This window comes from Pseudomonas sp. LBUM1662, assembly GCF_059695915.1.
Genome location: NZ_CP166793.1, coordinates 3,159,659 through 3,217,329, shown reverse-complemented (window position 1 = coordinate 3,217,329; position 57,671 = coordinate 3,159,659). Strand labels below are relative to the sequence as shown.

At 59.7% G+C, this 57,671-nt stretch carries 45 protein-coding genes (2 of these 45 running past the window's edge); 29 read left to right on the top strand and 16 right to left on the bottom strand.

Annotated features, from left to right (window positions below):
* The 10 genes from ACA049_RS14545 to ACA049_RS14500 form a co-directional block, all read left to right on the top strand.
* Nucleotides 1-212: the 3' portion of a class I adenylate-forming enzyme family protein gene (locus ACA049_RS14545; protein ID WP_497336515.1), read on the top strand. Its footprint begins 1,345 nt before the window's first position; the window shows 212 of its 1,557 coding nt (coding positions 1,346-1,557); its start codon lies beyond the left edge, outside the window; it ends in the stop codon at nt 210-212.
* 57 nt (nt 213-269) lie between these two features.
* Nucleotides 270-1,508: a thiolase family protein gene (locus ACA049_RS14540; protein WP_497336513.1), complete on the top strand. Its 1,239-nt coding sequence runs from the start codon at nt 270-272 to the stop codon at nt 1,506-1,508.
* A gap of 60 nt (nt 1,509-1,568) precedes the next feature.
* Nucleotides 1,569-2,363, top strand: a complete 795-nt coding sequence (locus ACA049_RS14535) for an SDR family NAD(P)-dependent oxidoreductase (protein ID WP_497336511.1) — start codon at nt 1,569-1,571, stop codon at nt 2,361-2,363.
* Between the two features lie 11 nt (nt 2,364-2,374).
* Nucleotides 2,375-2,770, top strand: coding sequence for a hypothetical protein (locus ACA049_RS14530; protein WP_497336509.1), 396 nt, complete (start codon nt 2,375-2,377; stop codon nt 2,768-2,770).
* A 100-nt stretch (nt 2,771-2,870) separates the two neighbouring features.
* Nucleotides 2,871-3,347, top strand: a complete 477-nt coding sequence (locus ACA049_RS14525; RefSeq protein ID WP_497336507.1) for a 2,4'-dihydroxyacetophenone dioxygenase family protein — start codon at nt 2,871-2,873, stop codon at nt 3,345-3,347.
* An 80-nt stretch (nt 3,348-3,427) separates the two neighbouring features.
* Nucleotides 3,428-5,791 (top strand): arylsulfatase, encoded by a 2,364-nt coding sequence (locus ACA049_RS14520; protein WP_497336505.1) that lies wholly within the window; start codon nt 3,428-3,430, stop codon nt 5,789-5,791.
* Between the two features lie 159 nt (nt 5,792-5,950).
* A complete protein-coding gene (locus ACA049_RS14515) occupies nt 5,951-6,853 on the top strand; it encodes a peptidyl-prolyl cis-trans isomerase (RefSeq protein ID WP_497336503.1) in 903 nt (300 codons plus the stop codon).
* A complete protein-coding gene (locus ACA049_RS14510) occupies nt 6,853-7,851 on the top strand; it encodes a HupE/UreJ family protein (protein ID WP_497336869.1) in 999 nt (332 codons plus the stop codon). The genes ACA049_RS14515 and ACA049_RS14510 overlap by 1 nt, the downstream gene beginning before the upstream one ends.
* Before the next feature lie 32 nt (nt 7,852-7,883).
* Nucleotides 7,884-10,094: a DUF3604 domain-containing protein gene (locus tag ACA049_RS14505; protein WP_497336501.1), complete on the top strand. Its 2,211-nt coding sequence runs from the start codon at nt 7,884-7,886 to the stop codon at nt 10,092-10,094.
* A gap of 112 nt (nt 10,095-10,206) precedes the next feature.
* Nucleotides 10,207-11,475 carry an anaerobic sulfatase maturase gene (locus tag ACA049_RS14500; RefSeq protein WP_497336499.1) on the top strand — a complete coding sequence of 423 codons (1,269 nt, stop codon included), beginning with the start codon at nt 10,207-10,209 and terminating at the stop codon, nt 11,473-11,475.
* A gap of 3 nt (nt 11,476-11,478) precedes the next feature.
* Here the strand turns inward: ACA049_RS14500 and ACA049_RS14495 are convergent, their stop codons facing one another.
* The 12 genes from ACA049_RS14495 to ACA049_RS14440 all read right to left on the bottom strand — a co-directional run bounded on the left by ACA049_RS14495 (nt 11,479) and on the right by ACA049_RS14440 (nt 29,339).
* Entirely contained in the window at nt 11,479-13,113 is a 1,635-nt protein-coding gene (locus ACA049_RS14495; RefSeq protein WP_497336497.1) for a 3-(methylthio)propionyl-CoA ligase, read from the bottom strand.
* Nucleotides 13,114-13,157: 44 nt separating this feature from the next.
* The gene (locus ACA049_RS14490; RefSeq protein ID WP_497336495.1) at nt 13,158-13,991 is read right to left on the bottom strand and encodes an SDR family NAD(P)-dependent oxidoreductase; all 834 of its coding nucleotides are present in this window, start codon (nt 13,989-13,991) and stop codon (nt 13,158-13,160) included.
* 31 nt (nt 13,992-14,022) lie between these two features.
* A complete protein-coding gene (locus tag ACA049_RS14485) occupies nt 14,023-15,423 on the bottom strand; it encodes a DUF1254 domain-containing protein (RefSeq protein WP_497336493.1) in 1,401 nt (466 codons plus the stop codon).
* 70 nt (nt 15,424-15,493) lie between these two features.
* Nucleotides 15,494-17,929 (bottom strand): efflux RND transporter permease subunit, encoded by a 2,436-nt coding sequence (locus tag ACA049_RS14480; RefSeq protein WP_497336491.1) that lies wholly within the window; start codon nt 17,927-17,929, stop codon nt 15,494-15,496.
* 36 nt (nt 17,930-17,965) lie between these two features.
* Nucleotides 17,966-19,024, bottom strand: coding sequence for a WD40/YVTN/BNR-like repeat-containing protein (locus tag ACA049_RS14475; protein WP_497336489.1), 1,059 nt, complete (start codon nt 19,022-19,024; stop codon nt 17,966-17,968).
* Between the two features lie 77 nt (nt 19,025-19,101).
* Nucleotides 19,102-20,463, bottom strand: a complete 1,362-nt coding sequence (locus ACA049_RS14470) for a DUF1329 domain-containing protein (RefSeq protein WP_497336488.1) — start codon at nt 20,461-20,463, stop codon at nt 19,102-19,104.
* A 33-nt stretch (nt 20,464-20,496) separates the two neighbouring features.
* Nucleotides 20,497-22,326: a DUF1302 domain-containing protein gene (locus ACA049_RS14465; protein ID WP_497336486.1), complete on the bottom strand. Its 1,830-nt coding sequence runs from the start codon at nt 22,324-22,326 to the stop codon at nt 20,497-20,499.
* 68 nt (nt 22,327-22,394) lie between these two features.
* Nucleotides 22,395-23,549: a thiolase C-terminal domain-containing protein gene (locus ACA049_RS14460; RefSeq protein ID WP_497336484.1), complete on the bottom strand. Its 1,155-nt coding sequence runs from the start codon at nt 23,547-23,549 to the stop codon at nt 22,395-22,397.
* Between the two features lie 154 nt (nt 23,550-23,703).
* Nucleotides 23,704-26,370: a helix-turn-helix transcriptional regulator gene (locus ACA049_RS14455; protein ID WP_497336482.1), complete on the bottom strand. Its 2,667-nt coding sequence runs from the start codon at nt 26,368-26,370 to the stop codon at nt 23,704-23,706.
* Between the two features lie 91 nt (nt 26,371-26,461).
* On the bottom strand, nt 26,462-27,238 hold the full coding sequence (locus ACA049_RS14450; RefSeq protein WP_497336867.1) for a transporter: 777 nt from the start codon (nt 27,236-27,238) through the stop codon (nt 26,462-26,464).
* Nucleotides 27,239-27,342: 104 nt separating this feature from the next.
* Complete coding sequence (locus tag ACA049_RS14445) at nt 27,343-28,017, bottom strand: DUF3313 domain-containing protein (protein WP_497336480.1); 675 nt, start codon at nt 28,015-28,017, stop codon at nt 27,343-27,345.
* Between the two features lie 44 nt (nt 28,018-28,061).
* A complete protein-coding gene (locus ACA049_RS14440) occupies nt 28,062-29,339 on the bottom strand; it encodes an OmpP1/FadL family transporter (protein WP_497336478.1) in 1,278 nt (425 codons plus the stop codon).
* 519 nt (nt 29,340-29,858) lie between these two features.
* Here ACA049_RS14440 and ACA049_RS14435 point away from each other — a divergent pair.
* Both ACA049_RS14435 and ACA049_RS14430 read left to right on the top strand, forming a co-directional pair.
* Complete coding sequence (locus tag ACA049_RS14435) at nt 29,859-31,463, top strand: DUF1254 domain-containing protein (protein ID WP_497336476.1); 1,605 nt, start codon at nt 29,859-29,861, stop codon at nt 31,461-31,463.
* 46 nt (nt 31,464-31,509) lie between these two features.
* Nucleotides 31,510-33,897 carry a DUF3772 domain-containing protein gene (locus tag ACA049_RS14430; protein ID WP_497336474.1) on the top strand — a complete coding sequence of 796 codons (2,388 nt, stop codon included), beginning with the start codon at nt 31,510-31,512 and terminating at the stop codon, nt 33,895-33,897.
* Between the two features lie 104 nt (nt 33,898-34,001).
* Here the strand turns inward: ACA049_RS14430 and ACA049_RS14425 are convergent, their stop codons facing one another.
* The 3 genes from ACA049_RS14425 to ACA049_RS14415 all read right to left on the bottom strand — a co-directional run bounded on the left by ACA049_RS14425 (nt 34,002) and on the right by ACA049_RS14415 (nt 37,450).
* On the bottom strand, nt 34,002-35,045 hold the full coding sequence (locus tag ACA049_RS14425) for an alpha-xenorhabdolysin family binary toxin subunit B (protein WP_497336472.1): 1,044 nt from the start codon (nt 35,043-35,045) through the stop codon (nt 34,002-34,004).
* Between the two features lie 29 nt (nt 35,046-35,074).
* Complete coding sequence (locus ACA049_RS14420) at nt 35,075-36,274, bottom strand: alpha-xenorhabdolysin family binary toxin subunit A (protein WP_497336470.1); 1,200 nt, start codon at nt 36,272-36,274, stop codon at nt 35,075-35,077.
* A 255-nt stretch (nt 36,275-36,529) separates the two neighbouring features.
* Nucleotides 36,530-37,450, bottom strand: a complete 921-nt coding sequence (locus tag ACA049_RS14415) for a helix-turn-helix domain-containing protein (protein WP_497336468.1) — start codon at nt 37,448-37,450, stop codon at nt 36,530-36,532.
* Nucleotides 37,451-37,611: 161 nt separating this feature from the next.
* Between ACA049_RS14415 and ACA049_RS14410 the strand changes: the two genes are divergently transcribed.
* From ACA049_RS14410 to ACA049_RS14365, 10 genes are all read left to right on the top strand, one after another.
* Complete coding sequence (locus ACA049_RS14410; RefSeq protein WP_497336466.1) at nt 37,612-38,970, top strand: glutamine synthetase family protein; 1,359 nt, start codon at nt 37,612-37,614, stop codon at nt 38,968-38,970.
* 170 nt (nt 38,971-39,140) lie between these two features.
* On the top strand, nt 39,141-40,229 hold the full coding sequence (locus tag ACA049_RS14405; RefSeq protein ID WP_497336464.1) for a polyamine ABC transporter substrate-binding protein: 1,089 nt from the start codon (nt 39,141-39,143) through the stop codon (nt 40,227-40,229).
* A complete protein-coding gene (locus ACA049_RS14400) occupies nt 40,226-41,518 on the top strand; it encodes an NAD(P)/FAD-dependent oxidoreductase (protein WP_497336462.1) in 1,293 nt (430 codons plus the stop codon). The genes ACA049_RS14405 and ACA049_RS14400 overlap by 4 nt, the downstream gene beginning before the upstream one ends.
* 236 nt (nt 41,519-41,754) lie before the next feature.
* Complete coding sequence (locus ACA049_RS14395; protein ID WP_497336460.1) at nt 41,755-42,351, top strand: paraquat-inducible protein A; 597 nt, start codon at nt 41,755-41,757, stop codon at nt 42,349-42,351.
* Nucleotides 42,348-43,007, top strand: a complete 660-nt coding sequence (locus ACA049_RS14390) for a paraquat-inducible protein A (RefSeq protein ID WP_497336458.1) — start codon at nt 42,348-42,350, stop codon at nt 43,005-43,007. Before ACA049_RS14395 ends, ACA049_RS14390 begins: the two co-directional genes overlap by 4 nt.
* Nucleotides 42,988-44,643 (top strand): PqiB family protein, encoded by a 1,656-nt coding sequence (locus ACA049_RS14385; RefSeq protein WP_497336456.1) that lies wholly within the window; start codon nt 42,988-42,990, stop codon nt 44,641-44,643. The genes ACA049_RS14390 and ACA049_RS14385 overlap by 20 nt, the downstream gene beginning before the upstream one ends.
* A gap of 16 nt (nt 44,644-44,659) precedes the next feature.
* Nucleotides 44,660-45,220: a PqiC family protein gene (locus ACA049_RS14380; RefSeq protein WP_497336454.1), complete on the top strand. Its 561-nt coding sequence runs from the start codon at nt 44,660-44,662 to the stop codon at nt 45,218-45,220.
* Between the two features lie 207 nt (nt 45,221-45,427).
* Nucleotides 45,428-46,438, top strand: a complete 1,011-nt coding sequence (locus ACA049_RS14375) for an iron ABC transporter substrate-binding protein (protein WP_497336452.1) — start codon at nt 45,428-45,430, stop codon at nt 46,436-46,438.
* Nucleotides 46,439-46,441: 3 nt separating this feature from the next.
* Nucleotides 46,442-48,040 carry an ABC transporter permease gene (locus ACA049_RS14370; protein WP_497336450.1) on the top strand — a complete coding sequence of 533 codons (1,599 nt, stop codon included), beginning with the start codon at nt 46,442-46,444 and terminating at the stop codon, nt 48,038-48,040.
* On the top strand, nt 48,037-49,107 hold the full coding sequence (locus ACA049_RS14365; protein ID WP_497336448.1) for an ABC transporter ATP-binding protein: 1,071 nt from the start codon (nt 48,037-48,039) through the stop codon (nt 49,105-49,107). Before ACA049_RS14370 ends, ACA049_RS14365 begins: the two co-directional genes overlap by 4 nt.
* Nucleotides 49,108-49,110: 3 nt before the next feature.
* Here ACA049_RS14365 and ACA049_RS14360 read toward each other — a convergent pair whose 3' ends face one another.
* Entirely contained in the window at nt 49,111-50,001 is an 891-nt protein-coding gene (locus ACA049_RS14360; protein WP_497336446.1) for a site-specific integrase, read from the bottom strand.
* Nucleotides 50,002-50,431: 430 nt separating this feature from the next.
* Between ACA049_RS14360 and arnB the strand changes: the two genes are divergently transcribed.
* The 7 genes in view from arnB to arnF are tightly spaced (each overlapping or abutting the next) and all read left to right on the top strand, a layout consistent with a single transcriptional unit that may run on beyond the window.
* Entirely contained in the window at nt 50,432-51,580 is a 1,149-nt protein-coding gene (gene arnB, locus ACA049_RS14355) for a UDP-4-amino-4-deoxy-L-arabinose aminotransferase (RefSeq protein WP_497336865.1), read from the top strand.
* Nucleotides 51,577-52,596 carry an undecaprenyl-phosphate 4-deoxy-4-formamido-L-arabinose transferase gene (gene arnC / locus ACA049_RS14350; protein ID WP_497336444.1) on the top strand — a complete coding sequence of 340 codons (1,020 nt, stop codon included), beginning with the start codon at nt 51,577-51,579 and terminating at the stop codon, nt 52,594-52,596. Before arnB ends, arnC begins: the two co-directional genes overlap by 4 nt.
* A complete protein-coding gene (arnA, locus tag ACA049_RS14345; RefSeq protein ID WP_497336442.1) occupies nt 52,593-54,584 on the top strand; it encodes a bifunctional UDP-4-amino-4-deoxy-L-arabinose formyltransferase/UDP-glucuronic acid oxidase ArnA in 1,992 nt (663 codons plus the stop codon). The genes arnC and arnA overlap by 4 nt, the downstream gene beginning before the upstream one ends.
* Nucleotides 54,584-55,468: a 4-deoxy-4-formamido-L-arabinose-phosphoundecaprenol deformylase gene (gene arnD, locus ACA049_RS14340; protein WP_497336440.1), complete on the top strand. Its 885-nt coding sequence runs from the start codon at nt 54,584-54,586 to the stop codon at nt 55,466-55,468. Before arnA ends, arnD begins: the two co-directional genes overlap by 1 nt.
* A complete protein-coding gene (arnT, locus tag ACA049_RS14335) occupies nt 55,465-57,114 on the top strand; it encodes a lipid IV(A) 4-amino-4-deoxy-L-arabinosyltransferase (protein WP_497336438.1) in 1,650 nt (549 codons plus the stop codon). The genes arnD and arnT overlap by 4 nt, the downstream gene beginning before the upstream one ends.
* Nucleotides 57,111-57,455 carry a 4-amino-4-deoxy-L-arabinose-phosphoundecaprenol flippase subunit ArnE gene (gene arnE, locus ACA049_RS14330; protein ID WP_497336436.1) on the top strand — a complete coding sequence of 115 codons (345 nt, stop codon included), beginning with the start codon at nt 57,111-57,113 and terminating at the stop codon, nt 57,453-57,455. The genes arnT and arnE overlap by 4 nt, the downstream gene beginning before the upstream one ends.
* Nucleotides 57,452-57,671, top strand: partial view of a 4-amino-4-deoxy-L-arabinose-phosphoundecaprenol flippase subunit ArnF gene (gene arnF, locus ACA049_RS14325; protein ID WP_497336434.1) — the 5' portion only. It continues 182 nt past the right edge of the window; only the first 220 of its 402 coding nucleotides appear in the window; its start codon is at nt 57,452-57,454; its stop codon lies beyond the right edge, outside the window. The genes arnE and arnF overlap by 4 nt, the downstream gene beginning before the upstream one ends.

Here is a 57,671-nt window from a genome sequence, read left to right as displayed (position 1 = left end):
GGGGCGAAGCGGTCAAGGCGGTGGTTGAACTCAACCCCGGCCATAGCGCCACCGCGCAAGAACTCATCGACCTGTGCAAGACCCGACTGGGCGGCGTCATGGCGCCCAAGTCCGTGGACTTTATCGACAGCCTCCCGCGCAGCCCGGTGGGCAAGGTCCTGAAGAAAGACCTGCGTGCGCGGTACTGGGATGGCGCGCAACGCCAGATCTGATCGCCCCATCACCGTAGAACGGCGCCGCAGTCATGCGGCGCCTCTCAGGAGAGTTGCATGAGCACTATCTACATTGCCGGCATCGCGATGACGGTCTTCGGCCGTCATCTGGAGCGCAGCCTCGACAATCTGGCGCGCGAAGCCCTGGAAGGCGCGTTGAAGGACGCACATTGCAGCCGCCAGGATCTGGGCATCGCCTTTTACGCCGGAATGACCAACGGCCCGCTGCAAGGCCAGATCTCCATTCCGGGCCAGGTCGTGTTCAGCAAGATCGGCATCGAAGGCATCGCGGTGTACAACGTTGAAAACGCCTGCGCGTCCGGCAGTTCGGCGTTCAATCTTGCGGTGCAAAGTCTCCAGGCCGGCACCACCGATGTCGCCCTGGCGCTGGGCGCCGAGAAAATGAACATTCCCGACAAGGCCAAGGCCTTCCAGATTTTCGAAGGCGGATGGGACGTGTCTCGGGTTGAAGAGAACTACCAGACGCTGGTGAACATGGGGGAAGGCGTCGAGATTCCCGAAGGGTCGGAGTCGGACAAACCCTACAGCCGCTTCATGGCCATCTATGCCGCCATGTGCCGTTATCACATGAAAACCTACGGCACCACCCAACGCCAGATCGCCGCCGTGTCGGCCAAGAACCACAACCACTCGGTACACAACGCGTTTTCGCAGTTTCGCAAGCCGTTCACCATCGAAGAAATCCTCGCGGCACCACCCATCACCTACCCGATCACCCTGCCGATGTGCGCACCGCTTTCGGATGGTGCTGCGGCGGCAATCCTCTGCACCGAGGAAGGATTGAAGCGCATCGGTGCCGATCGCCGTCGCTGCATCAAGGTGTCGGCCAGCGTGATTCGCAGCTTCAGCCACCGTCGCCTGGACCAGCCAGAACTGAACATCGCGCGACTGGCCGCTGATCACGCTTACGACCTCGCGGGCATCGGGCCTGACGACATCGACGTCGCCGAAGTACATGACGCCTCGGCGATGGGCGAAATCATTCAGGTCGAAAACCTGCGACTGGCCGAGCCGGGCATGGGCGGGCCTTGCGCTGAACGCGGCGATTTCACACTAGGCGGGCGGATCCCGGTCAACACGTCGGGTGGTCTCGAGTCCAAGGGGCATCCGATCAGCGCGACCGGCCTCGGCCAGCTCTGCGAGCTGGTCACGCAGCTGCGCGGTGAGGCCGGCAAGCGTCAGGTCGAAGGCGCGCGTCATGCCATTCAGGAAAACGGCGGCGGCTTGCAAGGCATCGAAGAAGCCGCGGTCGCCATTCACATTCTCAGCAAATAAGTCCCCTGCCCTTGCGATATCGAGGGTTGGCGAAACATCAAAACAAGAAGGATAAAAGTCATGTTTCAAAACAAAGTCGTCGTCATTACTGGCGCGGGTTCCGGCATTGGCCGGGAACTGGCGATTCAATTCGCGGACGCCGGCGCACGCCTGGCCCTGTCCGACATCAATCGGGCCGGGCTGGATGAAACCCTGAGACGGCTGCCGGCTGGCAGTGAAGTCAAAGGATATTTGCTGGACGTGGCGTCGTGGGAAGCATTCCAGGCACACGCCGACGAGGTCAAACACGATTTCGGCACCGCGCATTACGTCATCAACAATGCCGGTGCCACCGTCGTCGGCACGGTCGCCAATACCTCGATGGAAGAATACGAGTGGCAACTGGGTATCAACCTGTGGGGTGTGCTGTACGGCACCAAGGCGTTTTTGCCGATGATGCTGGCGCAGCGTGAAGGCTGTGTCATCAATATCTCCAGCATTTTCGGCTTGATGGGGTATCCGATGCAGAGCGCCTACAACATGTCGAAGTTCGCCATTCGTGGCCTCACCGAATGCCTGTGGTCGGAACTGGACAACAGCGGCGTACGCGCGGTGTGCGTTCACCCCGGCGGCATCAAGACCAACATCGAAAAGGCCAGCCGCCGTTGCAAGGACGCCGGCGTCGAAGAAACCCGATTCGCCGCCCAGGCCGCCAGCATGCTGCAGACCCCGGCAGACGTGTGTGCAGCCGACATCATCAAGGGCCTGCGCAAGGGTTCCAAGCGGATCATGACCGGCAACAAATCGAGCACCGTGTTCTGGTTGAGCCGGCTGCTGCCTAACAGCTATCCGAAACTGCTCAAACTGCTGGGTTGAGGGAAACACACATGCAAAACGCTTACACCAACGGGCTGTTCAAGTCCGCCGCTTGTTTCAACGTACTCGCCGGTCTGCCTTTCCTGGTGGCCATGGCCCCCGTCGCCAACCTGATGGGGTTGGAGGTTACGCCGACGTCAGCGTTGTTCATTCAGATCACCATGGCCCTGGTGGTCATCTTTGGCTGGGCCTATTGGATGATCAGCAGTGACCCGGTGCGATTCCGACCGTACATCGTGCTCGGCATTGTCCTGAAAATCATGGTCGTCGCGATCATCTGGGGTCACTGGCTGACGGGCAGCATTTCCTGGCCACTGCCGGTGTTGGCATCGGGTGACATCGTCTATGCGTTGTTGTTCTGGCGTTACTTGAGCGGCACCCGGTTTGCCGTGGCTCAACGCTACTAACAGATACCCCTCGGCGAGAGGGGGGTGCTGATGGCATAGGCCATACAGGATGCCCCTTCAAACCGTGTGTAACCTTCACCCCAACAAGAGAACAACAAGCATGTTTTATGAAAACATCGACACCGCCGCCATCGACGCAGACGAACTGCCGTGGGTCCCGTTCGCGCCTTACAGCGATGAAGTCTTCATCAAATACCTCAAGTGCGACCCGATTCGCGGCGAGACCATCACCCTGCTCAAGGCCCCAGCGGGCACTGTTCTGCCCAAGCATCACCACTCCGGCACGGTGATCGTCTACACCATCAAGGGTGGCTGGAAGTACCTGGAACACGACTGGGTCTCGAAAGAAGGCGGCGTGGTTTTTGAAACCGCAGGTTCCAGCCATACGCCTGTGGCACTGCCCGAGTACGGCGATGAAATCATCACCCTGAACATTACCGTGGGTGACCTGCTGTATTTCGACGAGAACGACAACATCGTCGCCATCGAGAACTGGAAATCCAGCGTCGACCGTTACCTGGCGTTCTGCCAAGCCAACGATATCGCGCCCAAAGACATCACCAGTTTCGCGGTCTGACCCACCCTCTCATCAATCAGCCGTCCGGTATCTCACCGGGCGGCTGCGCCGTTTGTAATACATAGAAAACGGAGACACCCATGTCCCAGAAGCTGCAACCCGCCGGGCGTTTCACCCTGAAACTCTGCGCACTGTTGGCCAGCTCGGTCGCCGCGGCACAAGACACACTGCCCTTCCCGCCCACGCCTTCGGCCAGTGACGCGAAACCGACGCTGCAAGAATCGAAGCACCAGAAACGCCAGCAGCAACCCCACCTGCCCGCCGATGCACCGAACGTTCTGGTGATCATGCTCGATGACGCCGGCTTCGCGCAGTCCGACACCGTTGGCGGCGCGATCCACACGCCGACCCTGAGTCGGATCGCCGACAGCGGCGTACGCTACAACGCTTTTCACACCGCAGCGATCAGCTCCGCCACCCGCGCAGCGTTGCTGACAGGGCGCAACCACCATCGCGTCGGCAACGGCGTGATCGCCGAACTGGCCACCGACTGGGACGGCTACACCGGCGAAATCCCGAAAAGCTCGGCGACCATGGCCGAAGTGCTCAAGCAGTACGGCTACAGCACCGCCGCGTTCGGCAAATGGCACAACACGCCGCCGATGGACACCACTGCCGCCGGGCCTTTCGATACCTGGCCGACGGCCTACGGTTTTGAGCATTTCTACGGCTTCCTGGCGGGCGAAACCTCCCAGTACGAGCCGCGCCTGTACCGCGACACCACGCCGATCGAACCGGCGCGTGATCCGAAATATCACCTCAGCGAAGACCTGGCCAATCAGGCCGTGAACTGGCTGCAGGACCACCAGACCTACGCGCCTGAAAAGCCGTTCTTCATGTACTGGACGCCGGGCGCCGTGCACGGCCCGCATCAGGTGAACGCGCAATGGGCGGATAAATACAAAGGCAAGTTTGACGGTGGCTGGGACGCTTATCGCGAGCAGACCTTCGCTCGTCAGAAAGCCCTGGGCTTTATTCCGAAGGACGCCGTACAAACCCCGCGTCCGGCGGAGCTACCCGCCTGGGACAGCTTGTCGGCTGAGCAGAAACAATATCAGGCGCGTTTGATGGAGGTGTATGCCGGCTTCCTGGAACACGCCGACACCCAGGCCGGCAAGATCCTCGACGAACTGGAACGCCAAGGCAAACGCGACAACACGCTGATCTTTTATGTCCTGAGCGACAACGGCGCTTCTGCCGAAGGCATGGAAGGCACGATCAACGAATTGCTGGCGCAGAACGGTATTCCAGTACCTAAAGACCAGCAGCTTAAAGTGCTCAACGACATGTATGGCGGCCTGCCAGCCCTCGGTGGACCCAAGCTTGAAAACATGTACAACGCCGCCTGGGCCTGGGCAGGTTCAGGACCGTTTGTAGGTACCAAGCTGGTCGCGGGCTACTTCGGCGGCACGCGCACGCCAATGGCCGTTTCCTGGCCCAAGCAGATCAAGGCCGACGCCAGGGTTCGCGGGCAATTCCACCATGTCAACGACATCGCCCCGACTGTTTATGACGTGCTGTCGATCACACCGCCCAAGGAGGTCAACGGCATCGCGCAGGACCCGATTGACGGTGTGAGCCTGCGTTATACCTTCAACGACGCTCAGGCGAAGGCGAAAAAAACGGTGCAATACTTCGAAGTATTGGGCAGTCGTGGCATCTACAAGGACGGCTGGATGGCCTCGGTGTTCGGTCCGCGCAAACCCTGGGTCCAAGGCTTCGCGCAGTTCGTGGGCTGGAATCCGGCGAATGATCAGTGGTCGCTGTTCAACCTGCAAAACGATTATTCCCAGGCTCATGATCTGGCCGCCAGCAACCCGGAAAAACTCGCGGAGTTGAAAGCAGAGTTCGACGTCCAGGCCAAGGCCAACCATGTCTACCCGATTGGCGCCGGTCTGTACCCGTTCCTCAATCCGGCGGCGCGTATTGGCACCAGCCAGCGCGAGTGGCATTTCAGTGATCGCGTCCAGCGATTCCCCGAGTTCGCCGCGCCCAACTTGCGCAGCCAGAACAGCAAGGTCGTGATAGACGCCGAAGTTCCGGCCAACGCCAGCGGTGTGTTGTACGCTTTGGGCGGTATTGGTGGTGGAGTCAGCCTGTATATGGATGACGGTTTCCTGGTCTACGAATACAACGATCTGGCCATTGCGCGAGTCAAGTTGAAATCGGCCGAACGAGTACCGGCGGGCAAAGTCAGCATTGAAGTGTTGACTGCAATGTCATCAGCCAAACTCGGGGCACCGGCCAACTTGAGCTTGCTACTGGACGGGAAGGAAGTCGCCAAAGGCGTGACGCCGTTTACGCCATCCCTGACGTTCACCGCAAGTGAGACTTTCGACGTGGCCGAAGATTTGGGTTCCCCCGTCACGTTGGACTACTTCGATCGTGCGCCCTTTGCCTTTAATGGCAAGGTCAACGATGTTCACGTGACTTACTTGCCTTAAGTTCCAACGCCGCCCGGCAAAAGCGGGCGGCGTCTTCTTTAAGCCGATTACGACTAAGGCTTAGTGCTTATCGTGATTAAGCTCGGTGGAAAGTTCCGAGCCAGCAGCAATACTCCATTCGCATCCAAGACTTTCCAATAAAGCGTGGGGCAATAAGTCATGAACTTAACCGTCTCCCAAACCTCCCAACTGTCTTTTATCAAGCGCTGCCTTAGCGAGCCGTTACTGCACTTTCTGATCGCCGGTTTCGCACTCTTTGCGTTGTACGGTGGTTTGCACCGTTCAACCGTCAATCAAGATCCGCAACAAATAGAAATTACCCCCGATGACATCCAGCGCATCGAAATCTCCTGGCTGGCGCGATGGCAGCGTCCCCCTTCCGATCAGCAGCTTCAAGGCATGCTCGATGAGTATGTGAAGGAGGAAATCCTCTATCGCGAAGCGCTGAAGCTGGGTCTGGATAAAGACGACACCATCATTCGCCGCCGACTGGCGCAAAAAATGGACTTCCTGGCCGAAGATGTCGCCTCACTGCGCGAACCTGCCCCCGGCGTACTGGAAGCCTGGTACAGCCAGCATCAGCAACAATACGCCCCGCCGCCACTGGCGACTTTCCATCACCTGTTCTTCGCTTCGGATAAACGCGGTGCGCAGGCGCAAGCCCAGGCTCAAGCCGCGCTGGCCACCCTGACCGACAAGAACAGCGGTGAAGGCGATGCTTTCATGTTCAAGAACGCCTATGCAGAGCAATCGCAAGATCAAGTGGCGCGGGACTTCGGTTCAAAATTTGCCATTGCTTTGTTTAAACATACCCCCGGCAGTTGGGTGGGCCCTGTGGAATCCGGTTTTGGCTGGCATCTGGTGTGGATTGATGCCCTGACCAACCCGCCGGCGCCGCCGTTCGAGACCGTGGCCCAACAAGTCAAATCCGATTGGCTGTCCGAACAGCGCACCGCGTCGAAACGCTCGAACTTCGAGGCACTGAAGGCGCGATATGAAGTGGTGGTGATGATGCCGGCGTCCGCCAGCGGGATCGCAGCCGCTCAGACGGAGCAGCCGTGATGGTGCGTACGGCCTGGTTCCTATTGTGTCTGTTGTTCATCGGGCAAGCAGCCAACGCCCATGAATCTCGGCCCGCCTACATGGAAATCAACGAAACCGCTGCCGGGCGCTACGACGTCCTGTGGCGCACGCCGGTGCTTTCGGGGATGCGTCTGCCGATTGCGCTGAGGTTTCCTGAAAGCGTGCGAACAGTCGTTGAACCCGTGGAAAGCGAACTCAACGACTCACTGATAGAACGCCGGGTGATTGATGCCGGCCCCGCAGGACTGGTGGGGAAACGCATCGAATTTGTCGGCCTGCAAGCGAGCATCACCGATGTGTTGGTGCGCGTCTCGCGGCTGGACGGCACCCTGTCGACCACCTTGGTGCAACCCGCCCAACCCTGGATAGAAATCGCCGCCACGCCGGGGGCATTCTCGGTGGCCGGGGCGTTTCTGGTGCATGGTATCGAGCACATACTGGGCGGCTTCGATCACTTGATGTTTGTCTTCGGCCTCCTGTTGCTGGTGCGCAACGGCTGGATGCTGGTGAAGACCATTACCGCGTTCACCCTCGCCCACTCGATCACCCTGGCGCTTGCTGCACTGGGCGCCGTGCACCTGCCCGGTCCACCCGTTGAGGCGACGATTGCGCTGAGCATTTTGTTGCTGGCGGTGGAAATCGCCCGTAAAAATCGCGGCGAAGACAGTTTTACTGCCCAATGGCCGTGGGTCGTGGCCTTCTGTTTTGGCTTGTTGCACGGCTTCGGTTTTGCCGGTGCGCTGGCGGAAATCGGCCTGCCACAACGCGACCTGCCCCTTGCCCTGTTTACCTTCAACGTCGGCGTTGAGGTCGGCCAGCTGATGTTCGTCGCCGTGGTACTGAGCTTTCGCGAGTTGCTGCTGCGTTGTCGGCTGCCAACGTCCGCGCGCCTGTATGCCCAACCGATTGCTTCCTACGGGCTGGGTACGCTGGCCGCGTTCTGGTTTTTTGAGCGAGTCTCGAGTTTTTGGTCCTAAACTGTCACTGCTGTGTTCCGGAGACGTGGAATATGAAAACCAACCATCGCCTCAGCGCTTGTGCAGCGCTCACCCTCGCCGTCAGCACGCTGGCCGTGGCGGACAGCAATCCGGATCGTGAGGTCTACTTCGGCCAGACCCACTCGCACACGTCGTGGTCAATCGACGCGTACCTGATCGGCAATCACCTGGTCGGGCCGGAAGAAGCTTACAAATACTCGTTGGGCATGCCGGTCATGCACCCGATGGGCTTTGAGGTGCAACTGCGGGGGCGACCGCTGGACTTCCATGGTGTGACCGATCACTCGGAGTACGTGGGCGTGATTGCGCTGGCGAATGACCCCAAATCGGACTTCAGCAAACTGCCGATTGCCAAAAAGCTGATTGCCAAAACCCCGGAGGATTTCAATCGGATCTTCAAGTGGATCGCTGGCAGTATCAGCGGCAAGCCGATTGAGGAGCTGGTCGATCCGAAGATTGCCGGCAACATCTGGCAGCAAAACATCGCCATCGCCGATAAGTACTACAAGCCCGGCAAATTCACTACCTTCGTCGCCTATGAATGGACCTCCGCCCCCAACAATCAAAACATGCACCGCAACGTCTTCTTCCGTGACTCCAGGAAGGTCCCCGCGTTGCCGTTCACCGCGCTCGACTCGAACAAACCCGAGGATCTCTGGGGCTGGATGGACGATCAGCGCAAATCGGGCAATGAGGTGCTGGCGATCTCCCACAACGCCAACCTCAGCAACGGCCTGATGTTTCCGGTCGACGTCGATGACCGTGGTCGGCCCATTGACGCCGCTTGGGCTGAAACGCGGATGCGTAACGAATCCTTGACCGAAATCCACCAGGTCAAGGGCACCTCGGAAACCCATCCCGAACTGTCGCCGACGGACGAATTCGCCAACTACGAAATCATGAGTTTCCTCATCGGCCTGGACAACAGCACCTCAAAACTCAACGGCAGTTACATCCGGCAGGCCTGGCAGAACGGCATGGCCTTGCAGGAAGCCAAAGGCTTCAACCCCTACAAGATGGGCGTGGTGGGTGCCAGCGACTCGCACAACGGGGTGGTCCCGTATGCGCAAAACAACAACTTCGGCTCCCATGGCTTTACCGACAACACGCCTGAGGCGCGTCTTTCCGGCAAGAAAAACTCGGGCATGATGGCCCTGCAAACCAGCACCTCCGGCCTGGCCGGGGTCTGGGCTGAAGAAAACACCCGCGAGTCGATCTTCGATGCGATGAAACGCAAGGAAGTCTATGGCACCAGCGGCGTGCGGATTCCCGTGCGTTTGTTCGGCGGCTGGGGTTTCGACAGCGGTTTGTGGAATGAAAAAGACTGGGTGCATGCCGCCTACGCCAAGGGTGTGCCCATGGGCGGCGACTTGCCGGCGAAACCGGGCAAAGAGGCGCCAACCTTCGTGGTGTGGGCCGTCAAGGATGCCGATGACGGCAACCTCGACCGGATCCAGATCATCAAGGGCTGGACCAAAAACGGCCAGACCTTCGAGAAAATCTACGACGTCGCCTGGTCCGGTGATCGCACGCCAGACCCCGCCACAGGAAAAGTCCCGCCGGTGGGCTCAACCGTCGATGTGTCCAAGGCCACTTACACCAACACCATTGGTGCCACCGAGCTTAAGAAAGTCTGGGTAGATCCGGATTTCGATCCGGCGCAACACGCGTTCTACTACGCCCGTGTTCTACAGATTCCGACGCCGCGCTGGAGCACCTACGACGCTGCCAAGCTGCAAGTGCCGCCGCCAGCCGATGTCTCCGCCACCGTCCAGGAACGCGCCTGGACCTCGCCGATCTGGTATTCGCCAAATGCCGAGGACGGCAAGTTGATGGCGCGCGGCAAAACCATTGATCAGCTGAAAACCGAAGGTGCCAAGGCGCTGACCAACGATCAGCTGCAAGCCTACGTGGTGGGTAAAACCATCAAGGTGCGCAACACCGTCACCGGCCAGACCTTTGAAATTGTCTACGGCACCGACGGCCAGCGCTCGGTCGCCAGTGTCGACGGCAAGCCGCCTGCAGAAGGCGAATACCTGAACATGCTGCATGGCGGCCAGTTTGGCGTACCGGCCAAATACGAGATCAAGGACGGGCATCTGGTCACCAACCTCGGCGGCTCGCCCTTCGAGGCCACGGTCTTTGAGCAAAACGGCAAATACCTGGCGGCCAGCAGCAGTGAGTTCGGCTATGTGAACTATGAGGTCGAAGAGGTCAAGTAAACCTCGGACCGCCCCCCCAATCATGGGGGGCGGCCAATACCCGTTCTGCCCCTAGCCTCATGCGCTGGAACCGCAGCGATCCGCGACGCGGTCCGAACGCAGCCTGCCGACCATGCCTATCCACGAAACCCCGCCCCAGGGCCTGCATCTGATGGCCAAGCCCGTCGGGCCGATCTGCAACCTCGATTGCAGTTATTGCTTCTACCTTGAAAAAGAACAGCTGTACCCGCCCCGGGAACGCTTCAGCATGACCGACGACGTGCTGCGCCTGTACGTGCAGCGCTACATCGAAGCCCAGTCCACGCCTGAAGTCGAATTCACCTGGCAAGGCGGCGAACCGACGCTGCTCGGCCTGGACTTTTTCCAGCGGGCGATGGTGTATCAACGGCAGTTCGCGGGGGACAAAGTCATCCGCAACACGTTGCAGACCAATGGCACGTTACTCAACGATGACTGGTGCTCCTTCCTCGCTCGTGAAGGTTTCATGGTCGGGATCAGCCTCGATGGCCCACCCTTCGTCCACGACCTGTATCGTCCTGACAAACGGGGGCGTTCCAGTTTCGATGAGGTAATGCGTGGCCTCGGGTTGCTCAAGCAGCACGACGTCAATTTCAATGTGTTGGTTACGGTGGCGCGCGATGTCGCCCGATACCCTCTGGAAATCTATCGTTTCCTCAAGGCTGAAGGCGTTCGGCACATTCAGTTCAACCCGGTGGTGGAGCGCCAACCGGACGCGCCGCAAGTCAGTCAGGGCCTGCACTTCGCGATCCCGCCGGAATTGCGCTTGCACGCGGTGCCCGAGCCAGCAGTCGTGACCAAACACACCGTTGACGCAGAAGCGTACGGCGACTTTCTGATCAAGATTTTCGACGAGTGGGTGCGCCAGGATGTCGGTGAAATTCACGTCATGAATTTCGAATGGGCACTGGCCTCATGGTGCCAGTTGCCGGCGTCGGTGTGCCTGTTCAGCCCGCGCTGCGGCAAGGCGGCGATCGTGGAGCACGACGGCAATGTGTACTCATGCGATCACTACATGTACCCCGAGTATTTGCTGGGCAACCTGAAGACCGATGACCCCGCCGTGCTGCTCGCCTCCGCCGCGCAACAAGCTTTTGGCGCGGCCAAGGAAGAAACGCTGCCGACGTATTGCCAGCAGTGCGATTACCGCTTCGCCTGCCATGGCGAGTGTCCGAAAAACCGCTTCATGGACGCACCCAATGGCGAGCCGGGCCTGAACTACCTGTGCCCGAGTTACAAGAAATACTTCCGCCACCTGACGCCCTACATGAATGCCATGGCCCAACTGGTCAGCCACAAGCAACCAGCGGCGTTGATCATGCAGGCCTTTGACGGCCCGCTGATCGTTCCCTTGGATAAGTAACCTTCAGTTCGCAAAACGATAATTGCGAAACTGTTCGCGCAGCTTCATTTTCTGCAACTTGCCGGTGGCGGTATGCGGCAACGCCTCGACGAAGGCCACATCGTCCGGCAACCACCACTTGGCCACGCGGTTTTGCAGCACCTTGAGCAGGTCGTCCTTGCTCGCAGTCTTGCCGGGTTTGAGTACCACCACCAACAACGGGCGTTCCTGCCATTTCGGATGAGGAATGCCAATCACCGCCGCTTCGGCAACGGCCGGATGGCTGACGGCGGCATTTTCCAGGTCGATGGAGGAAATCCACTCGCCGCCCGACTTGATCACGTCCTTGGCGCGGTCGGTGATCTGCATGTAGCCATCGGCATCGATGGTGGCGATATCGCCTGTGTCGAGCCAGCCGTCGCCATCGACAATCTGCCCACCCTCACCGCCGTAATACTGGCTGGCGATCCACGGCCCCTTGACCAGTAAGAGGCCGGACGCCTTGCCATCGCGCGGCAGTTCAGCGCCCTCCTCGTCGACAATCTTCATCGACACGCCGAACAACGCCCGCCCTTGTTTGGCCTGCAAGTCGAGTACCTCGTCGAGGGTTGCATTGCGGTGTTTCGGCAAGGGATTGCAGATAGTGCCCAGCGGCGACATCTCGGTCATGCCCCAGGCGTGCAGCACCCGTGCATTAAAGACAGTCTCAAAGGTCTCGACCTGGCTGCGCGGCGCGGCGGCACCACCGATCACCACCCGGTTCAGGCACAGCTCGGTTGCTGGTTGCAGCCCCTGCGTCTCGACATGTTGTTGCAACATCATCCACACCGTCGGCACGCCCAGCGCCAGGGTGACGTGTTCGTCGCGCATCAGCGTATAAAGGCTCTCGCCATCCAGCGCGGCACCCGGCAGCACCAGTTTGGCGCCACACATCGCGGCGGCATACGGCATGCCCCAGGCGTTGACGTGGAACATCGGCACGACCAACAGCGCCGAATCCGCCGAAGACAAAGCGAAGCCGTCCGACGTGCACAGGGCCAGCGAATGCAGGATCGAAGAACGATGCGAATACAGCACGCCCTTAGGGTTCCCCGTGGTGCCGGAGGTGTAGCACATCGAAGATGCCGTGCGTTCATCGAACTGCGGCCAGACGAAATCACTGCTCTGCTCGGCGATCAGATCTTCGTAGCAGATCAGGTCAGGCACATTGATCGCCGGCATTTGTTCGCGGTCACACAAGGCAATGAAGCCCTTGACCGACTTCAGGCGCGGCGCGAGTTGCTCGACCAATGCCGCGAACGACAGGTCGAACAGCAGATACTGGTCCTCGGCGTGGTTGGCGATGAATTCGATCTGCTCGGCAAACAACCGCGGGTTGATCGTGTGCAGCACCGCGCCCATGCCCGACACGCCGAAGTACAGCTCCATGTGCCGATAGCCGTTCCAGGCAAGCGTGCCGATGCGGTCACCGGGCTGCACGCCCAATGTAACCAGCGCATTGGCCACCTGTTTGGCACGGCGGCCGATATCGCCATAGGTGCAGTGATGCATCGAGCCGTCAGCGGTGCGCGAGACAATTTCAGTGTGCGGGTGCGACTTCAGCGCATGTTCCAGAACGTTGGAAATCAACAACGGTTGATCTTGCATCAAGCCCAGCATGGTTTTGTATTCCTCTTGTTTTTGTTTGAACTCTGCGTTTCAAATCACAGGTAGCCGATCTTCCGGGCGTCATTGAGGATCACCCGGCGCATCAGCCCCAGGGACAGGCGCTTGACGTGGAAAATCAGCTTGGCGAACGGCCCGACCAGCACCAGGTCCTGGCCCTTCTGCACGGCGCGGACCATCGCTTCGGCCACCCGCTCCGGTTCGCACCCCTTGGCCTTGTAGTAAGCCTGCAGCCGTTCGAGCTGCCTTTCGCTGATGGAAGGCGAGATATTGCTGCGGGCCTGAGTGATGGCGGTATTGATGATGCCGGGGCAGACGGTGGTAATGCTGACACTGGAATCCGCCAGCTCCATCTTCAGCACTTCACTCAACCCGAACACCGCATGCTTGGAGGCGGCATAGGCGCCCATCGTCGGCGACGGGTAAATGCCCGCCACCGAGGCCACGTTCAGCACATGGCGCACGCCTCCGGCCTTGATCATCTGCGGGATGAAGTGATAGCAACCATGCACCACCCCCATCAGGTTGATGTCCATGACCCGCCGCCAGTGCGTCAGGTCACTCTGTAGAAACTGGCCCAGATAACCGATGCCGGCGTTGTTGATCAGCACATCGATCGGACTCAGCTTCATATACGGATGCTCGGCAAACGCCTTCATCTCGTCGTTATTCGACACATCGAGCTGATGGATCATGCAAATGCCGCCCATGGCGACGATGTCGACCTGCAGCTGTTTCAGTGCCTGCGGATTCACGTCCGTGGCGATGATGTGCGCACCGCGCCGGACGAAGGCAAATGCCGCGGCACGACCGATGCCCGAAGCGGCACCGGTGATCAGGACTTTCTTGTTTTTGAGTTCAGGGATGGCCATTTCGGTTTCCATCGGCAATGACGCCGTTGATTTACTGGATGAGTGCCAGCGGCGGCGCAGTCCATTGACCCGACAGCGCCTGCTCTTTCGGCCAGTACAAACGCATGTACATGGCAAACGGGCCCTTCGGCGCCGGCAACCAGTTCGCTTCCTTATCCTTGCCGGGAGATTCGTGCTGGATGAACAACGTCACGCCGCCGTCCGCATCACGCTTGAACTGAGGCGCCATCGGCGAGTTGATCAGATAACGATTGAGCGGATTGTCGACCAGCCAGCTTCCGGGCAGCTCATACATCGTCAGCGACCAGAACGCATTGACGGGGGGCAGTTGATCGGGGGCAAAGCGCAGGCTGTAACGCTTGCTGCCGTCCAGTTTTTGCTGGTCGGCATCGACGCGATAAAACGGGTACATCGCCTCTTGCCTGGAAGCGCCATAGATACCAATGGTGCCAAGCATGCGGTTCAGGTAGTTGTTCTTCAGCGTCACGCGCGAGCCGAGAATGTCGCCTGACGTCAGCGCTCCCTCATTGAGCTGCTTGACCCCACCTGCAAATTCAGCCCACGCATCGGCAATGCCTTGCTCCAAAGCCGCCTTGAGCTCAGGGCTGAGTTTGGCGGGGTCGAAGTCTTTACCGGCGCCGATACCGATCCTGGCAAAACGCGCCATCAGTTCCTGTTCCGACGGAACGGTCGGGCAAAATTGCAGCAGGAAGTTCAGCGTACTGAACAATTGCAGTGAGCTCTTTTGCTCCTCACGGCTGAGCGGTTTGACGAAATCGATGGCAGGCGCGGGTTTTGCCGGTGCCTGGCCGAAGAATGCCGACAGTGTCTGCACTTTGAAGCCGGCCTGCACATTCTTCACATTATCGATATCGCCTGGATTGAACAGTTGCGTGCGATAGATTGCGAGCGTCAGTTCTGTTTCAGCCCGAAAGACTTTCTTGATCCCTTTGGGCGCTTCACCTTTCCAGTTCGGCCCGACGACAAGGTAGCTACCGCCCTCGTTACCGGTGCTGCGACTGCCGATATAGTCGGAATTGAAGGTATAGAGATCGGTGAGCTGGACGCTGTAATAACGGTCCTTCGCCACCGCGGGCAGGGTGAGGACAACCGGTTCGGCGCGCAGATCGAGGCCGACCCAGGAATAAGGCGTGTCGGAATTGGGGGTCTGGATGGCCTTGTCCGAGGGGGTATAGACCCGAGGCGTGTTGTGAATCTGATTCCAGGGACCCTTGTACTCGGGGTTCCGGGGATCCACGAAATAGCCGTATTGAACGCGATAGCTGTCTACCATCGGGTAGCCATAGATGTAGGCTTCCCTGGCAATGGCGCGAGCCTCTTCAGGACTCACATCCGTCTGCGCCTGGACTGTCGGAAGACCCAGCAGTAGTGCGGCAGCGCATGCTATAGCTTTCAAGTGAATAGTATTCATCGAATTGTTCTCTGACATCGGAATGACAACGTCAGCCCGGCAACACATTGCCGGGCTTTTTTACGTGTTGTTAACGCGCGCGTTTAAGCAGGAAATGCGACAGCGCCGGGATCAACACCAGTGCACCGACCATGTTCCAGATGAACATGAAGGTCAGCAGGATGCCCATGTCGGCCTGGAACTTGATCGGCGACCAGGCCCAGGTGATCACGCCGGCCGCCAGAGTGATGCCCACCAGCGCCACGACCTTGCCGGTGAAGGCGACAGAGTTTTTATAGGCTTCAGTCAATGACAAACCGGCACGTTGCTGCGCCAACTGGACGCTCAGCAGGTACAGCGCGTAATCCACGCCAATCCCGACGCCCAAGGCGATGACCGGCAACGTGGCGACTTTCACGCCCATGCCCAGCCAGACCATCAATGCCTCGCAAAGGATCGACGTCAGCATCAACGGCACCACCGCCACCACCACCGCACGCCAACTGCGGAACGTGATGAAACACAGCACGATCACTGCGCCATACACGTAGAACAACATGGTGCGGTTGGCGTCGCGCACAACGATGTTGGTCGCCGCTTCGATCCCGGCACTGCCGGCGGCGAGCATGAACTGACGATCGTCGTTGCTGTGTTCGCGGGCGAACTGATCGGCCACTTTCACGATGTGATCGAGGGTTTCGGCCTTGTGGTCCGAGAGATAGGCAATCACCGGCATCATCGAGCAGTCGTTGTCGAACAGTTCCGGGTTGTTCACCGAGGCCTGTTGCGCACCGTAATTCAGTACGTTCTGATTACGGGCGATGGTCAGCATTTTCGGATTGCCTTCATAGGAACCCGCCGTGATCTGCCGCACGGCATTGACCAGCGACACGGTGGTCTGCACCCCCGGTTGCTGTTGCAGCAGCCAGCCGAGACGGTCGGCTTCCACCAGGGTTTCGTACTTCAGGCAGCCTTCGCTGGCGGTCTTGACCATGACCGCGAACTGATCGCTGGACAGCGAATAGTTGGCGGTGATGTAGGCGTTGTCGCGGTTGTAGCGCGAGTCGGCGCGCAGCTCCGGTGCGCCCGGATCCAGATCACCGATCTTCAAGTGCGTGCTGACCACGAAGCCACCCACCGCCAGCAGCCCGGCAACCACCACGGCCACCGTCGCCCAGCGACGCTCGGTAAAACGGTCAAGCAAACTCCACAGACTGCCCAACCCCTTGCCCTTCAGCTCCTCGCTTTCCTGGCGCAAACTGCGCGCCGCCGCTTTCGGGCTCACGCCCCAATAGGACAGCAGCACCGGCAGCAGCACCAGGTTGGTGAAGATCAAGACCGCCACGCCGATACTCGCAGTGACGGCCAGGTCCTGGATCACCGGAATGTCGATCAGCATCAGCACCGCAAAGCCCACGGCGTCGGCCAGCAACGCGGTCAGCCCTGCGAGGAACAAACGGCGGAAGGTGTAGCGCGCAGCGACCAGTTGATGGGTGCCGCGTCCGACGTCTTGCATGATCCCGTTCATTTTCTGTGCGCCATGGGATACGCCGATGGCGAACACCAGGAATGGCACCAGGATCGAAAACGGGTCGAGCGCATAACCGAACAAGGTAATCAAACCCAGTTGCCAGACAACGGCCACTACCGAGCACAGAATCACCAGCGCAGTGCTGCGCACGCAACGGGTGAAGGCATAAATGATGGCGGTGGCGATCAGCGCTGCCGCGCCGAAGTACAGCATGATCAGCATCAGGCCATCGATCAGGTCGCCGACCAGTTTGGCGAAACCGATCACGCGGATCTTGATCGGGCCTTTGCCCTCCTCTCCCGCCTTGTGTTCAGCGCTGCTGCCGGCAAACTCGAATTGATTGCGCAGCTGCTCTTCAAGCATCCGCGAAAATTGGTGGTAGTCGATGGCTTGGCCGGTGACCGGATCCTTCTCCAGCAGCGGCACCACGATCATGCTGGATTTGAAGTTGTTGCCGACCAGATTGCCGATGATCCCGGAGCGGGCAATGTTCAAGCGCAATTGGTCAACACCACTCGCCGAACCGTCGTAGGAGTCCGGCATGACCGGGCCGCCACGGAAGCCCTCCTCCGTGACCTCGGTCCAGCGCACGGCCGGCGTCCACAATGACTTCATCCACGCCCGGTCCACGCCCGGCGTCAGGAACAAGGCATCGTTGACCTGCCTGAGTACGTCCAGGTATTTCGGGTCGTAGATGTCGCCTTCGGTGTTTTCCACCACCACCCGCACCGTGTTACCCAGCCCACGCAGCGATTGGCGGTTCTCCAGGTAGTTTTTGATGTACGGCTGACTCTGCGGAATCATCTTTTCGAAGCTGGCATTGAGCGTCAGCCGGGTGGCGGCGAAATAGCTCAGCAACACCGTCACGATCAGGCAGGTCAACACCACCAACAGGCGGTTATTGAAAATCAGGCGTTCAAGGAAGTTGCCGGAGCGTGCATCGAAGCCCTTGAGCTCTCGGATCACCGGCATCGTATCGAGGTTGTAATTACCCATGACGTGGCTCGTCTCTTTTTATTATGTGAAGTGGGCTCATTGGTACGGCAACTGGCGCAAGCCCTGGGCGCCTGCGACCACCACGGAACCTGAATCGGTGGCTTGAGCCGCAGCGGCAGGCCCCAGGCGCTGTTGTGGCGTTTGCGTGAAGGTGGCGCCGTCGTCGGAACTGACCAGGACGTGGCCGGCCTGGCTGACCAGAATGATTCGACCGTCCGCCGTGACCGTGCTTGCGGTGATGCTCGAGGACAGGCCCAGCTCGACCTTGTCCCAGTTCGCGCCGTGATCAACGCTGCGATAAACATTGCCGCGCAGGCCATAAACCAGCACGGCGCCCGGCGTACCGGTGATACCGAAATAGCTGCCGCTGTAGGGGGTAGGAACGTTGACGAAGCGTTGGGTGTCCGGGTCCAGTTTCAGCACCAGGCCCTGCTCGCCGACGATGAACAGGTCATCGCCGATGGCCCGCATGCCATAGAGGTTCAGCGCACCCGGGTTGTCGGTTCGATCCATCAGCGGAACCCAGCTCTGGCCGCCATCGTCGGTGCGGAACACCAGGTTGAACGCGCCGACGATATAGCCGGTTTTCTCATCGGCGAACCAGACGTCGAGAAAGGGTTTATCGGCCCCTTCATCGATCATTCGTTGGGCCTCGGCCAATAACGCTTCATCCGGCGCCGCTTGGCGCTGGTAGTGTTCAAGCATGATCTGCCCGACCTGGCGGCCATCGAGCTGACGCTTCCAGGTTTCACCGTTGTTGTCGCTGTGTAACACAACACCGTCGTGGCCAACGGCCCAGCCCTGCGTCAGGCTCGGGAACTGCACCGCCACCAGATCGGAACTCACCGGTACTTCGGCCTGACGCCAGTGGGCGCCGGCATCATCGGAATAAAAAATGTGGCCGCGCTGACCCACGGCGATCAGGCGTTTGCCCGTACTGGCCAATCCGGTGAACATGCCCTTAAGCGCTTTTTCACTCTGAATTGCCGGGCTCGCCAGCGTGTCGACAAACTCCGCTGCCACCACGGATCGGGTAAATGGCACGGCCACTGCCACGCTTAGCGCAGCAAGCGTTATCCATCTGAATGCATTCATGAGGTTTACTCGACAAAAAAAGCCGCCGGGCAGCGAGGAGTCCACTGCCGGCGACAAAAAAACACCTGCGTTATGGCTTAGCGAATACCGGTGCCAGCCAACGACTCAGGTGCCCACTGCGCTTTCGAAAGCGGGTCGATGTACTTGATGCCGCCGTACGGGCCGTAGATGCCGGTGATGTTGTAGCTGCCGGAGACAAAGTCATAAATCATGTGGTTGTCGGAGTTCGGCGCCTGCACGTCATAGCTGTAGGCCAGGTGCGCAAAGGAGCCGCGGTACAGCTTGCCGCTGGCGTCGTATTCATCCGAGGCCAGGGCAATCCAGCTGTCTTCGTCGAGGTAGAAGGTGCGCTTGCTATAGATGTGGCGTTTGCCCGGTTTCAGCGTGGCTTCAACGACCCACACACGGTGCAGCTCCCAGCGCATCAAGTCAGGATTGACGTGGTTCGCGGTGGTGATATCCGCCGCTTCCTTGTGATAGTTCAACTTGTAGGTGTTGTAAGGAATGATCATTTCCTTCTTGCCGACCAGCTTGAAGTCGTAACGGTCCAGCGCGCCGTTGAATACCCAGGCGTCGTCGTAGGTCGAGGCACCGGCCGAACCCGGGTTTGGCGTGTCGTAGGCGATGTCCGGTGCGAGTTTGATCCGGCGTTGACCTGGCAGGTATTGCCAGCCACGACGTTCCATCTTCAGCGGGTTGACGGCGTCCTGAACCAGGATGGCTTCACCGGCGCGGCGTGCCGGAGCCTGGTAATAGAGTTTGGTCTTGAAGAACAGGTCGCTCTCTTTCGCCGGTTCCGTACGCTTCGGATCGTAGAGCGGGTATTCCAGATAAGCGTTACCGGACGTGGCCAGAATCGCCCGGCCGGAACCGTCGACGTTCCAGGAGTCGTATTTGAAGTTGGTGGCGTGACCCTGATAGCGCAGCAGGTGGTTCCACATGGCTTCATAGCCATCCTTCGGGATCGGGAACGGCACGCCCGGCAGTGCGTTTTCCAGGGCGACACCGCCTTCAAGGGTTTTGGTGCCGACGGCGTTTTTGGCGGTGTTGTCCAGCAGCCGTTGCGGCAAGGCAACGCTGCGATGGGTCGGGAACACATCGACCCGGAACGTCGGGTAGCGCTTGAGCAATTCCTGCGTGCTCGCGGTCAATTTGTCAGCGAATTGACCGGCGTTTTTGCCGTCGATGACGGCGCGTGGTTTGTCGGCCTCGAACGGGTCCGGACGGAACGAACTGCCCGCCTGAAAACCGGCCGGTGCCGTGGAAAGACCGCCGGTGTAGGCCGGAATGGTGTTGTCGGCATTGCCGGCCTTTTCAGCGCCGACGCCGGTCAGGCTGCTGCCGAGTTTGGCCGCTTCATCCGGGGAAACCGCGGCGTGTGCCGCGCCGGAGATGGCAACGGTCAAGGCAGTGAACAACAGTGTGTTGACGAATTTCATGGAGTGACTCCTGCTATCAAGCAAAGACTTCGATCAAATGGTCGTTTTGAACGTCAAAGTGACCATGCCCCGATCCTTGAGCTGAGGCTGGGTACCGCCAAAGGCAGTGGTTTGCCCCGGTACGCAGTTGTACTGCCCGTTGGCACCAGGTGCGGCGCCCGCGCCTTGTGCACCCGCGCTACCGGCGGAATCGCAGGTGTCGAACGGACCAAAGTTGTCGACGTATTTCAGGTCAAACCGGTACTGGTTGTGCACGTCCATGCCGACGCCCACCGAATAACTGCCGGAGTCCTCGTTACCGCCGAGCTGGATCGCCGAGTTGCCGTTGAGGCCGACGTTGTAGGTGACTGGCAGGAACATATCGATGCCGGGGAACACCTGGTACCAGGTCGGTGTGAAGTTGACGCCCAGGACGTAGTTGTCCTTGGTGACCTTGTCGACACCGCGATACCAGTCTTCGCCCTTGAACAGTTGTTTGTTCTCGGTGACGTCCAGCCAGCGGCTGTAGGCGAGTTCGACCAGCAAGTTCGAGCTGTCCCAGACCGGTGTGTCGCCAAAGGTGGTCAAGCCGTTGAGCACCGCGTGCACGGTGTTGCCTCGGGCCACGCCGTTGTCGCCGTCAAAATTGCTGATGAAGCCCGGCAGGCCCGCAGCACCCGCTGCCGGATTGACCGTGGCCGGCACGCTGGCCAGCGGCATGTTGTGGCGATAGTTCAGGTCGAAACCGACGCTGACGCCTTCAAAGCTTTTCGACAGGCTGATGCCGTAGATATCGATGTCATCGACATAGAACTGGTTGTAGCTGCCGGCGTTGCCGGAGATCAATTGCGCAGGGCCTACCGCTACAGGCTGCAACGCCAGGTTGGGCAGAATGTCCGACGTCTTGCGGTAGTACACGCCGAGCGTGCCCTGAAGCCATTCCGGGCTCCACTTGGCCATCAGACCGAAGTCACCTCGTTTGTCTGGCTTGAAGGTGTGGCCGTTGCTGAGCCGCAAAAACTGATTGGCACCCAATGGGCCAGGCGTGCCGAACCGGGGATTCTGCCCACCGATCAACGACAGGTTATGCCCGCCATTTTGAATGCCGTCGTTGAAGCCGAGGTAGGTGCCCGATTCCGGCAACCGTGCCGCATCCCAATCCAGGAAGTACTGCGCGGCGAGGGTCAGTTCCGGGTTGAGCGTGAAGCTGGTGGACAGCTGATTGCGCGGAATGAACAGCTCTTTGGCTTCGGTTCCCGGCACTGCAAGCGCCTTGGACAGATCAAGACCCGACTGCCCGTAACTGTTGCCGTGAGCAAAGGCGAGAATGCTTTCACCCCAATAAACAGTGTGCTTGCCGGCCTTGCCGCTGAGCAGCGATTCCTCGCCGACTTCCGTACTGCCGAACACGAAGGCGTCGAGAATTTCCGAAGAAGGCCCGTTGTAATAGCGATCGGCGTAACCACTCTGGTGACGGGAGTCCGGCCGTCCGCTGTTGAGCTGGTTGGTCGAGGCGTTGTCGCTGCCGATGTCGTCGTAGGCGTGGTCGTACCAGGAGTTGGCGCTGACTCGGAAACCGACTTTCTCTTTGTAAACCACGTCCAGTTCGGACAGCACGTCCAGGCGCTGGGAAACCGCACTGCCGGAGGAGAAGTTACGATCTCCGTCATTGTTGTTCCACGAATTGGCCAACTTGCTGTTGGGTGACTCCACACGCTGGGCGTAGTTGAACTTCAGCGTGTTGTCGAAACGAACCGTAAAATCTTCATTTCCCGTGTTGACCTCAACGGCCTGTACAGGCGCAATGCCAAGGCCGGTGAGAATGGCTGAAGTCAACAACCCCTTGCGGAAGTTTGCATGGCAGATCTTATTATTTTTGTTCATCTAGCTTGCTACCTGCTCTGTGGTTTACGAAAAGTCATGGGTTGAATCACAGCGCGGCGAGCCTCCTCTCACGTGCGCTGCAAAATGGTCACCGACACCGCCCGCCCCAGGGCTGTACTGTGCTGGAGCGCCGTCCGGGCGCCCGCAATCTGCCGGCCGTCGGCCATGTCGCGCAGTTGCCAGACCAGCTCGACCAGTTGCGCCAGCCCGGTGGCCCCCGGGGCGTGACCACGGCCCAGCAAGCCGCCCGACGGGCACACGGCATTCATCTGTCCTTTCAGGCGAGGACCGAGCTGTACGAAACGGTCAAGGTCGCCCTCGCGGCAAAAGCCCAATGCGGCGCTGTAAACCATGAAGTCGCCGACGCTTTGGTCATGCAGCTCAACCACATCGATGTCTTCGGTCCCCAGCCCCGCCTGTTGATAGGCCTGCTGCGCCACGCGCCGGGTGGTCGCCCGTCCCAGCACATCCAGCACGCAGCCCGATTCCTGTTCCGAGGTGCTGTCACTGCCTCGGGCGCTGGCCAGAACCGTGACATCCGCTCGAGCACCGAAGCGCAACGCGAAGGCTGGCGTGCAGATCAACACCGCCGCCGCCCCGCAGGCCGGCGGGCACAGGTAAGGCGGTAGCCAGCCGTCGCGTCCCGGCACACGGTGCAACACCGCGTAGGGATTGAGCCCGGCCTGGCGGCGAGCCCGCTCAAGCACTTGATCGAAGCTGCTTTCGGCAATACCCAGGCGGGTCAATAACCAACTGGTCTGGGCCGCAAACAACAGCGCCGGTTGCTGTCGACGCTCGATAAAAGCGCTGGCCTGCTCGCCCCTGACCGGTTGCTCGCGGCCGAGCTCTTTCAAGCCGAAAAACTCACGGTTGGAAATGCGAGCAGGCATGCACTCGACGCCTACCACCAGCACACATTCGGCCTGACCGCACAGCACGCTGTTGCGGGCCAGCTGGAAAGCGCTGCTGGCCGCCGCACAACCATCGGCGAGGCTGAAAACCGGCACACCGGAGTAACCGATCTGCGACAGCATCTGTTCGGCGATGCCGGCTTCACCGTGAACGCAGGCGGTGAACACCTGGTCGACCAGGTCATAGTCGATTCGTGCATCGGCCAGCGCCGCACGAATGGCCTGCCCTGCCAGCGCCGCGTGACTGTCACAGCCACCCAGCGGCAGAAACGGCGCCATACCCGCGCCGGCGACCAGCACTCTTTCAGACATAATCCCTGCTCCCCACCCGCGCATTAGCGCTCTTGTTGGGGCCAGACTATTGCGTAGTCGAAAAGCGCAACCCCCCATTGACAGGGGGGGCGACTTGAAACCGGATTGGGGGGGAATTGAAGGGGGATCCGAACGGATCACCCCGGGTCAGGCATCAGCCCGCTGTTTCGAGAATGCCCAGCATGTACGCACGCGCCACGACATGCTGACGGGTGCCGGCCTGGAATTTTCCGAAGAGGTTTTTCAGGTGCCACTTCACCGTTTCTTCGCCGACATTCAGGGCCAGGGCGATTTGCTTGTTCGACAGGTTACGGGCCAGCAACTGCAACACCTCGCGCTCCTTGGGGGTCAGCAGACGACTGGGCGAGACGCTGGATGTCGCGGATTCCACCCGTGTGACCGGTGTGGGGGCCGGCGTCGGCGTCATCGACGAGACTGTTTCACGTTGAAGCGTTTGCACCCATTTGCTCAGGTCGGGGTGGGTGTCCTGCACCACACGCTGCATGCCATGTTCCTGGGCGAGGCTGACGGCCTCGAGCAAACAGTCGGTACCCTCTGCGCCCGTCGCCTTGAGCGCCAGCGCCCTGAGCAATTTGATTTGCACGATTTCCCGACCGCGACGCAGGTGCTCGGCGGTTGCCCCAGATTTGGTCAGCACCGCCAGCATGGCCTCCCAGTCACGCCTGGCGAGCAGGACATATGCGTTGGCCACCCCCGCCATCAAGGCCAGTTCCGGACCGAGCAAACCGGACTCTTCCCGGGCAATCATCGGTGTGACGGTATCCAGGCGGCGCCCTAACACCTGACAGGTATCACTTCGCCCCTGCAGGGCATGCAGACGAATCTGCTCCCCGAGCGAGGCCATGCAAAACCGGGGAATGGCGCGCTCTTCGCCGAGGGCGAACAACGCCTCCAGCAGGTCCTGCCCGCGATGCCCGTGCCCCTGCAACGAGGCCAGTCGCGAGGCCGTGATATAACCCAGCACAATCGCATCAGGCGAGGCGAGGCGCTCGACCATGTCCATCCGGTTCGCCAATACCGTAATGGCCTCCTGAATTTCACCGCGCTCCAGCAGTGAGGTCGCCAGACCGGTGGCCATCATCACGGCAATCGGGCTGCGTCGACCAATGTCTTGCTCAGCCAACAAGAGGCTGGCGCGCAAGACGGTTTCCGAGGACAGCATCCGCCCCTCCCACAGATACGTCAGGCCGACCACCCACTCGCCAAATCCGCGAATGGCATCCAGCCCCGGGCTCCACGTGTAATGCGGTGCCCGCTGAAAGATGCGCCGGGCTTTTTCCGGCTGGCCCTGCGACAAGGCCAGGCGTGCAATCTGGTTCGCCACAATCGCTTGTACCTTGATCGGGAACGAAGGCAACCGCTCGACCCAAGGCGTAATGAGCGCGAGTGACTCATCCGGACGATCGGCAAAATAGACCGCCGCGGTCTCGATGGCGGCGGCCTCGCAGCGAGTGGCTTCATCGGCCGACGGATGTTGCTCAATGGCCGCAATCAAGCGCGCCGCTTCAGCCTGACGCTCACCCATGGCCAGTGCCCAGGCGGCGGCCAGGCAGATGCGCGGGTGTGACAGCACGGCTTCGGGCTCGAGCTCTTCGACCCATTCCAGTACGCGACTGAACTGGCCGCGCAACATCACGTCGTACAGGCATTCTTCAATCATGGCGTAGGCCGGTTGTGGCAGCCCGGCCAACAGGTATTGGCGAGCCGCCTGCTCCAGGAACTGGTGCTGTTGCAGCCAGACCGCTGCACGCTCGTGGAATCCCTGGCGCTGCTCGGGGGGCAGCCTGGCAAAACGCCCCAGAAGGAACTCCCGAGCCAACGGATGAATCCGCACCCAGTCACTGTCGACGCTCTCGACGAAAATCGGGGTCGAAACGCACAGTTCCTCAAGCAGTTCACCCGCACGCGGATTACCCGTCAGTGCAATGCACAAGGAAGGCTGCACCATCTCCAGCAAGGCGATACCGGTCAAAAAACCGACCTGTTCGTCGGGCAGATGCGCCACCAGGCTGTCGACGAAATACCGCTGAATATCACCGGTGCACTTTGACAGTTCTTCGATAGCCGCCCCCGGGCTCGAACTCTTTTCCATGGCCGAAATCGCCAGTTGCAAACCCAGCGGCCAGCCTTCGGTGACCTCGTGCAGACGCATGCAGAGGTCGGCGTCAATCTTGGCGCCAAAGCGGCTCGTGAGGATGGCGACGGTTTCTTCAATGCCAAACCGCAGGGCCGTCGTGGTGACTGACGCGTAGCGCCCCCTCGCCGCGAGGTCAGCCACTTGCAGGTTCAAACGCCCGCGCGAAGCCATGATGATGCGCAGATTGGCCGGGGCGTTATGCAACAGATAAGTTAACGAATGGCGGACCGTCACCTCGGGCAAAGCGTCCACCTCATCCAGAATCAACACGGTTTCGCTGCCCAGATCGGCGACCTCCGCCAGCCACTGCGTCAACCCTTCGAACTCGTCACGCCCCGGTCCCGGTATACGTTCGAAGGCGCGGGCAAAGGACGGCCGACCGCTACCAATCGCCATGGCAGTTCCCAGCCCCTGGACAAATCGGGTGCCATCATCGTGTGCATCCAGCGTCAACCAGGCCACCACGGCGCCGTGGGACAAACACTCACGCCTCCACTGGGTCAGCAGGAAGGTCTTGCCGAAACCGGCTGGCGCATGGACGGCGATCACCATCTTGTCGGTCAATTCTGGAGCGTCGATGGCTAACCGGCTGCGCGTTCGGGCGGACTTCTGACCGCGTGGCGGCGTGGTCTTGAGGATCAGTTGCGGCTCTATGCGCTCCATTTTTCAGGCCTTCTTGCAAACAATGGGTGGCTCGGCCAAGGACCGCAGTCGATCACGTAGGGAGTGCTGCACACCGTTGCAGCGACACCTCTCATTTAGGAAAGAGTAGCGTGTATGCCACGCGAAAGCCCCAGCCATGGGCGCCATCTTCGGGACTGTCCGCCCAATAGCGCGGCCCGATCTGCAGGCTCATGGGTTGCTTGCCGACCTTGAACAGCTGCGTCACGAACAGATTGATCGGCACGTTCCACTCCTTGGTCTCCCAGTCGTAGGTGGATTCGGTGTTGATGCCAAAACTGGTGTAAGTCTTTGTGGTGTATACCAGGAAGGGTTGCATGAACGTTTGATTCACTTTCTCCTTGTCATCGGCCGGGCTGTTGTCCAGCGACCAGATGTGATTGGCGAGAATTCCCGTGGTCCAGCCATGTTCCTGCTTCAATGCGACGGCTGTCGGGCCCAATCCCCATTGCTCGCTGCTGAGCAACTCGTCGCTGCCGGTCGGCAACAGCAGTGCGGGCCCTACCCCCCAGATCCAGCCATCCTCGGTGGGCTTCTTCGGTGAGAAAAAGAAACTCTGCGAGGTGTCTCCTACTCCGCTTTTATCCGCGATACCACCCGGCGCCAGACCGTGCTGATCGATGATCGGCAGGATCGTGCGCGAGATCAGGTTCCAGTCCTCATTGAGGCTGAAAGGTAAAACCGGCTGGATGTTGGTGACGCTCTGGATGCCTTCGCCACTGGGCCCCATTTTCTGGTTCCAGTTGTACTGGATCGGCAAGCTGTACAACGCCGCCACCGGGTTCAGTGCCTGCTTGGCCAGCTCGGCCTGGCTGTCTGCGTAGCTGGAGACGGATGCGCCGAAAGCCATCAGCGAGAGCAAAGGCAGTTCAATGTGTTTGTTCATGTCGAACTCCACCCGCGCGTCTTTTGCTGGCTGGTTGAGGCGCTGTTAGAGACGAAACAGGCACAGACCTACTTCAGCAACGCTTGCAGGTCGCTGGTCATGGCCTTGATCGCCGCCTTGAAGTCATTTGCCGTGATCTGCTGATTGGCGTTCTGCAGGTTCTCGCCAAAGACCTTGCGCACGGCTTTTGCCAGTGGCGCCCCAGTCGTGGCATCGACCAGATCGGCTTCAATATACAACTCGGTGTTCTGATCACGGTGACCGCTGGCCGCCTGAGTCGCACCGACCACGGCTGCCACCGGCACCACTTCGTACCATTTCATGCCTTCGTTGGAAGCCGTCACGCCGGTAATCGCTGCATGCAGGACCATCGCACGCTCACCTTTACGCACATCGCGAGAGCTGGGGACTACGCGGAAATTTTGCGACAACGCCTGTTTGGCGCTGTCGCTGGTGTAAGCCTGCAACTCCTGCAATGTATTCATGTTCACCCGCTCATCGGGTTTGGGTGCCGGGTAAAACTCGAGGCGGTCGAACACCACCGTGGAATAGTTCGACGCCTTGAACCCCGGGGCGACCCAACGCAACACCTTCACACCGCTTGGCGAGGTGGTTTCCTGCAAACCGTCATAGTTGCGCAAGAAGCCGGAGTACTGTTCTTTTTCAGTTACCTTCGAGACGCAACCCGCCAGTAACAGGCTGCTCAGTGCTGCACCAACGATCCACTTACGGGAAACGTTCATGTGACGGTACTCCTTGGGTTGGGGTGTTTCGCGTTGGCGCATGTTCAGTAACGCCAGGTCATGTTGGCCGACAGGGCCTGTATCCAGGCGTTGTCGAACTCGCCGGACACACGGCTGCCGGACAGCGATTTGGTCTGGTCGACGGACATGTCGCCCATCCACACGGTGACCCAACTGAAGTTAATGTCGGTTTCTTTGTTCACCGAGTACGTCAGGCCTGCGGCGAAGCGCCAGGCCGCGCCCATGGGCACGGTCAGCGTGCGATTGCTGTCGGACACCGCCGAGGTGTCGTAGGCGACACCGAAGTCCCAGAGCAAATCGGGGTTCATCTGGTATTGCGCGCCAAGGGCCAATTGATAGGTGTCTTTGTAATTCGCATCAATGGTGGTCGCCTGTGCTCCACCGGCGTTGGTGTCCACATCGATTTCGACTTCGCCGAATTTCGACCAGTCCTGCCAGTTGACGGACGCCAGGAACGCCCATTGCGCGTCCAGTTGCTGGTACAGGCTGAGGGTGGCGGTTTGCGGTACTTTCAGATCGATCCCGAGGTTGGTGCCGTCCAGTCGACTCACCAGCGGGCCGCTGTTCTTGATGTCCAGGCCGTCATCGAAGTCCAGGTCTACCTGGCTGGTGTAGGCCAAACCGATACGGGTCCCCGGTTGCGGCGCATAGATCACGCCGACGTTGGCGCCATAGCCCCAATCGCTGTCCTTGTACTTGTATTGACCGTCCGCCCGATCGGTAATGCCCAGGGGCGACTGATTGATCGCGGCTTCGGATTTGAGCATGCCATACATGGCTTTGACGCCGAGCCCGACGGACCATTGCTCGTTGAAGCGATACGCCACGCTCGGAACCAGTGACAAACCGGCGATGCTCGCGTTCTGTACGAAATAACGCCCGGACCAGTCGTTGTCGTAGTTCTCAGCGAGGCCGAAATCGCCATAGGAGCCGAAACCGACCGACCACTGGTCATCCAGTTGATGGCTGATGAAAAAACTGGCGCCGGGTATGGGATCGAGCACATTACCGCTGCCGGTACCCGGCGTATTGGTATCGCTGTCCCGTTCGAAGGAAAGATCGCCAAAGAGAATCTGCGCCCCCGCCGTGATCTGCGTACCGCTCAGATAACTCAGCCCCGCGGGGTTGCTGGCGATGGTCGAGGGGCCTTGTGCTCTGGCGGCGGCGCCGGCATTGGCCAGACCCGCATTATCCGTGGCGATCTCATACAACATGAGCCCGCCTGCGAAACTGCGCTCGCTGGCGAAGAGAGAGATCAATCCGATAACTGAAATAGTCAGGGCATTTTTATTCGACTGCATGATGTCCCTCTCATATGACGTTTAATCACTATCGAACAGGTAACAGCGCAACCGTTTCTTATGGCGAAGTGAAGTATTGCTGAGGATTCGACATTGTCCATTTGTGCACTTTCATAACCGCAATCAAGCCGCCAATCAGCGTTTTACCGGACAGATGGCTGCATTAGAGGGGGTTAAGGCATTTGTCGCCCCCCCCACTTCTGGGGGGTATGGAACAGTACATTTGAAACAAAACTGTTCCTCTTGATCATCCTGGCCAATAGTTGCCAATGGCTGGAGCGATCGCCAATGTGCGCCTATGCTTGGATTTGCTGGAAGAACGGATCGAGCACTTCGTCATGCTCCATCAACTGTGCGCACTATCTGTAAAGGGTCATCCGGGCGTACTAGTTTCAGTTCTCCCTGGAAGTAACCCCGGAGCCAGGTATGTAGCTTGCCTAACTCTCGAAAGTCTTCTCGCGCCACGCCCTTCCTCAGTTTGAATCGACAATGAGTCAGACATCCTCCCGGGAGAACACCATGGCGCACCTGCTCAAACCCATCGCCGTTCTGACGGCCCTGATGCTGACAACAGCGCAGGCGGCCACCGAAATCCCCTCGGCGATGAGGACGCCAGATCGGGTCGAGACCCGAATCGGCGTGTTGGACTTCAAGGATGGCGCGCCGAGCGCGAAAACTGCACAGGATGTCTACGACACACTGGCATTCACCCGCGGTATCGACGCCTTCATGAACAGCTATTCAGGTGCCTCGGCCTACGCGATTCGTGAGGGCTTCCACAGCATCGGAGCCGAGGACAACTCGGTGGTCATCTTTTCCGAGTTGATGGATTCCAATTCACTCTTTCTCACTGCCAATGCCGATACCATTTATTCCCTCGCCATTCTCGATTTGACGAAAGGCCCCTTGGTGGTTGAAGTGCCTCCCAAATCCCTCGGCACCCTCAATGACATGTGGTTCGGCTGGATCATCGACCTGGGCACGCCCGGTCCTGATCGGGGCGAAGGCGGTAAATACCTGATTCTGCCGCCCGGATACGAGGGCCCTGTTCCCGATGGCGGCTTCTTTGTCGGCCGCTCGAAAACCAATCATGTGATCTACGCCGTTCGCGCCTTTATGGAGAACAGCAACCCCAAACCTTCGGCGGACCTGATCAAGGACCGGTTGAAGATCTACCCCTACACGCCAGGCGGCTACGGCACCAGCATTGCCACGGCGCTCGAAGGTCAAGTCAAGCTGGAGCGAACCCCGCCGATTGCGCCGACAAAATTCGTGGAGGGCAGTGGCAAATCCTTCAACACCCTTCCGCCTAACGACTTCTCTTATTTCGAGACGCTCGACAAACTTGTGCAGCTGGAACCGGCAACCTCGTTTTCCGCGGAACTGCTCGGTCAACTGGCGGCCATTGGCATCGTGAAGGGCAAGCCGTTCCAGCCGGACGAGCGGATGAAAAAGATCCTCACCGACGCGGCGGCCGTGGGTAATGCGGCCGGACGCGTGCTGAACTGGCGGGCCGCCGAGTATCCCGGCTGGGCTTACTATCCCGACTCGATGTGGGCCAGCATGCTGTGGCAAGGTGGTTTCGACTTCGAAACTCCACCGCCAATGATTACCCCGGAAGGCTTGTTCAAGGCACAACCGGCGAGCGGCGCGCGGACACTTGATTCCCGCATGGCCTTCTACTACGGCTACACCATGGATTCGCCGGGCATGATCATGCGCCTGCCGAATGTGGGCTCGCAGTACCTCATGGGGTTTTCCGATGCCGACAAAAAGGCGTTCGATGGTGCCAAAACCTACAAGGTAACCCTGCCGCCGAAGATCCCGGCGGCCAACTTCTGGTCGTTCACTCTCTACGACAACCAGACGCGCTCCATGCTCCAGACACCCCAACGCTATCCGCGCGCAGGCAGCCAGACCTACCCTTCGCCCGCCGCCGTCGAGAACGCCGATGGCTCGACAACCATTTACTTTGGCCCTTCAAAACCTGCCGACGCCAAGGCCGGTAACTGGGTCCAGACCCTCCCCGACCGGGGCTGGTTCACGATACTGCGCTTCTATGGTCCACTTGAGCCGTTCTTCACCAAAGCGTGGCGGCCTGGTGAGATCGAAGTGGTCAAGTAAGGCAATCCCACAGGCTGAATGACTGACAAAAGAGTCGAACACGCCTATGCGACATGCACTGAAGTTAATGATTGTCGTCGCACTCACGCTGCTTGGAGCCAGCAGCGGAGTGCTGTCGGCCGCCGACCTGCCGCCGATGCCATCCCCGATGTCAGGCCCTGAGCCTGTCGCCATATCCCAGAGTGATCTGCAAGAACTGCAAATCCGCCTTGACCGAATCAAACAACAGATCTCGCTGGCCAATAACCTGACCCAAATGGTCGGCCTGCAAGATTCCGTACAGTTGTTTATCAATGATGTAGACAGCCTGCAGTCATCCCTGCTGCCCGAGCAGAAGCAACTGCAAGCGCAACTCGATGTGTTGGGCCCGGTATCACCCGACGATGTTGCGGCTGAGAAGACAGATATTGCGACGCAAAGAGCCTTTCTCTCCGAACAAAAGACCAAAGTCGACTCCAATCTGAAAACCCTGGCGGCGCTCAGAAACAATGCCGCCGGCCTGATCATTCAAATTGCCGGCATTCGCCGCAGCCTGCTGGAAACCGAAGTCACGCTGCGCAGCGGCAGTATTCTGGGCCCGGGATTCTGGGCGCCGTTGTTTAATCCGCTCAAGGAGGACCGCGAGCGGCTCAGCGATTTCATCCAGCAGGCTACCAGCGCCATCAAGGCTGCCTGGCAACCCGGCGAGCGCCTGTTTGCCGTCGTGCTGATCTTGCTGGCTGTAGGCATCTGGTCCTGGGGCCGAAGAATTGCCGAACGCGGGTTGACCTGGGTGTGTATTCATCGAATGCCGGAAGGACGTTTGCGTCGAAGTTCGCTCGCACTGGCGTCCGTCGTGGCAACGGTATTGACCACCGCGTGTGCAATGCAATTGCTGTTTTATGCGCTCACTCGACAACTGCCGTTGACGCCCCTGATTCAGAACTTTGCCGATGAATTCGAAAAAGTCATCTACGTCTGCATCCTGATCACCGGGCTGAGCCGGGCGCTGCTATCGACCGAACATCCCTCCTGGCGGCTACCGGCTATCGCTGATCCTGTTGCACTGGCGATCAAACCTTTCCCCAGAATACTGGCCGTCACGCTGCTGATTCTGGTCGGCCTGGCACAAGTCACCAACGTCACCGGCATGAGCCCGTCCGCCATCCTCTTCGGCCGCGGTTTTATCGCGCTGGTGGTCACGCTGATTATCGGTACGTTGTTCCGGCGTGCCAGCAAAGTCCGCAGAGCCGTCGCGGCCGCCGGGGAAGCACCCGAGTCGAGTACCACCGTCGCCGGGCTGATTTATTCATTCGCCGGTATCGCCGTAGTTGTCGCGATGATTGCCCTGCTGATCGGCTATATCTCCCTGGCACGATTCATCACTTACCAGCTGGTCTGGGGATTTATCATCCTGTCGGGCTTCTACTTGCTGACCCAGTTGTTCAGAGACAGCTGCGAGTACCTGTTTTCAGCCAAGAGCCCTAGCGGCAAGGCGCTCAAACAGTTGCTCGGGATCGGCGACGTGCGCCTTGAGCAAGTGTCGATCATTCTGTCCGGTGTCGGACGTGCCGGTTTAATGCTGCTGGCGGTCATTTCACTGTTTGTCGGTGGCGTCGGCACCACACTCGGGCAGTTGTTCACCCAGACGTTCGCCATCCTCGGCGGCGATGGCCTGCGCAAATTCAATATCATCCCGGGCCACTTGATGAATGCGTTGCTGGCCCTGTTCATCGGTATCTACCTGATTCGCACACTGCGCCGATGGCTGGATAACGAGTTCCTGCCCAAGACCGACATGGACCCCGGCATGTGTGCCTCGCTCAGCACACTGTTCGCCAACATTGGCTACGCCCTGGTGATTCTGCTGACGCTGTCATCCCTTGGCATTCAGTGGACCAACCTGGCGTGGATCGTCAGCGCCTTGTCGGTGGGGATCGGTTTCGGCTTGCAGGAAATCGTCAAGAATTTCGTCTCCGGCCTGATTCTCCTGACCGAACGCCCGGTCAAGGTCGGCGACCTGATCAGCATCAGCGGCGTCGAAGGCGATATCCGGCGCATCAACGTCAGGGCCACGGAAATACAACTCGCCGACCGCTCGATCGTCATCGTTCCGAACTCGCAATTGATTTCGCAAAACCTGCGCAACGTGACGCTGGGCGGCAGTGCCCAAGGTGTGGCGACACTGGAATTGGTGTTCCCGCTGGATATTGATCCTGAGCAAGTGCAAAACCTGCTGTACGACACGTATCAGGAACACGAAACCATCCTCGACAAACCGGCGCCGTTTGTTCGATTCAGCAAGTTGAGTCCGGAAGGGATTACGTTGACGGTTACCGGGTATGTCAGTAGCCCGAGAATTGTCGGGACGACCAAAAGCGATCTGTTGTTTGAGATTTTGAAACGGTTAGGCGCGGCGGGTATTGAACTGGCGAAGCCTGCGCCTACTGTTTGAAGATCAAAAGATCGCAGCCTCGTTGCACTCGACAGCTCCTACACGGGTTCTGCATTCACCTGTAGGAGCTGTCGAGTGCAACGAGGCTGCGATCTTTTAATGGCCTAGTTGATCAGCGTGCTGTTGTAGTCACCCTCTAATCCTTCCAGATGGCTCTTGTATCGCGCCAACAGCCTGAACAGCCCGGCCTGGTTGTATTCCAGGTTTCTCAGCGTCTCAAGGTGCATGGGAAATCCTCGCCACACACCGGCCACGACAATGATTTCTTCACCCGCAGTCCTGCGACGACGGTCTATTTCCACAACAGCGCTGATGTCGGAAAAGAGATCTTCAGCGCTCTGAAGCTCGATATTCAGCCCTTCGGCCAGGCGGCTGATCGACTCGATCTCCAGGTCCAGAGTGTTGCGTGACGTCGCGAGTTGGGTGTACTTGATCCCGTCAGAGACCACCCCCAACACCTTCCTCACCAGTTCAATGGCCTGTTTGACGGCTTCCTTTTTCGGGTTGGCCATGTCCAGACCGTCCAGTGCCTTGCCGTCCGGAATGTAATTCTTGTACATGTCGGCCAGGTTGAACTCGCGAATCACGTCCTGCGCCTTGATCAGTGTGTCCCGCTGCTCCTCGCACTTCGCTTTGTTGAGGTGGTGGTCATTGAGCTGGGCCAGAATCCTGGCTTTGCGCTCGCGCGCGACCTTCAGCGGTTCATCCGCGCGCTCACCGATCTCGATCTTGTAAAGACTCTGGACTTCGCTCTCCAGCAGCCGTGAGCGCGCGATGAATTTCGCCTCCACGCCCTCCAGCATTGCCTCGATGTTGCCTTTGACGTTGGCCAGTTCGTCGACCACCAGCGCCCGGTCGTCCGGGGTCAGGTCATGCCTGTCCAAAGCGCCGTTCAACTCATCCAGGACCTCGAACCACTGTTTCCCCGAGGCATTGTTCAGCGCGGTCAGCAAGACCGGAAAGGATTCACGCAGGGCGGTATCGATATTATTCAAATAGGCGACTACACGGTGTGCCCGCTCCTGTAGCACGTCCGGCCGTTCATTTCTGAAGTTGGCCAGCCTGGAGATATCACGAACGGTTTGAATGATGTTTTTTACGTCAATGACCGGAATAACCGGGGTATCGATCGGTGTGACACGGCTCATGGCAATAATCCTTTTGTCCGCTGGGCACATCAGTTGAAGGTTTTTTTGTATTCGTCGAGGGCTTCGTTAAACACCGTCACCAAATCACTGGCGGTGTTCTTGACGTCGCGCCACGGATCGATCACCTGCGCGAACTCGGCGACAAATGAGGTCAGGCGCAAGGCATTGTTGATGCGGCCAAACTGTTCGGCCGATGAATCGACCTTGCTCAGAATGGTTTGCCACATCGTGTTCAAGATATTGAGGGCCGCTTCAGCGCCGGCCATGCGGATACCGATGTCACCAAAGTTGGACATGGAACTTTCGATGGCGCTCTGCAAGTTCTCTTTGCCACTCACGGCCCGTTCCAGCGCGTCGATCTCTTCTTTCAAGGCATTGCGCTCTTTACGGGCGGTCTCGGCTTTCGGGCCGAAGATCGAACCTGAAATCGGCCAGAAGATCGGCAGGCCGCCCGAGAACGACATGCCGACGTAATAGTCGTAATCCTTGTCGAGCTGGATGACCCGGTCCTTCTTTTCCCGAATGGTTTGTCTGGTACTGGCGATGGATTCGAGCAAGTTGTTGCGTTCCATCAGGTCATATTTGCCCTTCACTTCCGACTGCAAACCAAACACACGCTTACCGCCAGACAACTCGCCGCCCGACAATTCGATCTTGAAGTTGGACAGGCGATCTTTCAGCTCTTGGGTGGCGCCTTGCTGGCGTTTGATATCGACCTTCATCAGTTCGATGATTTCCGTCACGGCCGACGCCACTTCGCCGTCGTCAGACGTATAGCGCAGGCCTTCGAGGTCGTTGTTGCTCATCTCGCCCAGCGTCGTCCTGACGCGGTCCATGATCGGCATTTCCTTGATGACGGAAATGATCTCGCTGCCACTGCTGACGATGTTTTTGGCGGCGGAACTCAGGTCAATGCTTTGCTGGACGATCTTGTTTTCCACCGCATCCCAGCTGGCGGCGTGAATTCTGATTTTCTTGAACAACACCTGGATATCACTGGGTTCGAGCCCGGCGATGTCGACTTTGGTGTACTTCAGGTATGACTCAACCTCCGGCAACTCGCTGGGCAACGCGAGGCCTTTCTTTACATATTGTTTGATCTTGATGACATCTTCTTTGGTAAAGATCCCGGCGCTACGCGCCACACCGGGAAACTCGCCCGATATCAGTTGAAGTACCGCTTTTGGAAGGTCATGGCTACTTTCTGATTCTTTCAACAGCACAGTCATTGTGATTACCTCGGTTCGTTCAAATCGATACACGACGTGTATCGACGAGCAGAAACCTAGATGACCTTTGTGCCTGACTCAAATTAGCTTGAATACAGTACAAACAACTCAACAAACTGATTTAAAAGGAATAAATTTCAGAGTCAGACATTCCTGAAACATCGAGCCACACTTGCAGGAAATGGACTACAGACGAGGACTATGGAAAACACCGATACACGTACAAGAATTTAAAGTTCGTAATAACCGACTCTTTTAATAGTGCGATCTGCGCGGGCTATTGCGTTTGAGCGTTTCGCTCGGCAGTTCCTTGAATAGCGCCCGATAACTGCTGGAAAACCGCCCCAAATGCCAGAACGACCAATTCATCGCCACTTCAGCAACAGTGGTGTCATTCGACGTGCGCGCGAGCAATTCGCGGTGGGCGCTGTTGAGGCGGCGCAGGCGCAGCCAATGGGTCGGCGTCATTCCGGTGAACGCCTTGAACGCGTGCTGCAACTGACGCAGGGAAACCCCGGCGACCTGGGACAGCTCCAGCAGGTTGAGGGTTTCTTCGGGTGAATCGGCGGCCCATCCGCCGATGCGCTTCATGACGGCGCGTTCTTCGGTGCGGCGCTGCAGGCCGCCGCGATCGAGGCACACGCACGCGTTATCGAGGATGTACAGGCAGTCTTCGAGCAGTTGCTGGGTCAACGCTTCCTTGCTGGGTGGGTCGAGCGTTTCGGCGAGCCGGGTCAAGGTGCCGCTCAACCAGCGGCTGAACAGGGCGTTCTGCCCCGAGTTCAGCGGCGACATGAACAAGCCTTCCAGCCGCGCGACGTTCAGACCGTGACGCTGCACGAACTCCGGACCGAACACCACGGCGACTTCCTGGTAGTTCTCCGGGGTGATCCAGATGTTGCGGCTTTCGCCATTCAACACATACAGCGCGTTGTCGCTGCGATCGAAACAGAACGCCAGCGAACCCTCGGGCGCGCTGAAATTCTGCTCGACCCGGGTGTTCATCTGCTCTTCGTAGATTTCCACGCCTTGCAGGTCCAGGTAGCGCACGCGCCCGGCGAAATGCCCCGGCGACATCTGCTGATAATGCTGGACCCAACCCGGCGTGGCGCGGATTTGCGCGGCGACATCGTCGGTGTTGAACGCTTGAACCTGGATTGGACTGGACGCTGACATGAATGACCTTACGCACTCGTTTGGTGCGTTTTGGTGCTGCTGAAAGTGGATAGATGGAACCGCAAGGCTCGCCCAAGATAGTCGTCAACGCGTCTCAGGGGAAGTGTGTGGTGGATGAAACCACCCTCCCCGGCGTTAATAAAACCAATAACGAGGTCTTTATGAATGTCCCTTTCGATCAGCTGTTCACGTGGCTGAAAGATCACAAGATTACCGAAGTCGAGTGTGTGGTCAGCGACTTGACCGGCATTGCACGCGGCAAAATCGCACCCACCAACAAGTTCCTGCATGAGCGAGGCATGCGCCTGCCGGAAAGTGTGCTGTTGCAAACGGTAACCGGGGACTTTGTCGACGACGACATCTACTACGACCTGCTCGACCCCGCCGACATCGACATGGTCTGCAAGCCCGTCGCCGACGCGGTGTACGTGATTCCATGGGCCATCGAGCCGACCGCCATCGTCATCCACGACACCTTCGATAAGTTCGGCAACCCGATCGAACTGTCGCCGCGCAACGTGCTGAAGAAAGTGCTGCAGTTGTACACCGACAAAGGCTGGCGGCCGATTGTCGCCCCGGAAATGGAGTTTTACCTGACCCAGCGTTGCGAAGACCCGGACTTGCCACTCAAGGCACCGCTGGGCCGTTCGGGCCGTGCGGAGAGTGGTCGTCAGTCGTTTTCCATCGATGCCGCCAACGAATTCGATCCGCTGTTCGAAGACGTCTACGACTGGTGCGAACTGCAAGGCCTGGACCTCGACACGCTGATCCACGAAGACGGCCCGGCGCAGATGGAAATCAACTTCCGTCATGGCGACGCGCTGGACCTGGCGGACCAGATCACCGTGTTCAAACGCACCATGCGCGAGGCGGCGCTCAAGCACAACGTCGCGGCGACGTTCATGGCCAAGCCGATTGGTGATGAGCCCGGCAGCGCCATGCACATTCACCAAAGCGTGGTCGACATCGCCACCGGGCAGCCGATCTTCGCCAGTGCCGACGGCACGATGAGCGAGCTGTTCCTGCACCACATCGGCGGCCTGCAAAAGTACATCCCGAAAGTGCTGCCGATGTTCGCACCCAACGTCAACTCGTTCCGCCGGTTCCTGCCGGACACCTCGGCCCCGGTCAACGTCGAATGGGGCGAAGAAAACCGCACCGTCGGCCTGCGAGTGCCGACCTCGACACCGGACTCGATGCGCGTGGAAAACCGCTTGCCGGGGGCTGACGCCAACCCGTACCTGGCAATCGCGGCCAGTTTGTTGTGCGGTTACCTGGGCATGGTTGAACGCATCGAACCAAGCGCGGCGGTGCAAGGCCGAGCCTACGAACGCCGCAACCTGCGCCTGCCGATCACCATCGAGGACGCGCTGACGCAGATGGAAGAAAGCGAAACCATCGGGCGGTATCTGGGCGACAAATTCGTGCGCGGTTACGTGGCGGTCAAGCGTGCCGAACACGAGAACTTCAAACGGGTGATCAGCTCCTGGGAGCGTGAGTTCTTGATGCTCAGCGTCTAGCAAACAAGCTCCCACATGAGATCGCATTCCCCATTGTGGGAGCGGGCTTGCTCGCGAAGGCGCCGGCACAGTCAAAATTGATGCCACCTGACACACCGCCTTCGCGAGCAAGCCCGCTCCCACAGGGAAATGCCAACACCTGAAAATTCTAAAATCCGAAGAGGTGTCGAATGCGTCTATTGAAATCCATGGTTCCGGCCGCGCTGGCCGTGTTGTTCAGTGCCGTTGCCCAGGCTCAACCCACCGTCAGCGTCTACAACTGGACCGATTACATCGGCGAAACCACACTCGCTGACTTCCAGGCCAAATCCGGGATCAAGGTGATCTACGACGTCTTCGATTCCAATGAAACCCTGGAGGGCAAGTTGCTCGCCGGCCGCACCGGGTATGACGTGGTCGTGCCGTCCAACCACTTTCTGGCCCGTCAGGTGAAGGCCGGCGCGTTCCTCAAACTGGACCGCGCGCAGTTGCCCAACTTCAAGAACCTCGACCCGAAACTGTTGGCGCTGCTGGAGAAAAACGATCCGGGCAACGAGCATTCCGTGCCGTACCTGTGGGGCACCAACGGCATCGGCTACAACGTCGACAAGGTCAAGCAAGTGCTGGGCATCGATCGCATCGATTCCTGGGAGGTGCTGTTCGAACCGGAAAACATCAAGAAGCTCAGCCAGTGCGGCGTGTCGATGATGGACTCGGCCGATGAAGTGTTCCCGGCGATTCTCAATTACATGGGCATGGACCCGCGCAGCGAGAACCCCGAGGACTTCAAGAAAGCTGAAGCCAAGCTGTTGAGCATCCGGCCTTACATCACCTATTTCCACTCGTCCAAGTACGTGTCAGACCTGGCCAATGGCGACATCTGCGTCGCCTTCGGCTATTCCGGCGACGTGTTCCAGGCCGCGAATCGGGCCAAGGAAGCCAAGAATGGCGTGAACATCGCCTACGCGATCCCGAAGGAAGGCAGTAACTTGTGGTTCGACCTGCTGGCGATTCCTGCCGATGCCGGCAACCAGAAAGAAGCCCACGCTTTCATCAACTACCTGCTCGATCCGCAAGTGATTGCCAAGGTCAGTGCCTCGGTCGGTTATGCCAACCCGAACCCGGCCGCCAAGCAATACATGGACGCTGAACTGGTGAACAACCCTGAGGTTTATCCACCCCAGGCAGTCCTCGACAAACTCTACATTTCGACCACCCCGCCCCAGGCGATCATGCGACTGATGACCCGTTCCTGGAGCAAAGTGAAGTCCAACCAATGAATAACGAACACGCACACTCCTATTACGCGGCCACCGCCAATGGCCTGGCGCCCTACCCCTCGCTGGCCTCGGACCTTGTGGCCGATGTCTGCGTGATTGGCGGCGGTTTCACCGGGGTCAATACCGCGATCGAACTGGCTCAGCGCGGGCTCTCGGTGATTCTGCTGGAGGGCCGACGCATCGGTTGGGGCGCCAGCGGGCGCAATGGCGGGCAACTGATCCGTGGCATCGGCCATGACGTCAGCGGTTTCACCCGTTACGTCGGTGAGGACGGCGTGCGCTATCTGGAGCGTGCGGGTGTCGAGTCAGTGGAACTGGTGGGCAAGCGCATCCGTGAACACGGGATTGAGTGCGACTTGCGCTGGGGATTCTGCGAACTCGCCAACACCCAGGCGCAGTTCGCGGCGTTCAAGGCGGAGCAGGAAAGTCTGGCCGAATCAGGTTACGCCCATGAAACCCGTCTGGTCGGGCCGGAGCAGATCCGTCAGCAAGTGGTGGATTCAGGCGTCTATGCCGGTGGTCTGATCGACATGGGCTCGGGCCATCTGCACCCGCTCAATCTGGTGCAGGGCGAAGCGAAGCTGGCGCAATCCCTTGGCGTGCAGATTTTCGAGCAGAGCCCTGTGCTGGAATTGATCCATGGCAGCACGGTGCAGGTTCGCTGTGCTGGCGGCACGGTGCGCGCCGGCACTCTGGTGCTGGCCTGCAACGCGCACCTGGAAGAACTCGAACCGACACTCAGCGGCAAAGTGCTCCCGGCCGGCAGCTACATCATCGCCACCGAGCCTTTGGCACCTGAGGTTGCCGCGCAACTCATCCCGCAGAACCTGGCGTTGTGCGACCAGAAAGTCGGCCTGGATTACTACCGGCTCTCGGCGGACCGGCGCTTGCTGTTCGGTGGCGCCTGCCATTATTCCGGGCGCGATCCGGCCGACATCACCGCGTACATGCGCCCGCAGATGCTCAAGGTCTTCCCGCAACTGCGCGATGTACGCGTCGACTATCAGTGGGGCGGCCGGATCGGCATCTCTGCCAATCGTTTTCCGCAGGTTGGCCGGTTGAGTCAGCATCCGAATGTGTTTTATGCGCAGGGTTACTCGGGGCATGGGCTGAACGTGACGCATTGGTGCGCGAAGCTGTTGGGGGAAGCGATTCATGCCGGGCACAATCGAGGGTTTGATGTGTTCAGCGCCGTGCCTCACATGACCTTTCCGGGCGGGCCGATGCTGCGCTCGCCACTGCTGGCGCTGGGCATGTTGTGGTATCGCCTGCGCGAGATGCTCGGCTAACCGCCTGGCGCCGTGTACGACTGTAGGAGCTGTCGAGTGAAACGAGGCTGCGATCTTTTGATCTTGCTTTTAAAAAGATCAAAGTCAAAAGATCGCAGCCTCGTTTCACTCGACAGCTCCTACAGGGGTTCTGCGCATTTCCTGGTCCCGGAACCGCCTTTCGATTTGCTCAATCGCGAGGCACTTCTATATTGAGGAGGTGCTCTGACTTTCCTGCGTTCTGGCGAGTGCGGCCTATGGCTACGACTGACCAACTGATCATCTGCGAGCACTGCGACTGCGTGTATGAAAAAGTCACGCTCGCCAAACATCAAAAAACCCTGTGCACACGCTGCGGCGGCGTGCTCCAGCGCTATAACGGCCTGACGGTGGAACAACGCCTGGCGTTGACCTGGACCGCGTTGATGCTGTGGATTTTCGCCAATTTCTACCCGGTCATGAGCATCAGCCTCAAAGGCCTGAAAAACAGCGCAACCCTCTGGGATTCGGTGCTGGCCTTGAGCCTGGGGCCGATTACCTTCATCGCCATGGTGGCCGCCATCGCAATGATCATCGCGCCAATCTTCCAGCTATTGCTGCTGATCTGGGTGCTGAGCTACGCCCTCGCTTCCCGGCGCTCGCCCGGTTTCAAATTCTGCATGCGCTGGCTGGAAACCCTTCGGCCGTGGAGCATGCTCGAAGTCTGTCTGCTGGGGGCGATGGTCGCGGTGATCAAACTCGCCGGGCTGCTCGATGTGCTGCCCGGTATCGGGCTGTTTGCGCTGGCCGTGCTCAGCCTGATGATGATCCGCATCGCCGGGCGCGATGTCCGTGATCTGTGGGACATCTTATGACCAGGCCTCCGGTCGCCAGCGAACTCAACCTGTGCCTCTGTCACAGTTGCGGGCTGGCCTGTGACATGACCCTGGAGCCTCACGAATGCGAGCGCTGCGGTGCGCCACTGCATCGACGCAAAACCAACGCGCTGGCCCGGACCTGGGCCTACCTGTTGGCCTCGCTGGTGTTTTACATCCCGGCCAATCTGTTGCCGGTGATGAACACCAAAATGGTCGGTGACGGCGCTGACAGCACGATCATGAGTGGCGTGCTGGAGTTCTGGCAGCACGGTGCCTGGGACATCGCCCTGATCATTTTTATCGCCAGCATCGCGGTGCCGGGCATCAAATTCGTCGCCCTGATGCTGTTGCTGATCACGGTGCAGCGCGACAGCCTCTGGGCACGCAAGGAACGGTCGAAGCTCTACCGTTTCGTCGAGGTCATCGGTTACTGGTCCATGCTCGATGTGATCGTGGTGGCGCTGGTGGCCTCATTGGTGAAGTTTCAAGCCCTGGCCGATATCGAACCGCGCCCGGGCATTCTGTTTTTTGGTCTGGTGGTGGTGTTCACCATGCTGTCAGCGATGAGTTTCGATCCACGCATGATCTGGGATCAGCAGCGCGATCAACACTCACAAACCGAGGAGGACATGGATGAAGTCGCAAGCCACTGACGGGCCGCAAGCCCCTGGCCAGGCCCCCATCAAGACCCGTCGATTCAGCATTTCGCTGGTCTGGATCGTGCCGATCGTCGCGGTGCTGGTGGGGATCTCCCTCGTCGTCCACAGCATCATGCAGGAAGGCCCGACCATCACCGTCACGTTCAAGACCGGCAATGGCCTTACCGCCAACAAGACTGAGGTCAAATACCGCAATGTGGTGATCGGACACGTCTCGGACGTGGAGCTGAGCGGTGACCAGAAGAGTGTCAACGCCACGATCAAACTGGCCAAACAGGCGGAAAGCTTTACCCGCGAAGACTCGCAGTTCTGGGTGGTGCGTCCGCGTATCGGTGCCGGCGGCGTGTCGGGCATCGACACCTTGCTTTCCGGTGACTACATCGGCGCCGACATCGGCCAGGCCAACACTCGTGCGAAAAACTTCAAAGGCCTGGAGAACCCGCCACCGATTACCTATGGCGAGCCCGGCAAACGCTTTACCTTGCACACCCAAGACCTTGGGTCGCTGGACATCGGCTCGCCGGTTTATTACCGGAAAATCCCGGTCGGCCAGGTGGTGGCCTACGCCCTGGACCCTGACGGCAAAGGCGTCAACATCGACCTGTTCATTCACTCACCGAATGACGCCTACGTCACCGAAAACACCCGGTTCTGGAACGCCAGCGGCATCGATGTCAGTGTCGGCGCCAACGGATTTGCAGTGAAGACCGAGTCGTTGTCCTCGCTGCTGGTGGGCGGCATCGCCTTTCGCGCGCCGGAGTACAGCCCCAACGACAAACCGGCGCCAGAAGAGTATGCCTACGAACTGTTCCCCGACCAGCAAACCGCCCTCGCCCCGCCCAGTGGCAAGGGCCAATACTTGAGCCTGCGTTTCGACCAGGCCCTGCGCGGCCTCAAGGTCGATGCTCCGGTGGAATTCCTCGGCGTGGAGTTCGGCAAAGTGGTGTCGATCAATCTGGATTTCGATGCTCAGAAGCGAACCTTCCCGGTCAACGTCGGCATCGTGATCTACCCGCAGCGCCTGGGCCTGGCCCACACCAAAATGCTCAAGGCGCTGAATCATGATCCCAATGATGAAGCCGCGGGCATTCGGCTGATGGGCACCTTTATCGAGAACGGTCTGCGTGCCCAGGCCCGCAGCGGCAATCTGCTGACCGGCCAGTTGTACATTTCACTGGATTTCTACCCCAAGGCCGAGAAAGTCGCGTTTGATCCGAGCGCCCGTCCGGTCAGCATTCCGACCGTACCGGGCAGCCTTGAAGAGCTGCAGGGAAAACTGGAGGCCATGGTCGACAAGATCAACAAACTGCCAATCGAGCGCATCGCCGGCAATCTGGACAGCAACCTGGTCGAACTGCGCAAAGGCCTCGCCCAGTTCAACGCCAAGACCCTGCCGGGCGTGCAAACCACCCTGGCCGACGTCAGCAAGACGCTGCAATCGGCCAGCTCGACGCTCGCCGAAGACTCACCGCAGCGGGAACAGTTGACCCAGACCCTGGACGAACTCGGGCGCATGTCGCGCTCCTTGCGTGAGCTCTCGGATTACCTGGGACGGCATCCGGAATCACTGATTCGCGGCCGCCCCAACAACGCCGCACCGATGGATCTGCAGGCGCCACCGCGCAACTGACCACAGGAGCAACACCATGGCTTTTTCGCTGAAGATCACCTTGGTCACCGCGCTGTTACTGCTCACCGCTTGCCGCAGTGATCCGATCCAGTTTCATACGTTGATTCCGGCGCAACTGAGCGCCAATTCGAGAAGCGGTGCCGCAGAGATTCAGATCGAAAGTCTCAGCGTACCGCCCCAGGTCGATCGTCCGCAGATCGTTATCCGCCAGGGCAACAGCGGCCTGGCGATACTCGAAACCGAATGGTGGGCCGCCAGCCTGGTGGATGAATTGCGCAGCGCCATGGTCGACCAACTGGTCAACAACAACCCTCAGCGCAAACTGTCGGTGCGCCTGGACGTGCAGCGCTTCGACTCGGTTCCAGGGCAATACGCGTTGATCGACGTCAAATGGCGTCTGCGCAACCTCGGCGACAGCGATACCACGCTGGTGTCCTGCCGCAGCACCTTGCAGACCCCTTCAGGCCCCAGCATTGATGATTTGGTGGTGGCGCATCAGAACAACGTCAAACGTCTGGCTGCTGCGATCAGTCAGGCTGCCGGCGGAGCGTCGAAAGGCTGCCCATCGGGTCAGTGATGACATCGTTTGATTCAGATCCATCGGGCAAGGGGCCGAGGTGCTGCTAATCTGAATGAAAATGACATGTATTAACGGTTTCTTTGACGTTATTTTCTCATTTTGCGCTCTACATTCCCTGCGACTCACACCATGCAAATGATTCGCATCGACGTGCCCGCGAATCGACGTGCATGCCTTCTAAAAAGAACAGGAGCTGCCGACAGAATGATCACCCCTATCCCTTCCTTCCTTAAAACAGCCTTGCTGGCCACCGCACTGCTCAGCGCAGGGCCGGTGTTTGCAGCGGACGACGGCATCGTGGTCTACAACGCGCAACACGAGAGCCTGACTAAAGCCTGGGTCGAGGGTTTCACCAAGGAAACCGGCATCAAGGTTACGGTGCGCAATGGCGACGACACCGAGATGGGCAATCAGATCGTGCAGGAAGGCGCCGCCTCTCCGGCCGATGTGTTCCTGACCGAGAACTCCCCGGCGATGGTGCTGGTGGATAACGCGGGGCTGTTTGCACCGGTAGCGCCGGCCACCCTGGAACAAGTCGATGCCGCGTACCGTCCGGCCCACGGCAAATGGGTCGGGATCGCCGCGCGCTCCACGGTGTTTGTCTATAACCCGAGCAAACTGCCCGAAGCCGATTTGCCGAAATCGCTGATGGACCTCGCCAGCCCTGCCTGGAAAGGTCGCTGGGGCGCGTCGCCAGCGGGGGCCGATTTCCAGGCAATCGTCGCCGCCGTGCTGGAGCTCAAGGGTGAAGCGGCTACGCTCGAATGGCTCAAAGGGATGAAAACCAACTTCACCGCCTATCGCGGCAACAGCTCGGTGCTTAAAGCGGTCAATGCCGGGCAGATCGACAGCGGCGTGATCTATCACTATTACAGTTTCGGCGATCAGGCCAAGACCGGCGAAAACAGCAAGAACACCGCCCTGCACTACTTCAAGCACAAGGATCCGGGGGCGTTTGTCAGCATTTCGGGTGGCGGCGTGCTGGCGTCCAGCAAGCACAAGGAACAAGCCCAGGCGTTGCTGAAATGGATCACCGGCAAGGACGGTCAGGAGATTCTCAAAACCGGAAAATCGTTCGAATACGCCGTGGGCAAAAACGCTCAATCCAATCCAAAACTGGTGCCTTTGCAGCAGCTCGACGCCCCAGCGGTCGATGCTTCAAAACTCGACAGCAAAAAAGCCGTGGAGCTGATGACTCAGGCGGGACTGCTTTAAGTGATGCCTGAAACCCTGCCAACGGGTATCCCCACGGCGATACCCGACAACCTGCGACGACGTTACCGTGGTGTCTTCGCCGGTCGCGGTGGCGCGTGGGTGATCGGTTTGTCGGTGCTGGTTTCACTGCTGGCGCTGATGCCGATTGCCTTCGTCATCGGCGTGTCGATACAAACCGGCTGGGCAACGCTGGTGCCGCTGGTGTTCCGCCCACGGGTCGGCGAGTTACTGATTAACACCGTGTTGCTGGTGGTGATCACCATTCCTCTGTGCGTTGCGCTTGGCCTGGCACTGGCCTGGTTGACTGAACGCACCAACTTGCTGGGCCGTCGGTGGTGGTCGTTGTTGGCGACTGCGCCGCTGGCGGTGCCGGCGTTTGTTCACAGCTATGCGTGGGTCAGCCTGGTTCCACCGATTCATGGCCTGTTTGCCGGGGTGCTGGTCTCGGTGATCGCCTACTTCCCGTTCCTGTACCTGCCGATCGCAGCCACCCTGCGTCGGCTCGATCCGGCCATCGAAGACGTTGCCGAATCCCTGGGGCTCAAGCCCTGGGCGATCTTTGTTCGCGTGGTGCTGCCGCAACTGCGCCTGGCCATCTGCGGCGGTGCCTTGCTGGTGGGTCTGCACCTGCTGGCGGAATATGGCCTATACGCAATGATCCGCTTCGACACCTTCACCACGGCGATCTTCGATCAGTTCAAATCCACCTTCAACGGCCCCGCTGCGCACATGCTGGCCAGTGTGCTCGCCCTGTGTTGCCTGCTGATGCTCACCGTCGAATCCGCCGCTCGCGGCACGGCGCGTTACGCCCGGGTCGGTTCCGGCAGCGCCCGTGAGCAGCGGGTTGTGCGTCTGGGCGCGCACGCCACCGTGCTTGGTTTGATCCTGCAAATCGTCACCTGTGCCCTGGCGCTGGGGGTGCCGCTGATCACCCTCGGCAAATGGCTGATCGCCGGCGGCACGCAAGTCTGGGACATGACCGAGCTGCTGCCGGCGCTGGAACAAACCCTGTTACTGGGGATTTGCGGCGCCGTCCTCACCACGGGCGCCGCCATTCCGATTGCCTGGCTGTCGATCCGCTCACCGGGGCGGCTGCAGCGATGGCTGGAAGGCTGCAACTACATCACCAGTTCGTTGCCCGGGATCGTCGTGGCCCTGGCCCTGGTCACCATCACCATTCATTTCGCCCGACCGATTTACCAGACCACGGTCATGGTGCTGCTGGCGTATCTGCTGATGTTTTTGCCCCGCGCCCTGGTGAGTTTGCGTGCAGGCATTGCGCAGGCGCCGATAGAACTGGAAAACATCGCCCGCAGCCTCGGTCGTTCACCTGCGCGGGCCTTGTGGCTGATCACCCTGCGCCTGGCCGCGCCCGGAGCTGCCGCCGGTGCCGCGCTGGTGTTTCTGGCAATCACCAATGAGCTGACCGCGACCCTGCTGCTCGCCCCTAACGGCACGCGCACCCTGGCTACCGGTTTCTGGGCACTGACCAGCGAAATCGACTACGCCGCTGCCGCGCCCTATGCCTTGCTGATGATTGTGCTGTCGCTTCCGCTGACCGGACTTCTCTATCACCAATCCAAACGAACGGCTGGCCGATGAACGCTCTTGAACTCGATTCGATCTACAAGTCCTACGGCGCGTATAAGGCCCTGGAGAACATCAGCCTGTCGGTGCCCGCCGGTAGCCGAACGGTGATCGTCGGACCTTCCGGCTCCGGCAAGACCACGTTGCTGCGGATGATCGCCGGCTTCGAGTTTCCGGACACCGGCAAGTTGTCACTCAATGGCCAGACGCTCGTCGACGACACCCACGAAGTCCCGGCGCACCAGCGCCTGATTGGCTATGTTCCGCAGGACGGCGCGCTGTTCCCGCACATGACCGTGGCTGCCAATATCGGTTTCGGGCTGGCGATCAAGGGTGACGCCAAACACCAGCGAGTCGCCGAGTTGATGGACAGCGTGGCCCTCGATTCGAGCATGGCCAAACGTTGGCCCCATGAACTATCCGGTGGCCAGCAACAGCGTGTGGCACTGGCCCGGGCCTTGGCGCAGCAGCCGCGCTTGATGTTGCTGGACGAGCCGTTCTCGGCACTCGATACCGGCCTTCGCGGTGCCATGCGCAAAATGGTCGCGCGGTTGCTGTCCGACGCCGGCGTCACCACCATTCTGGTGACCCATGACCAGAGCGAAGCGTTGTCGTTCGCCGATCAATTGGCGGTGATGCGCGACGGTCGGCTGGTGCAGTCAGGCCATCCGCTGGACCTTTACCGCTATCCCGACGACGAAGAGACCGCGCTGTTTCTCGGCGACGCCGTGGTCATGCCCGCGCGGATCGAGGCCGGCTGGGCCCATTGCGACCTGGGCCGTATTCCGGTCAACAACCACCGCAACAACAAATCGGCGCAGATCATGCTGCGCCCCGAGCAACTGCAACTGGTCAGCATCCAGCCCAGCCCGACCGAAGTCGCCGGGTGCCGCGCCGTGGTGACCGAGCGGGATTTCAGCGGTAACACCTGCACCTTGACCGTGGAGTTGCAGCCTACCGCCGCCGGGGACCCGCACGGTCGATCTTTGATGGTGCGCAGCTCCGGCATGTACGCGCCACCCGCCGGGAGCGCGGTTCACGTCTCGACCATCGGCCATGCCCATGTGCTGAGCGAACCGTGAGCATCAGAGATCGAAACGATCCACCGCACGCCGCCGCTCATTGTCGTCGCGTACATCGTAGTTGGCGGTTGTCTGGATGTTGCTGTGATGAGCGAGTTTCTGTGCGATCGACAGGTCGTGCTCTTCGATCACCCGGGTAATGAACGAACGCCGAAAATCGTGGGGCATGATTTTTACCCCGACCTGCGCGCCGCGCTGGCGGGCGATGTAATAGATCGCGTGTTTGGTGATGCGCTCGCGGGTGATATGGCTGCCACGACGGATGCGGTTGAACAGGAACGGGTCGTCCACCTCGCCTTCCTTGAGGTGCGAACGGCGCAGTTCCAGCCAGGCCTGCAGCTTTTCAAAGGCCCAAGCCGGGGCGTATTTGATCAACTGCTTGTTGCCCTTGGCGGTGACCCGCAAGCTGCGCTCGCTGAAATCCACCTGTGACAGGTCCAGGTTCACCGACTCGGATTTGCGCATCCCCGAGCCGTACAAAATTCCGATGATTGCCGCGTCTCTCAGCCCTTGAGGGCGCGGGTCGGCGGCACACACCGCCATCATTTCCTGAATCAGCGAGCGTCGCAGGTTACGGCCCTGGGACAACCGCGTGCCGGCAATCCCCTTGACCGAGCGCATTTTGAGCAGGTGTTCCTGGCTGATCAGGCTCATGCGCCACGCTTCGTTCATCACCCCGCGCACCGCGTTGACGTACAGCGAAGAGGTATTCGGCGCGTATCCGTCCTCGCGCAACGCCGCGACCAGCGCAATGACGTTGTCGGGCTGGAGCTGATGCCAGGGAATGTCCTCGACGTTCATGTCTTCGAAACCCAGACGGTCGGCCGCATCCTGCAAAACGTAACGCATGGTCAACTGACTGGAGGGCGCCAATCGGGCCAGGTACACGGTCATCGGGTTGGTCTTTGAAGCAACAGGGGCGGTATTAGCTAAGTCAATCAAACGAAACGGCCTTGAGTGGAAACAATTCAGTAGAAACAACAATTCAGTAAAAACAACTAAGGATTGAAACATCCTTCATATAAAGCGAACACTTCTGTAGGACTATTCTTCTAAAAATCGCGATAAACGGTAGAAGTCTGAACAGTGGCTGTATGACTTTCAGATAAACGATTCGAAGACCGGTTTTTCATGTTCCTTTCACAAAATCGGGCATAACCTTCAATCAACCCGACGAACCCTTGTGGGTCGTCACGCTGCCGGTCGCGACCCGGAAAGTCAATTGATGGCTTCCTGCTCCGGCGGTTAAACCCTTGAAAACACGCATCTTTCGGCGATTACGCTGAAGGGCGTCGTTCGCCCGGTGATTCTAATGAGTGAGCTTATGAACGAGGCGTTTCTCCCCTTCTCCCGCCCCACTATCGGCGATGAAGAAATCGCTGCCGTAGAGCAAGTACTGCGCTCAGGCTGGATTACTACCGGGCCGAAAACCCAGCAACTGGAAGAGCAATTCGCCCACTATGTCGGCTGCCGTCATGCCGTTGCACTTTCATCCGCCACCGGCGGCATGCACATCGCATTACTGGCACTGGGAATCGGTGCGGGCGACGAAGTCATAACGCCGTCGCAGACGTGGGTGTCGACCGCCAACATGATTTGCCTGCTGGGCGCCAAACCCGTGTTCGTCGATGTCGACCGTGACACGCTGATGAGCGACCTGGACAGCATCGAAGCGGCGATTACGCCGCGCACCCGGGCCATCATTCCGGTGCATTACGCCGGTGCCGCCTTCGACCTTGATCCGCTTTACGCATTGGCCGACAAACACGGCATCCCCGTCATCGAAGACGCTGCCCATGCGGCCGGCACTTTCTACAAAGGTCGGCACGTCGGCGCGAAAGGCACGGCGATCTTCTCGTTCCACGCGATCAAGAACATGACCTGCGCCGAGGGCGCGATGTTCGTCAGCGATGACGAAGCGCTGGCCAACCGGGTGCGCATGCTCAAATTTCACGGCCTCGGCGTCGATGCCTACGACCGCATGACCCACGGCCGCAAACCCCAGGCGCAGGTGATGGAGCCGGGCTTCAAATACAACCTGGCCGACATCAATGCCGCCATCGCCCTGGTGCAGCTGGCGCGTCTTGAAGAGATCAACGCCAAGCGCACCGAGCTGGCGCGTACCTACCTGCAACGCCTCGAAGGCTCAACGGTGCAACCGCTTGCGATTCCAATGTACCCGCAGCGGCACGCCTGGCACCTGTTCATCCTGCGCATCGACGCCGAGCGCTGCGGGCTGGATCGCGAAGCGTTCATGAAGGCCCTGCTGGAACAGAACATCGGCACCGGCATTCATTTCATCGCCACGCACCTGCACACGTGGTACCGCCAGCGTTTTCCCAACATTTATCTGCCCAACACCGAATGGAACTCGGCGCGCCTGTGTTCGATTCCGTTGTTTCCCGACATGACCACCGATGACGTCAATCGTGTGGTCGACGCCATTGAACACACCCTGGACAGATGCCTGTGAAACCTTATCCGATCCGATGCGTGTCGATCGTCATCCCGGTCTACAACGAGCAAGACAGCCTGCCCGAATTACTGCGGCGCACCGAAGCGGCGTGCCAGCAGCTGCACCATGACTACGAAATCGTGCTGGTGGATGACGGCAGCCGAGACAACTCCGCGCAAATCCTCGAGGACGCCGCCAATCGCGACTGCAGCCCGGTGGTGGCGGTCATTCTCAACCGCAACTACGGCCAGCACGCGGCAATCATGGCCGGTTTCGAACAGTGCAAGGGCGATGTGGTGATCACCCTCGACGCCGATCTGCAAAACCCGCCGGAAGAAATCCCTCGCCTGGTGGCGCAGGCCGAGCTGGGTTATGACGTGGTCGCCACGGTGCGCAACAACCGCCAGGACTCGGCGCTGCGGCGCTGGCCGTCGAAGCTGATCAACCTCGCCGTGCAACGCTCAACCGGCGTCGCCATGAGCGATTACGGCTGCATGCTCCGCGCCTACCGCCGCAGCATCGTCGACGCGATGCTCGCCTGCCGCGAACGCAGCACCTTCATCCCGATCCTGGCCAACAGCTTTGCCCGGCACACCACGGAAATCCTGGTGATGCACGCCGAGCGCGAACACGGCGAATCCAAGTACAGCCCCATGCGCCTGGTCAACCTGATGTTCGACTTGATCACCTGCATGACCACCACGCCGCTGCGCCTGCTGAGCATCGTCGGTTTCGCCATGGCCGGACTGGGCGTGGCGTTCGCCACGGCGCTGATCGTCCTGCGTCTGGTCTTCGGCGCCAGTTGGGCTGGCGACGGCACGTTCGTGTTGTTCGCCGTGCTGTTTGTGTTCACCGGCGGGCAATTCATCGGCATGGGCCTGTTGGGCGAATACCTGGGCCGCATGTACAGCGATGTCCGCGCCCGCCCCCGGTTCTTCGTCGAGAAAGTCCTGCGCAGCCAGCCTGCCACGCCAGCGCCCGTTGTCACCGTCGACGGCCTCACTAACACTTCTTCCGATCAGGTTCTCTCATGAGCACAAAAGCTGTTGTCTTCGCCTATCACGATATCGGCTGTGCCGGCATCGAAACCCTGCTCGACTCGGGCTTCGAAATCGCCGCTGTGTTTACCCATGCCGATGATCCGAAGGAAAACGCCTTTTACGGCTCTGTAGCGCAACTGTGCGCGCGCAAGGGCATCCCGGTTCACGCCCCGGAAGATGCCAACCATCCGCTGTGGATCGAGCGCATCAGCAAGCTCAACCCCGATTACCTGTTCTCGTTCTACTACCGTCACCTGCTGAGCGAACCGCTATTGGCCACGGCGCGCAAAGGCGCGTTCAACCTGCACGGTTCGTTGTTGCCACGCTACCGCGGCCGCGCGCCGGCCAATTGGGTGCTGGTCAACGGTGAAACCGAAACCGGCGTGACGTTGCACCGCATGGTCCAGCGCGCCGACGCCGGCGCGGTCCTCGCCCAGCAACGGGTGGCCATTGATCGCAGCGACACCGCGCTGAGCCTGCACGGTAAATTGCGTGTGGCCGCCATCGATCTGCTGCGCGATGCCTTGCCGGCATTGCTCGCCGGCCGAATCAGCGAAGTCCCGCAGGACGAATCTCAAGCCACGGTGTTCGGTCGTCGCACTCCGGCCGACGGCAAACTGGTCTGGAAAAAACCCGCCGAAGAGCTGTTCAACTTGGTCCGTGCCGTGACCCAGCCGTATCCGGGCGCGTTCTGCGCCGTCGGTGAGTACAAGCTGATTGTCTGGAGCGCCGAAGTCGCCAAGGGCAATGAAGGTCAGGCACCGGGCCGGGTGATCAGCGTCGATCCGCTGCGCATTGCCTGTGGCGAAGACTCTTTGGTGATCACCGCCGGCCAGCGCAACGACAACGGCCTGTACCTGAGCGGCCCGCAACTGGCCAACGAGCTGGGGCTGGTCGACGGTTCGGTGTTGCGTGGTGCCGAGTCCGGTCGCGCGCCGCGCCGCACTCGGGTGCTGATCCTTGGCGTCAACGGGTTCATCGGCAATCACTTGTCCGAGCGCCTGCTGCGTGACGACCAATACGAGGTGTACGGCCTCGATATCGGTTCCGACGCCATCGAGCGCTTGCGCAGCCATCCGCGTTTCCACTTCGTCGAAGGCGATATCAGCATTCACTCCGAGTGGATCGAATACCACATCAAGAAGTGCGACGTGATCCTGCCGCTGGTGGCGATTGCCACGCCGATCGAATACACCCGCAACCCGTTGCGTGTATTCGAACTGGACTTCGAAGAGAACCTGAAACTGGTGCGCTACTGCGTCAAATACAACAAGCGCGTGATCTTCCCTTCCACCTCCGAAGTCTATGGCATGTGTCAGGACCAGAACTTCGACGAAGACACCTCAAACCTTGTCGTCGGCCCGATCAACAAGCAGCGCTGGATTTATTCGATCTCCAAGCAATTGCTCGACCGGGTGATCTGGGCCTACGGCCAGAAAGGCCTCAACTTCACGTTGTTCCGTCCTTTCAACTGGATGGGCCCGCGTCTGGACCGACTGGACTCGGCGCGGATCGGCAGCTCCCGGGCCATCACCCAATTGATCCTCAACCTGGTGGAAGGCACGCCGATTCGCTTGTTCGACGGCGGCGAGCAGAAACGCTGCTTTACTGACATCGCCGACGGCGTCGAAGCGCTGGCCCGGATCATCGACAACGAGAACGATGCCTGTAATGGCCAGATCATCAACATCGGCAACCCGGACAACGAGGCCAGCATCCGTCAGCTTGGCGAGGAGCTGTTGCGTCAGTTCGAAGCGCACCCGTTGCGGGGCAACTTTCCGCCGTTCGCCGGTTTCCGCGACGTGGAAAGCAAGGCGTTCTACGGCACCGGTTATCAGGACGTGTCCCACCGCAAACCGAGCATCGCCAATGCCAAGCGCCTGCTGGACTGGACGCCGACGGTGGAGATGAGCGAGACCATCGGCAATACGCTGGATTTCTTCCTGCGTGAAGCCATGCTCGAACAAGCGGACAAGCATTGATGCAGGCAGGCCTTCGAATCGATGTCGACACTTACAGAGGCACCCGTGAGGGGGTGCCGCGGCTGCTGGAAATCCTCGATGAAGCGCAGGTCAAGGCGACGTTTTTCTTTAGCGTCGGGCCAGACAACATGGGGCGTCATCTGTGGCGCCTGATCCGCCCGCAGTTTCTATGGAAAATGCTCCGCTCCAACGCTGCCGGCCTGTATGGCTGGGACATTCTGCTGGCCGGCACCGCCTGGCCGGGCAAACCGATCGGTCGCGACCTCGGGCACCTGATGCGTCAGGCCCGGGATGCCGGCCATGAAGTCGGCCTGCACGCTTGGGATCACCATGGCTGGCAAGCCAATGCCGGGCGCTGGAGCGACGCGCAGCTGATCGAACAGATCCGCCAGGGCGTCGACACGCTCAGTGACATCCTCGGGCAAAAGATCGAGTGCTCGGCGTCTGCCGGTTGGCGCGCGGATGAGCGCGTGATCGAGGCCAAGCAGGCCTTCGGTTTTCGCTACAACAGCGATTGTCGTGGCCAGCGTCTGTTTCGCCCGACACTGGCCGGGGGTGGATTGGGGGCGCCGCAGGTTCCGGTGGACCTGCCGACCTTCGATGAAGTGGTGGGATCAACCGTCGCGGCCAATGACTTCAACGGGTTCATTCTCGATCGGTTCAGCCCTGAAAAACTCAACGTCTATACGATTCATGCCGAAGTAGAAGGGATTCTGATGGCCAACGATTTCCGCCGACTGCTGGCCGATGCGCGCCAGCGTGGCATCGGTTTCAACCCCCTGGGCGATCTACTGCCCGAAGCCCTCGGCACCTTGCCAGCAGGACGCGTGGTGCGCGGCACGTTCGAAGGTCGCGAAGGCTGGCTGGGAGTGCAAAGCGTATGAGTAAACGCTGGGCACTGCCGCTGCTGCTGGGAATTGTCCTGTTGGCGTACCTGTTGCCGTTGGGCAGCCACGGTTTATGGATCCCCGACGAAACCCGCTACGCGCAGATCAGCCAGGGCATGTTGTTAAGTGGCGACTGGGTGTCGTCGCATTTCATGAATGTGCGTTATTTCGAAAAACCGGCAGCCGGCTATTGGATGATCGCCGCCAGCCAGGCGCTGTTTGGCCAGAACCTGTTCGGGGTGCGCTTTGCATCGGCACTGAGCATGGGCCTGAGCGTGGTGCTGTGCTTCCTGATCGCCCGTCGACTGTGGAACGAGCCGCGCAAGAGCTTTGCCTGTGCGCTGCTGTACATGAGTTTCACCGTCATCGCTGGCGCTGCGGGCTACGCCAACCTCGATCCGCAGTTCACTTTTTGGGTCAATCTGAGCCTGGTCGCTTTGTGGTTTGCGCTGGACAGTGTCCGCCGTGGCCCGCGCCTGATCGGTTGGGCGGTGTTGGGACTTGCTTGCGGCATGGGTTTCCTGACCAAGGGTTTCCTGGCCTGGTTGCTGCCGGTGTTGATCGCCCTGCCCTGGATGCTCTGGCAGAAACGCTGGCGTGAGCTGCTGATCTACGGCTCGCTGGCAGTCGTCGTGGCCATCACCGTGAGTCTGCCGTGGGCGCTCGCTATTCACGCGCAAGAGCCCGACTACTGGCGGTTCTTCTTCTGGCACGAACACATCCGCCGCTTCGCCGGCGACGATGCCCAGCATGACGCGCCGTGGTGGTTTTATCTGCCGTTGCTGGTCGCCTTCAGTCTGCCGTGGTTGGGTTTATTGCCTCCCGCGTTGAAACAGGCATGGCAAACACGCGCGCAGGCCCCCATCGGGTTCCTGTTGTTGTGGTTGCTGATGCCGCTGCTGTTTTTCAGCCTCAGCAATGGCAAGTTGCCGAGTTACATCCTGCCGTGCCTGTTGCCACTGGCGTTGCTGCTGGGTCATGCGCTCGCCGACCGCTTGAAGCTGGAACAAGGTCGGGCCCTTGGGATCAACGGCTTGCTGAACTTGCTGCTGGGCCTGACCACCCTGCTCGCCCTCGTTTATCTGCAACTGCAAAAGCCGATCTACGACCATGAACTGCACAACCTGGTGTTGGTGTTCATCGGGTTGATCGGCTGGATCATGGCCAACCTGCTTCAAGCCTTCAGACCGCTGCAATGCTGGGCGGCACCGGCGTTTGGCAGCCTGCTGCTGATCGGCCTGCTGCCCGCCGGGCTGCCCAATTCGGTGGTGGCCAACAAGATGCCCGACCAATTCATCCGCGAGCATGCCGGGGAACTCGGCCAGACCGACCGCCTGCTGAGCAACGATCTCGGCGCCGCCGCTGCGTTGGCCTGGCGCCTGAAACGTCCGGACGTGGCGTTGTACAACACGATAGGCGAACTGAAATATGGCCTTGCTTATCCTGACTCGGTGCAGCAACGCGTCGATCCCGATCAGGTTCAGCAGTGGATGCGCAACGCCCGCCAGAACGGCTCGGTCGGCGTGGTGATGCGGGTCAAGGGTGACGACGAGCTGCAAGAAATCGAACGCCTGCCCAAGGATGGCAAACGCTATGAACAAGGCAATCTGGTGATTCTGATCTTTCCTCAGGGTGCGTCATGAGCCTGCTTCTGCTGTTGGCCGCGTGCCTGCTGACCTGCCTGGGCCAGATCGCCCAGAAGTACGCCGTCGAGAGCTGGCGTGCGAAGCCGTCGGCCTGGGGCGAGAAACTGCGCTCGCCATGGTTGTGGCTGGCGCTCGCAGCGCTTGGGGCAGGCTTGCTGGTCTGGCTGCTGGTGTTGCAGCGTCTTGAAGTCGGCGTTGCCTACCCGATGCTGAGCCTGAACTTCGTACTGATCACCCTGATCGCCCGCTTTGTTTTCCACGAACCCGTCGACCGCCAGCACTGGCTGGGAGTGGCGCTGGTGATCGGCGGCGTGATTCTGCTGGGGCAACACGCATGAGCCTGCGTCGCGGAATCACCTTCGCCATGGGCAGCGTGCTGCTCGGCAGCGCGGCGCAGTTGGGGATGCGCTGGAGCATGACGCGCCTGCCCTCCCCCGAACATTTGCTGACTTCCAGCGTCGATGCGACGGCTGTCGCCGTGGTGCTGGGCGCGATCCTGGCCTATGCCCTTTCAATGTTTTGCTGGCTTGCAGCCTTGCGCGATGTGCCGCTGG

Coding starts and splice junctions, on each gene's coding strand:
- ACA049_RS14490 (WP_497336495.1), bottom strand. CDS start 13,991: ATGGCCATCCCTGAACTCAAAAACAAGAAAGTCCTGATCACCGGTGCC.
- ACA049_RS14520 (WP_497336505.1), top strand. CDS start 3,428: ATGTCCCAGAAGCTGCAACCCGCCGGGCGTTTCACCCTGAAACTCTGC.
- ACA049_RS14385 (WP_497336456.1), top strand. CDS start 42,988: ATGAAGTCGCAAGCCACTGACGGGCCGCAAGCCCCTGGCCAGGCCCCC.
- ACA049_RS14440 (WP_497336478.1), bottom strand. CDS start 29,339: ATGCAGTCGAATAAAAATGCCCTGACTATTTCAGTTATCGGATTGATC.
- ACA049_RS14455 (WP_497336482.1), bottom strand. CDS start 26,370: ATGGAGCGCATAGAGCCGCAACTGATCCTCAAGACCACGCCGCCACGC.
- arnE (WP_497336436.1), top strand. CDS start 57,111: ATGAGCCTGCTTCTGCTGTTGGCCGCGTGCCTGCTGACCTGCCTGGGC.
- ACA049_RS14480 (WP_497336491.1), bottom strand. CDS start 17,929: ATGGGTAATTACAACCTCGATACGATGCCGGTGATCCGAGAGCTCAAG.
- ACA049_RS14535 (WP_497336511.1), top strand. CDS start 1,569: ATGTTTCAAAACAAAGTCGTCGTCATTACTGGCGCGGGTTCCGGCATT.
- ACA049_RS14540 (WP_497336513.1), top strand. CDS start 270: ATGAGCACTATCTACATTGCCGGCATCGCGATGACGGTCTTCGGCCGT.
- arnB (WP_497336865.1), top strand. CDS start 50,432: ATGAACGAGGCGTTTCTCCCCTTCTCCCGCCCCACTATCGGCGATGAA.
- ACA049_RS14375 (WP_497336452.1), top strand. CDS start 45,428: ATGATCACCCCTATCCCTTCCTTCCTTAAAACAGCCTTGCTGGCCACC.
- ACA049_RS14530 (WP_497336509.1), top strand. CDS start 2,375: ATGCAAAACGCTTACACCAACGGGCTGTTCAAGTCCGCCGCTTGTTTC.
- arnT (WP_497336438.1), top strand. CDS start 55,465: ATGAGTAAACGCTGGGCACTGCCGCTGCTGCTGGGAATTGTCCTGTTG.
- ACA049_RS14425 (WP_497336472.1), bottom strand. CDS start 35,045: ATGAGCCGTGTCACACCGATCGATACCCCGGTTATTCCGGTCATTGAC.
- ACA049_RS14485 (WP_497336493.1), bottom strand. CDS start 15,423: ATGAATACTATTCACTTGAAAGCTATAGCATGCGCTGCCGCACTACTG.
- ACA049_RS14380 (WP_497336454.1), top strand. CDS start 44,660: ATGGCTTTTTCGCTGAAGATCACCTTGGTCACCGCGCTGTTACTGCTC.
- ACA049_RS14505 (WP_497336501.1), top strand. CDS start 7,884: ATGAAAACCAACCATCGCCTCAGCGCTTGTGCAGCGCTCACCCTCGCC.
- ACA049_RS14495 (WP_497336497.1), bottom strand. CDS start 13,113: ATGCTGGGCTTGATGCAAGATCAACCGTTGTTGATTTCCAACGTTCTG.
- ACA049_RS14470 (WP_497336488.1), bottom strand. CDS start 20,463: ATGAAATTCGTCAACACACTGTTGTTCACTGCCTTGACCGTTGCCATC.
- ACA049_RS14500 (WP_497336499.1), top strand. CDS start 10,207: ATGCCTATCCACGAAACCCCGCCCCAGGGCCTGCATCTGATGGCCAAG.
- ACA049_RS14405 (WP_497336464.1), top strand. CDS start 39,141: ATGCGTCTATTGAAATCCATGGTTCCGGCCGCGCTGGCCGTGTTGTTC.
- ACA049_RS14435 (WP_497336476.1), top strand. CDS start 29,859: ATGGCGCACCTGCTCAAACCCATCGCCGTTCTGACGGCCCTGATGCTG.
- ACA049_RS14420 (WP_497336470.1), bottom strand. CDS start 36,274: ATGACTGTGCTGTTGAAAGAATCAGAAAGTAGCCATGACCTTCCAAAA.
- ACA049_RS14450 (WP_497336867.1), bottom strand. CDS start 27,238: ATGGCTTTCGGCGCATCCGTCTCCAGCTACGCAGACAGCCAGGCCGAG.
- arnA (WP_497336442.1), top strand. CDS start 52,593: ATGAGCACAAAAGCTGTTGTCTTCGCCTATCACGATATCGGCTGTGCC.
- ACA049_RS14400 (WP_497336462.1), top strand. CDS start 40,226: ATGAATAACGAACACGCACACTCCTATTACGCGGCCACCGCCAATGGC.
- ACA049_RS14510 (WP_497336869.1), top strand. CDS start 6,853: ATGGTGCGTACGGCCTGGTTCCTATTGTGTCTGTTGTTCATCGGGCAA.
- ACA049_RS14395 (WP_497336460.1), top strand. CDS start 41,755: ATGGCTACGACTGACCAACTGATCATCTGCGAGCACTGCGACTGCGTG.
- ACA049_RS14365 (WP_497336448.1), top strand. CDS start 48,037: ATGAACGCTCTTGAACTCGATTCGATCTACAAGTCCTACGGCGCGTAT.
- ACA049_RS14410 (WP_497336466.1), top strand. CDS start 37,612: ATGAATGTCCCTTTCGATCAGCTGTTCACGTGGCTGAAAGATCACAAG.
- ACA049_RS14415 (WP_497336468.1), bottom strand. CDS start 37,450: ATGTCAGCGTCCAGTCCAATCCAGGTTCAAGCGTTCAACACCGACGAT.
- ACA049_RS14370 (WP_497336450.1), top strand. CDS start 46,442: ATGCCTGAAACCCTGCCAACGGGTATCCCCACGGCGATACCCGACAAC.
- ACA049_RS14475 (WP_497336489.1), bottom strand. CDS start 19,024: ATGAATGCATTCAGATGGATAACGCTTGCTGCGCTAAGCGTGGCAGTG.
- ACA049_RS14430 (WP_497336474.1), top strand. CDS start 31,510: ATGCGACATGCACTGAAGTTAATGATTGTCGTCGCACTCACGCTGCTT.
- ACA049_RS14460 (WP_497336484.1), bottom strand. CDS start 23,549: ATGTCTGAAAGAGTGCTGGTCGCCGGCGCGGGTATGGCGCCGTTTCTG.
- arnD (WP_497336440.1), top strand. CDS start 54,584: ATGCAGGCAGGCCTTCGAATCGATGTCGACACTTACAGAGGCACCCGT.
- ACA049_RS14525 (WP_497336507.1), top strand. CDS start 2,871: ATGTTTTATGAAAACATCGACACCGCCGCCATCGACGCAGACGAACTG.
- ACA049_RS14465 (WP_497336486.1), bottom strand. CDS start 22,326: ATGAACAAAAATAATAAGATCTGCCATGCAAACTTCCGCAAGGGGTTG.
- ACA049_RS14515 (WP_497336503.1), top strand. CDS start 5,951: ATGAACTTAACCGTCTCCCAAACCTCCCAACTGTCTTTTATCAAGCGC.
- ACA049_RS14445 (WP_497336480.1), bottom strand. CDS start 28,017: ATGAACGTTTCCCGTAAGTGGATCGTTGGTGCAGCACTGAGCAGCCTG.
- ACA049_RS14390 (WP_497336458.1), top strand. CDS start 42,348: ATGACCAGGCCTCCGGTCGCCAGCGAACTCAACCTGTGCCTCTGTCAC.
- ACA049_RS14360 (WP_497336446.1), bottom strand. CDS start 50,001: ATGACCGTGTACCTGGCCCGATTGGCGCCCTCCAGTCAGTTGACCATG.